The 57671-nt window shown below is 72.0% G+C and carries 47 protein-coding genes (1 of these 47 running past the window's edge); 31 read left to right on the top strand and 16 right to left on the bottom strand.

The window, feature by feature from the left end; all coding sequences use genetic code 11:
• Positions 1–36, top strand: the 3' portion of a protein-coding gene (locus tag ACWGJY_RS07070) for an SPW_0924 family protein (protein ID WP_362608132.1). Its footprint begins 99 nt before the window's first position; 36 of the gene's 135 nt are visible here — the last part of the coding sequence; its start codon lies beyond the left edge, outside the window; the stop codon is at positions 34–36.
• Between the two features lie 108 nt (positions 37–144).
• A complete protein-coding gene (locus tag ACWGJY_RS07065; protein ID WP_453259845.1) occupies positions 145–1158 on the top strand; it encodes a DUF3068 domain-containing protein in 1014 nt (337 codons plus the stop codon).
• Positions 1159–1209: 51 nt separating this feature from the next.
• On the opposite strand, the gene ACWGJY_RS07060 is transcribed toward ACWGJY_RS07065, so the two are convergent.
• Positions 1210–3861: an ATP-dependent RNA helicase gene (locus ACWGJY_RS07060; protein ID WP_453259751.1), complete on the bottom strand. Its 2652-nt coding sequence runs from the start codon at positions 3859–3861 to the stop codon at positions 1210–1212.
• Positions 3862–3965: 104 nt separating this feature from the next.
• Positions 3966–4787, bottom strand: coding sequence for a class I SAM-dependent methyltransferase (locus tag ACWGJY_RS07055; protein ID WP_453259750.1), 822 nt, complete (start codon positions 4785–4787; stop codon positions 3966–3968).
• A 378-nt stretch (positions 4788–5165) separates the two neighbouring features.
• Between ACWGJY_RS07055 and rpsA the strand changes: the two genes are divergently transcribed.
• The 5 genes from rpsA (at position 5166) to ACWGJY_RS07030 (ending at position 10027) form a co-directional block, all read left to right on the top strand.
• Entirely contained in the window at positions 5166–6683 is a 1518-nt protein-coding gene (rpsA, locus tag ACWGJY_RS07050) for a 30S ribosomal protein S1 (protein ID WP_453259749.1), read from the top strand.
• Between the two features lie 531 nt (positions 6684–7214).
• A complete protein-coding gene (locus ACWGJY_RS07045; protein ID WP_453259748.1) occupies positions 7215–8168 on the top strand; it encodes a PAC2 family protein in 954 nt (317 codons plus the stop codon).
• Positions 8169–8332: 164 nt separating this feature from the next.
• Positions 8333–8923, top strand: a complete 591-nt coding sequence (coaE, locus tag ACWGJY_RS07040) for a dephospho-CoA kinase (protein WP_453259747.1) — start codon at positions 8333–8335, stop codon at positions 8921–8923.
• A 173-nt stretch (positions 8924–9096) separates the two neighbouring features.
• Positions 9097–9435 carry a cupin domain-containing protein gene (locus tag ACWGJY_RS07035; RefSeq protein ID WP_453259844.1) on the top strand — a complete coding sequence of 113 codons (339 nt, stop codon included), beginning with the start codon at positions 9097–9099 and terminating at the stop codon, positions 9433–9435.
• 139 nt (positions 9436–9574) lie between these two features.
• Positions 9575–10027 carry a tetratricopeptide repeat protein gene (locus ACWGJY_RS07030; protein WP_453259746.1) on the top strand — a complete coding sequence of 151 codons (453 nt, stop codon included), beginning with the start codon at positions 9575–9577 and terminating at the stop codon, positions 10025–10027.
• Between the two features lie 198 nt (positions 10028–10225).
• On the opposite strand, the gene ACWGJY_RS07025 is transcribed toward ACWGJY_RS07030, so the two are convergent.
• Positions 10226–10540 (bottom strand): DUF6343 family protein, encoded by a 315-nt coding sequence (locus ACWGJY_RS07025; RefSeq protein WP_453259745.1) that lies wholly within the window; start codon positions 10538–10540, stop codon positions 10226–10228.
• 46 nt (positions 10541–10586) lie between these two features.
• Positions 10587–12155 (bottom strand): UvrD-helicase domain-containing protein, encoded by a 1569-nt coding sequence (locus ACWGJY_RS07020; RefSeq protein WP_453259744.1) that lies wholly within the window; start codon positions 12153–12155, stop codon positions 10587–10589.
• Positions 12156–12736: 581 nt separating this feature from the next.
• On the opposite strand from ACWGJY_RS07020, the gene ACWGJY_RS07015 reads away from it, so the two are divergent.
• Genes ACWGJY_RS07015 through ACWGJY_RS07005 form a run of 3 tightly spaced genes read left to right on the top strand, consistent with a single transcriptional unit; the run spans position 12737 to position 19115 of the window.
• On the top strand, positions 12737–15673 hold the full coding sequence (locus ACWGJY_RS07015; protein WP_453259743.1) for a DEAD/DEAH box helicase: 2937 nt from the start codon (positions 12737–12739) through the stop codon (positions 15671–15673).
• Positions 15670–17175: an SWIM zinc finger family protein gene (locus tag ACWGJY_RS07010; protein WP_453259742.1), complete on the top strand. Its 1506-nt coding sequence runs from the start codon at positions 15670–15672 to the stop codon at positions 17173–17175. The genes ACWGJY_RS07015 and ACWGJY_RS07010 overlap by 4 nt, the downstream gene beginning before the upstream one ends.
• On the top strand, positions 17172–19115 hold the full coding sequence (locus ACWGJY_RS07005) for a helicase-associated domain-containing protein (RefSeq protein WP_453259741.1): 1944 nt from the start codon (positions 17172–17174) through the stop codon (positions 19113–19115). Before ACWGJY_RS07010 ends, ACWGJY_RS07005 begins: the two co-directional genes overlap by 4 nt.
• A gap of 175 nt (positions 19116–19290) precedes the next feature.
• On the opposite strand, the gene ACWGJY_RS07000 is transcribed toward ACWGJY_RS07005, so the two are convergent.
• Positions 19291–20919, bottom strand: a complete 1629-nt coding sequence (locus ACWGJY_RS07000) for an FAD-dependent oxidoreductase (RefSeq protein WP_453259740.1) — start codon at positions 20917–20919, stop codon at positions 19291–19293.
• 725 nt (positions 20920–21644) lie between these two features.
• Between ACWGJY_RS07000 and ACWGJY_RS06995 the strand changes: the two genes are divergently transcribed.
• Positions 21645–22589: a quinone oxidoreductase family protein gene (locus tag ACWGJY_RS06995; RefSeq protein ID WP_453259739.1), complete on the top strand. Its 945-nt coding sequence runs from the start codon at positions 21645–21647 to the stop codon at positions 22587–22589.
• A gap of 150 nt (positions 22590–22739) precedes the next feature.
• Entirely contained in the window at positions 22740–23666 is a 927-nt protein-coding gene (locus tag ACWGJY_RS06990; protein ID WP_453259738.1) for an IclR family transcriptional regulator domain-containing protein, read from the top strand.
• Between the two features lie 58 nt (positions 23667–23724).
• Here the strand turns inward: ACWGJY_RS06990 and ACWGJY_RS06985 are convergent, their stop codons facing one another.
• Positions 23725–23934: a hypothetical protein gene (locus tag ACWGJY_RS06985; protein ID WP_453259737.1), complete on the bottom strand. Its 210-nt coding sequence runs from the start codon at positions 23932–23934 to the stop codon at positions 23725–23727.
• Positions 23935–24011: 77 nt separating this feature from the next.
• Here ACWGJY_RS06985 and ACWGJY_RS06980 point away from each other — a divergent pair, with 77 nt between their 5' ends.
• Complete coding sequence (locus ACWGJY_RS06980) at positions 24012–24650, top strand: uridine kinase (protein WP_453259736.1); 639 nt, start codon at positions 24012–24014, stop codon at positions 24648–24650.
• Between the two features lie 46 nt (positions 24651–24696).
• On the opposite strand, the gene ACWGJY_RS06975 is transcribed toward ACWGJY_RS06980, so the two are convergent.
• Positions 24697–26127 (bottom strand): WGR domain-containing protein, encoded by a 1431-nt coding sequence (locus ACWGJY_RS06975; RefSeq protein ID WP_453259735.1) that lies wholly within the window; start codon positions 26125–26127, stop codon positions 24697–24699.
• Between the two features lie 138 nt (positions 26128–26265).
• Here ACWGJY_RS06975 and ACWGJY_RS06970 point away from each other — a divergent pair, with 138 nt between their 5' ends.
• The gene (locus ACWGJY_RS06970) at positions 26266–26727 is read left to right on the top strand and encodes a type II toxin-antitoxin system PemK/MazF family toxin (RefSeq protein ID WP_453259734.1); all 462 of its coding nucleotides are present in this window, start codon (positions 26266–26268) and stop codon (positions 26725–26727) included.
• Between the two features lie 18 nt (positions 26728–26745).
• On the opposite strand, the gene ACWGJY_RS06965 is transcribed toward ACWGJY_RS06970, so the two are convergent.
• The 3 genes from ACWGJY_RS06965 to ACWGJY_RS06955 form a co-directional block, all read right to left on the bottom strand.
• Positions 26746–27288, bottom strand: a complete 543-nt coding sequence (locus ACWGJY_RS06965; RefSeq protein WP_453259733.1) for a DUF1697 domain-containing protein — start codon at positions 27286–27288, stop codon at positions 26746–26748.
• Between the two features lie 50 nt (positions 27289–27338).
• Positions 27339–27908 (bottom strand): methylated-DNA--[protein]-cysteine S-methyltransferase, encoded by a 570-nt coding sequence (locus ACWGJY_RS06960; protein WP_453259732.1) that lies wholly within the window; start codon positions 27906–27908, stop codon positions 27339–27341.
• A gap of 89 nt (positions 27909–27997) precedes the next feature.
• Positions 27998–28882, bottom strand: a complete 885-nt coding sequence (locus ACWGJY_RS06955; protein WP_453259731.1) for a glycerophosphodiester phosphodiesterase — start codon at positions 28880–28882, stop codon at positions 27998–28000.
• A gap of 554 nt (positions 28883–29436) precedes the next feature.
• Between ACWGJY_RS06955 and uvrB the strand changes: the two genes are divergently transcribed.
• The 4 genes from uvrB (at position 29437) to ACWGJY_RS06935 (ending at position 35787) form a co-directional block, all read left to right on the top strand.
• Positions 29437–31569 carry an excinuclease ABC subunit UvrB gene (uvrB, locus tag ACWGJY_RS06950; RefSeq protein ID WP_453259730.1) on the top strand — a complete coding sequence of 711 codons (2133 nt, stop codon included), beginning with the start codon at positions 29437–29439 and terminating at the stop codon, positions 31567–31569.
• Between the two features lie 239 nt (positions 31570–31808).
• Positions 31809–32387 carry a TerD family protein gene (locus tag ACWGJY_RS06945; RefSeq protein WP_453259729.1) on the top strand — a complete coding sequence of 193 codons (579 nt, stop codon included), beginning with the start codon at positions 31809–31811 and terminating at the stop codon, positions 32385–32387.
• A 103-nt stretch (positions 32388–32490) separates the two neighbouring features.
• Entirely contained in the window at positions 32491–34584 is a 2094-nt protein-coding gene (locus tag ACWGJY_RS06940; RefSeq protein WP_453259728.1) for a TerD family protein, read from the top strand.
• 219 nt (positions 34585–34803) lie between these two features.
• Positions 34804–35787 carry a TerC family protein gene (locus tag ACWGJY_RS06935; RefSeq protein ID WP_453259727.1) on the top strand — a complete coding sequence of 328 codons (984 nt, stop codon included), beginning with the start codon at positions 34804–34806 and terminating at the stop codon, positions 35785–35787.
• Between the two features lie 141 nt (positions 35788–35928).
• Here ACWGJY_RS06935 and ACWGJY_RS06930 read toward each other — a convergent pair whose 3' ends face one another.
• Genes ACWGJY_RS06930 through ACWGJY_RS06920 form a run of 3 tightly spaced genes read right to left on the bottom strand, consistent with a single transcriptional unit; the run spans position 35929 to position 37696 of the window.
• Positions 35929–36585, bottom strand: a complete 657-nt coding sequence (locus tag ACWGJY_RS06930) for an MBL fold metallo-hydrolase (protein ID WP_453259726.1) — start codon at positions 36583–36585, stop codon at positions 35929–35931.
• 9 nt (positions 36586–36594) lie between these two features.
• On the bottom strand, positions 36595–37338 hold the full coding sequence (locus ACWGJY_RS06925; RefSeq protein ID WP_453259725.1) for a maleylpyruvate isomerase family mycothiol-dependent enzyme: 744 nt from the start codon (positions 37336–37338) through the stop codon (positions 36595–36597).
• Positions 37319–37696: an aromatic-ring hydroxylase C-terminal domain-containing protein gene (locus ACWGJY_RS06920; RefSeq protein WP_453259724.1), complete on the bottom strand. Its 378-nt coding sequence runs from the start codon at positions 37694–37696 to the stop codon at positions 37319–37321. The genes ACWGJY_RS06925 and ACWGJY_RS06920 overlap by 20 nt, the downstream gene beginning before the upstream one ends.
• 53 nt (positions 37697–37749) lie before the next feature.
• On the opposite strand from ACWGJY_RS06920, the gene ACWGJY_RS06915 reads away from it, so the two are divergent.
• Positions 37750–38196, top strand: a complete 447-nt coding sequence (locus ACWGJY_RS06915) for a hypothetical protein (protein WP_453259723.1) — start codon at positions 37750–37752, stop codon at positions 38194–38196.
• Between the two features lie 265 nt (positions 38197–38461).
• Positions 38462–41452 (top strand): excinuclease ABC subunit UvrA, encoded by a 2991-nt coding sequence (uvrA, locus tag ACWGJY_RS06910; RefSeq protein WP_453259722.1) that lies wholly within the window; start codon positions 38462–38464, stop codon positions 41450–41452.
• 211 nt (positions 41453–41663) lie between these two features.
• Here the strand turns inward: uvrA and ACWGJY_RS06905 are convergent, their stop codons facing one another.
• A complete protein-coding gene (locus ACWGJY_RS06905; RefSeq protein WP_453259721.1) occupies positions 41664–42659 on the bottom strand; it encodes a carbohydrate kinase family protein in 996 nt (331 codons plus the stop codon).
• Positions 42656–43702, bottom strand: a complete 1047-nt coding sequence (locus ACWGJY_RS06900; RefSeq protein WP_453259720.1) for a LacI family DNA-binding transcriptional regulator — start codon at positions 43700–43702, stop codon at positions 42656–42658. The genes ACWGJY_RS06905 and ACWGJY_RS06900 overlap by 4 nt, the downstream gene beginning before the upstream one ends.
• A 399-nt stretch (positions 43703–44101) precedes the next feature.
• On the opposite strand from ACWGJY_RS06900, the gene ACWGJY_RS06895 reads away from it, so the two are divergent.
• Entirely contained in the window at positions 44102–44515 is a 414-nt protein-coding gene (locus tag ACWGJY_RS06895) for a Rieske (2Fe-2S) protein (RefSeq protein ID WP_453259719.1), read from the top strand.
• Positions 44516–44761: 246 nt separating this feature from the next.
• Positions 44762–45661, top strand: a complete 900-nt coding sequence (locus tag ACWGJY_RS06890; RefSeq protein WP_453259718.1) for a hypothetical protein — start codon at positions 44762–44764, stop codon at positions 45659–45661.
• A gap of 318 nt (positions 45662–45979) precedes the next feature.
• Here the strand turns inward: ACWGJY_RS06890 and ACWGJY_RS06885 are convergent, their stop codons facing one another.
• On the bottom strand, positions 45980–47266 hold the full coding sequence (locus ACWGJY_RS06885) for an aminotransferase class V-fold PLP-dependent enzyme (protein ID WP_453259717.1): 1287 nt from the start codon (positions 47264–47266) through the stop codon (positions 45980–45982).
• A gap of 885 nt (positions 47267–48151) precedes the next feature.
• Here ACWGJY_RS06885 and uvrC point away from each other — a divergent pair.
• The 9 genes from uvrC to ACWGJY_RS06840 all read left to right on the top strand — a co-directional run bounded on the left by uvrC (position 48152) and on the right by ACWGJY_RS06840 (position 57614).
• Positions 48152–50398 carry an excinuclease ABC subunit UvrC gene (gene uvrC / locus ACWGJY_RS06880; protein WP_453259716.1) on the top strand — a complete coding sequence of 749 codons (2247 nt, stop codon included), beginning with the start codon at positions 48152–48154 and terminating at the stop codon, positions 50396–50398.
• Positions 50395–51339 carry an RNase adapter RapZ gene (gene rapZ, locus ACWGJY_RS06875; protein ID WP_453259715.1) on the top strand — a complete coding sequence of 315 codons (945 nt, stop codon included), beginning with the start codon at positions 50395–50397 and terminating at the stop codon, positions 51337–51339. The genes uvrC and rapZ overlap by 4 nt, the downstream gene beginning before the upstream one ends.
• Positions 51336–52397 carry a gluconeogenesis factor YvcK family protein gene (locus ACWGJY_RS06870; RefSeq protein ID WP_453259714.1) on the top strand — a complete coding sequence of 354 codons (1062 nt, stop codon included), beginning with the start codon at positions 51336–51338 and terminating at the stop codon, positions 52395–52397. The genes rapZ and ACWGJY_RS06870 overlap by 4 nt, the downstream gene beginning before the upstream one ends.
• Positions 52388–53377, top strand: coding sequence for a DNA-binding protein WhiA (whiA, locus tag ACWGJY_RS06865; RefSeq protein WP_018091880.1), 990 nt, complete (start codon positions 52388–52390; stop codon positions 53375–53377). Before ACWGJY_RS06870 ends, whiA begins: the two co-directional genes overlap by 10 nt.
• A gap of 264 nt (positions 53378–53641) precedes the next feature.
• Positions 53642–54646: a type I glyceraldehyde-3-phosphate dehydrogenase gene (gene gap, locus ACWGJY_RS06860; protein WP_453259713.1), complete on the top strand. Its 1005-nt coding sequence runs from the start codon at positions 53642–53644 to the stop codon at positions 54644–54646.
• A gap of 115 nt (positions 54647–54761) precedes the next feature.
• The gene (locus tag ACWGJY_RS06855; RefSeq protein ID WP_453259712.1) at positions 54762–55964 is read left to right on the top strand and encodes a phosphoglycerate kinase; all 1203 of its coding nucleotides are present in this window, start codon (positions 54762–54764) and stop codon (positions 55962–55964) included.
• A 5-nt stretch (positions 55965–55969) separates the two neighbouring features.
• Positions 55970–56746 (top strand): triose-phosphate isomerase, encoded by a 777-nt coding sequence (gene tpiA / locus ACWGJY_RS06850; protein WP_453259711.1) that lies wholly within the window; start codon positions 55970–55972, stop codon positions 56744–56746.
• A 141-nt stretch (positions 56747–56887) separates the two neighbouring features.
• On the top strand, positions 56888–57124 hold the full coding sequence (gene secG / locus ACWGJY_RS06845; RefSeq protein WP_453259710.1) for a preprotein translocase subunit SecG: 237 nt from the start codon (positions 56888–56890) through the stop codon (positions 57122–57124).
• A 154-nt stretch (positions 57125–57278) separates the two neighbouring features.
• On the top strand, positions 57279–57614 hold the full coding sequence (locus tag ACWGJY_RS06840) for an RNA polymerase-binding protein RbpA (protein ID WP_006606296.1): 336 nt from the start codon (positions 57279–57281) through the stop codon (positions 57612–57614).
• Positions 57615–57671 lie beyond the last annotated feature (57 nt).

Here is a 57671-nt window from a genome sequence, read left to right as displayed (position 1 = left end):
AAGCCGCTGCTGACCACCGTCCCCAAGCACCCCTGAGGGAGGGCCACCGCCATGCGCCGCACCGTGCCCACCGGTGGGACAACCCCCGAACCCCCGGCCCACAACGCCACCGCAGGCCCCGGCCGGCGCCGGCAAGCGCGAGGAATGCGCCGCCCGGCGAGCCTGGTGCTGCTCGCCTTCGCCGTGTTCTTCACCGTCCTGTCCCCGCTGATGCGCTGGTACGCCTTTCCACGGCTCGCCAAGATCCCGCCCGGCCAGTACCAGGACATGGTCCTGGAGGCCAGGCCCGCCACCCTCCTCAACTACGGGACGATGAAGGCCGAGCGCGTCCCCGAGGTCACCATCGTGCAGACCCTCAAGGGCGATGTCGCCGCCTCCGACCGCATCGAACAGTCCGCGGGCCGCGACGTCGTCGTCTGGGACGCGCTGTCCTACGTCGCCGGCCCCGACGGCAAGATGGTCTCCGAAATCCCCGAGCGCTACATCTTCGACGCACACTCCCAGGAGCCCGTGCACGCCACCGGCGAGATGGTCGACGGCGACCCCGTACGCCGCGAGGGCATCGAGTACAAGTGGCCGTTCCTCACCGAGAAGCGCGACTACGACTACTTCGACGCCCAGACCCGCACCTCGGCCCCCATCCACTACAAGGGGACCCGCACCTTCCACGGCCTGGAGGTCTACTACTTCGAGCAGACCATCCCCTGGACCAAGGTCGCCCTCCCCAAGAAGATGCCGGTCAAGGGCATCACCCCTGAGTCCGTCGAGAAGATGGGCACCACCCGCTGGTACACCACCAAGCGGACGTTCTGGGTGGAACCGGTCACCGGCGCGCCCGTCAACGGCCAGGAAATCCACCAGGAGGAGCTGCGCGGCGGCGATCTGCTGCCCGGCGGCGGCAAGGTCACCGCGTTCGCCGGCCATGTGAAGATGCGCGACGACTACATCGACTCCACCGTCGCCCTGGTGAGGTCGCAGCGCACCCTCGTGCTGCTGCTCACCGGCTACCTGCCCTGGGGATTCCTGCTTCTCGGCGCCGCACTGCTCGCCCTGAGCCTGCACCTCGAAGCCCGCGGCCGCCGCCCCCGTGCCGCACCCGCCTGCCGGCCCGCCTCCGCGCCGCCGTCCGGCGACGGCGTTGTCAGTGGCCGCCCGTAACGTGGACACATGCCACCGGTGAGCCGCTCCCGTTCCCCGTCACCCCCGGCCTCAGCCCCGCTTGAGCCGCGCCGACGTATGCCGGGTCGGCTCGGCCGCCGAAGGATCCTGTGGCCAGGGATGCTTGGGATAACGCCCGCGCAACTCCGCGCGTACGGACCGGTAGCCGTCCCGCCAGAAGGACGCGAGATCCGCCGTGACGGCCGCCGGCCGCCCCGCGGGAGACAGCAGATGCACCAGCACGGGCACCCTCCCCCCGGCCACCCGCGGCGAGGCCTGCAGTCCGAACAACTCCTGCAGTTTGACGGCCAGTACGGGCTGCTCACCACCGTAATCCACCCGTACCCGCGACCCGCTCGGCACCTCGATACGCTCCGGCGCCAGCTCATCGAAGCGAGCCGCCTCGCCGGTCGCCCACGGCAGCAGCCGGGACAGCGCCTGCCCCGCATCGACCCGCGCCAGATCGGCCCGCCGCCGTGCCCGCCCGAGCTCCCCGCCCAGCCACTCCTCGACGCGCTCCAGCAGCGCCACATCCGAGACATCGGGCCACGGCGCGCCCAACTCCCGGTGCAGAAACGCCATCCGCTCCCGCAACGACGTCGCGGCGGCCGTCCACCGCAGCAGACCGAACCCCTCCCGCCGCAGCCCCGCCACCACCGCGTCCCGCAGCAGCCCGGGGTCCGGCGCGGCCAGCGGCCGGGCCGCCAGCTCGATCGCCCCCAGCCGGGTCACGCTCCTGGCCACCACATCCCCGTCCGACCAGCGCACCTCCTCACCCGAGGCGTACAACGCCCGCGCCGCCGCACACGCCGTCTCCTCATCGATCACCGCCGCCAGCCGCACCCGCGCGGACACCGCCGCCACCGGCCGGTCCGCCACCGCGACCGCCAGCCACCCCGCATCCCGCAGCCCCGACCCGCCGGCGTCCCCCGAAGAGCCGGCGCGGTGCCCCCACCCGGCCTGCGTCCCCGGACCCGCACCCGCCCCCGCCAGATCGGCCCCGGTCCCGGACGCCATGAGGTAACTCCCGGCCCCGCGGGCCCGTGCCACCCGCTCCGGGAACGCCAACGCCGCAATGAGCCCGGCGACCGCATCATCGGTGGCGGCTGCCGCCACGCCGCCCCCGGCTCCCGCATCGGCGTCCGCCCCGGATCCGCCGTGGACGCCCGTACCCGAGCCGGCCCGCGGCCCCCCGGCCGCCGAGGCCAGGCGCCGCGCCTCCTGCCGCCACCTCGCTCCGTAGGCGTCGCCGCCCCGTCGCGCGGTGCGCCACGCGGCCGCCAGATCGTCCCCGTACGCCCGCGGCGGCTCCTCGCTCAACAGGGCGACCACCTCCGCGGCCCGCCGTACGCCGACCTCGGATGCGCCGTCCAGCAAAGCGCGCGCCAGCCGCGGATGCAGTCCGAGCCGTGCCATACGCACGCCCCGCTCCGTCGCCCGGCCGGTTCCGTCCACCGCGCCGATCGCCGTCAGCACCTCCCGCGCCGCGGCCAGCGCACCGGCAGGCGGCGTATCGAGCAGCGCCAGACCGGCCGCCGCCGGATCGCCCCAGCAGGCCGACTGCAGGGCGAACGCCGTCAGATCGGCGACCTTGATCTCCGGATCGGGGAACGCCGGCAGCCGCCCGTCCTCTCCCTCCGGCCAGCAGCGGTACACCACACCCGGCGCCTCCCGCCCCGCCCGGCCGGCCCGCTGCCGGCCCGCCGCCCGGGAGGCCCGCACGGTCGCGAGCGCGCTGAGCCCGCGCGCATGATCCGTCCGCGGCACCCGCGCCAGCCCGCTGTCCACCACCACCCGCACGCCCGGCACGGTCAGGCTGGACTCCGCCACCGAGGTCGCCAGCACCACTCTGCGTACGCCGCTCCCGCCCGCCAGCACCGCGTCCTGCACCTCGGCCGCCGCCCGCCCGTGTACCTGCAGCACCTCGGCGTCCACCCCGGCCAGCTCCCCGGCGACCCGCCCGATCTCCCCGACACCGGGGAGGAAACACAGCACATCACCCGTCTGCTCGCGCAGCGCCCGCCGCACCACTGCCGCCACATGCGCCAGCAGCGCCGGATCGACCCGCATCCCGTGCGCCGGCCGCACCGGCCGCTCCGGCGGCGCCCATACGACGCCCACGGGGTGGGACACGCCCGTCGCCTCGACCACCGGCGCCGCCCCCTCCGGGCCACCCAGCAGCCGCGCCCACCCCTCGGCATCCGTCGTCGCCGACGCCGCCACCAGCCGCAGCTCGGGCCGCAGCGTCTCCCGTACGTCCAAAAGGAACGCCGCGGACGTATCGGCGTCGAGATGCCGCTCATGACACTCGTCGAGCACCACCACCTCCACGCCCGCCAGCTCCGGATCGCGCTGCAGCCGCTGCAGCAGCACTCCGGTGGTCACGACCTCCACGGTGGTACGGGGCCCGGCCCGGCGCTCCCCACGCACCGTGAACCCGACCCGGTCACCCACCTTCTCGCCCAGCAGCCACGCCATCCGCCGCGCGGCCGCACGGACCGCGATCCGGCGCGGCTCGGCCACCAGCACCCGGCGCACCGGCCCCGCGCCGGTCAGACCCGCCAGATCGAGCGGCACCAGCGTCGTCTTGCCGGTGCCCGGCGGGGCGCACAGCACCGCGGCACCGGGCCCGTCGAGGGCGGCGCGCAGCGCGGGCAGCGCGGTGCGTACGGGCAACTGGCCTAGGGCGTCACGACGGATCACGCCCCCAGTCTGCCGCCCCGGACCATCCGCCGGACGGGCCCCTCCGGCTTCCCTCTCCGGCTTCCCCTCCGGCCTCCGCCCAAGCTTCCGCCCCTAAGACTCCGCTAAGACTCCGCCGAGCACACGAAGATCGCCGTCCCCGGGATCAGATGCCCGCGCAGCGGGGACCAGCCGCCCCACTCCTGGGTGTTCCACTCCGGCCACTCCGGCTCGACCAGATCCTCCAGCCGGAATCCGGCGGCCACCACGTCCCGCACCCGGTCGCCCAGCGTCCGGTGGTGCTCGACGTACACGGCCCGCCCGGACTCGTCCTGTTCGACGTACGGCGTGCGGTCGAAGTAGGACGCCCCCACCGACAGCCCCTCGGGCCCCGGCTCGTCGGGGAAGGCCCAGCGGACCGGATGGGAGACGGAGAAGACGAACCGGCCGCCGGGCCGCAGCACCCGGCGCACCTCGCGCAGCACCCGCACCGGATCGGCGACGAACGGCAGCGCACCGTACGCGGAACAGGCGAGGTCGAAGCCGGCGTCGCGGAACGGCAGCGCCCCGGCGTCCGCCTCCACCAGTTCGACGCCGCCGCCCGACGGATCTCCGGCGATCCGCAGCGCGTGCTGCAACTGCCGGTGGGAGAGGTCCAGCGCCACCGGCAGCGCACCCTGCGCCGCCAGCCAGCGGGAACACTGCGCCGCACCGGCCCCGATCTCCAGGATCCGCCGCCCCTTCAGCTCGGCGGCCGGTCCGAGCAGCGCGGCGTCCGCCTCGTCCAGCCCCTCGGGACCCCAGATGAACCGGTCGTCCCCCAGGAACGCGCCGTGCTCGCTCTGGTACTCGTCCGCGTTGCGGTCCCACCAGCCCCGGCTGGCCCGGCTGCTTTCGGTGTCTGAGGCGTCACGGCGGGTCGCCTCCGGCTCGTGGTCTTGGTTCATCGCGCCCGTCGTCGTAGTGTTCGTTCTGCTTGTAGCTGCAGGGACTGTGAGGCCGTTCGACCTCGCGGAACATCGCGTGTGCCGGTTATGGGGCGTTCTGCCCCCGGTGTGCGCGTTCGCGCATTGACCGGGTCCGGCTGCCCCCGTATGCTACAAGTTGCGCTGCGGGCTTGCGCGCCTCAGACGGAGCAGGCCGCGCTCGCATCTGTATGTATGTCCCCTCGGTTTTGAGGCGTTTCGGGTTGCTCCGGATGCTCCGGCATCTACGGGCTTCCGGTGAATACGTCTTTGACACTGTCCGGCTTATGCAGAGGCGATACGGGCTCTCGGCGTAGCAGTACCTACGACTTCAATGTCCGTACCGGAGCCCTTTCCCACATGACGAGCAGCACCGAGACCACCGCCACCACCCCGCAGGTTGCGGTCAACGACATCGGTAACGAGGAAGCCTTCCTCGCCGCGATCGACGAGACGATCAAGTACTTCAACGACGGCGACATCGTCGACGGCGTCATCGTGAAGGTCGACCGGGACGAGGTCCTGCTCGACATCGGTTACAAGACCGAAGGTGTGATCCCGAGCCGCGAGCTCTCGATCAAGCACGACGTCGACCCCAACGAGGTCGTTGCCGTCGGTGACGAGATCGAGGCCCTGGTCCTCCAGAAGGAGGACAAGGAAGGCCGCCTGATCCTCTCGAAGAAGCGCGCCCAGTACGAGCGCGCCTGGGGCACCATCGAGAAGATCAAGGAAGAGGACGGGATCGTCACCGGTACCGTCATCGAGGTCGTCAAGGGTGGTCTCATCCTCGACATCGGCCTCCGTGGCTTCCTCCCGGCCTCTCTGGTCGAGATGCGCCGCGTCCGCGACCTTCAGCCCTACGTGGGCAAGGAGCTCGAGGCCAAGATCATCGAGCTGGACAAGAACCGCAACAACGTGGTCCTGTCCCGCCGTGCCTGGCTGGAGCAGACCCAGAGCGAGGTCCGTCAGACCTTCCTCACCACCCTCCAGAAGGGCCAGGTGCGCTCCGGCGTCGTCTCCTCGATCGTCAACTTCGGTGCCTTCGTGGACCTGGGCGGCGTCGACGGTCTCGTCCACGTCTCCGAGCTGTCCTGGAAGCACATCGACCACCCCTCCGAGGTCGTCGAGGTCGGCCAGGAGGTCACGGTCGAGGTCCTGGACGTCGACATGGACCGCGAGCGCGTGTCCCTGTCGCTCAAGGCGACCCAGGAAGACCCGTGGCAGCAGTTCGCCCGGACCCACCAGATCGGTCAGGTCGTCCCGGGTAAGGTCACCAAGCTCGTTCCCTTCGGTGCGTTCGTGCGCGTCGACGAGGGCATCGAGGGCCTGGTCCACATCTCCGAGCTGGCCGAGCGCCACGTCGAGATCCCGGAGCAGGTCGTCCAGGTCAACGACGAGATCTTCGTCAAGGTCATCGACATCGACCTCGAGCGCCGCCGCATCAGCCTCTCGCTGAAGCAGGCCAACGAGTCCTTCGGTGCCGACCCGTCGGCGGTCGAGTTCGACCCGACCCTGTACGGCATGGCCGCGTCCTACGACGACCAGGGCAACTACATCTACCCCGAGGGCTTCGACCCCGAGACCAACGACTGGCTCGAGGGCTACGAGACCCAGCGCGAGGCGTGGGAGAACCAGTACGCCGAGGCGCAGCAGCGCTTCGAGCAGCACCAGGCTCAGGTCATCAAGTCCCGCGAGGCCGACGAGCAGGCTGCGGCCGAGGGCGCTGCGGCGCCGGCGGCCTCGACCGGCGGCAACGCCGGCGGTGGCAACACCGGTGGCGGCTCGTACTCCTCGGAGTCGGCGGACAACTCCGGCGCCCTGGCGTCGGACGAGGCCCTCGCCGCGCTCCGCGAGAAGCTGGCCGGCGGCCAGAGCTGAGCTCTTGCCGATAGGCACTAGCCGATAGGCGAAGGCCCGCTCCCCTCAGGGGGAGCGGGCCTTCGTCGTGTTCGGGGGCGTCGTCCCGGGGGGCGTCGTCCGGACGGGGTGGGGCCGGGGTGGGGTGGGGCCGAGGGCGGTGCCGGTGGCGCTGGTCGCTGGTGCTGGTCGTTGGTCGGGTCGGGTCGGGGTGTGAACTCACCCTGTGTACAAGGGAGTTCATGGTTTTGGGGCGGGGCAGTGGGGCTGGGGTGCCAGGGCGGGCCGGGACTGGAGTGGGTCGGGATCGGGTCGGGCGGAGAGCGGAAGGTGCGGAGGCGGGGATCGTCGGGCGTCAGGGACCGTCGGGCGTCAGGGGTGGGCGGGCGTCAGGGGCGGGCGGGACGCGCGTCGCGGGCCGTGTCAGTGGGGGGACGGCGCCGTGTGGCACGGGGCATCTCCGGTGCAGGGCGGCGGGGGCATCCGCGTCGTCGGGAATGCCCGTGCCGGATCGTGCGTTGCCGCTCATGAGAACGAGGAGGAGCAGTCACTGTGTTGGATCCCCAGGGTTTGTATGAATGGGAGCCGAGCGGGCTCGCGGAGGTGGAGGCGATCGCCTCCAGGGACTCCGCCGGACTGGTGCTGCTGTACCACTTCGACGGGTACATCGACGCCGGCGAGACCGGCGACCAGATCGTGGATCGGCTGCTGGACGGCCTGCCGAACGAGGTCGTCGCCCGCTTCGACCACGACCGCCTCGTCGACTACCGTGCCCGCCGCCCGCTGCTCACCTTCGAGCGCAGCCGCTGGACGGCCTATGAGACCCCCGGCATCGAGCTGCGGCTCGTACGGGACACCACCGACGCGCCGTTCCTGCTGCTGTCCGGACCCGAACCGGACGTCGAGTGGGAGCGCTTCGCGGGCGCGGTGAAGGACATCGTGGAGCGCCTCGGCGTACGGCTCTCGGTGAACTTCCACGGCATCCCCATGGGCGTCCCGCACACCCGCCCCGTAGGCATCACCCCGCACGGCAACCGCACGGACCTGATGCCCGGCCACGGTGGCTTCTTCGATGAGGCACAGGTGCCCGGCAGCGCGGAGGCATTGATCGAGTTCCGGCTGGCGGAGGCGGGGCATGATGTTCTCGGCGTGGCGGCGCATGTGCCGCACTACATTGCCCGGTCCGCATATCCGGACGCCGCGCTCACCGTCCTGGAGGCCGTGACGGCAGCGACCGGACTGGTGCTGCCCGGCGCCGCACATGCGCTGCGTACGGAGGCCCTGCGGACGCAGGAGGAGATCGAGCGGCAGATCTCGGAGGGCGATGAGGAGTTGGTTGCCCTGGTCAGCGGGCTGGAGCATCAGTACGACGCGGTGGCCGGGGCGGAGAGCCGGGGAAACCTGGTGGCCGAGCCGGTGGAACTGCCGTCGGCCGACGAGATCGGCAGGGAGTTCGAGCGCTTCCTCGCGGAGCGGGAGGGCGACGGCGGCGCGGGCGGGATCTGAGCCGGCCTGAAGCGGTCTGAGCCGGTCTGAAGTGGCCTGGGCCGGTCTGAAGTGGCCTGGGCCGGTCTGAAGTGGCCTGGGCCGGTCTGAAGTGGCTGGACCGGCCTGGAGCTGCCGGGCCGGCTGCGCTCCGGCCGTCCGGGCGCACCGTATAGCGTGGGCCCATGGTGAAGGTGGGGCTGACCGGCGGAATCGGTGCGGGCAAGAGCGCGGTTTCGCGCTTGCTGGCCTCGTACGGCGCGGTGATCGTGGACGCGGACAAGATCGCACGCGAGGTCGTCGAGCCGGGTACGCCCGGACTGGCGGCAGTGGTCGAGGAGTTCGGGGGCGGTGTCCTTGCGCCGGACGGCACCTTGGACCGGCCGAAGCTGGGCGGGATCGTGTTCTCCGATCCCGGGAAGCTGAAGGCACTGAACGCGATCGTGCACCCCCTGGTGGGGGCACGGTCCGCCGAACTCGAAGCGTCGGCGGGGCCGGACGCGGTGGTGGTGCACGATGTTCCGCTGCTGACGGAGAACGGCCTGGCGCCGCTGTACGACCTGGTGGTCGTGGTCGACGCCGCCCCGCAGACCCAGCTGGACCGCTTGGTGCAGCTGCGCGGCATGGCGCAGGACGAGGCGAAGTCCCGGATGGCGGCCCAGGCGACCCGCGAACAGCGGTTGGCGGTCGCGGATCTCGTCATCGACAACGACGGGCCGCTGGAGGCACTGGAACCCCAGGTCCGCGCAGTGTGGGAGCGGCTGCGGAGCGCCTGACGCGGGAAGGTACTCTCGCCGCCATGACTGCTGCTTCCGATCTTGACGCCAAGACTTCCGCTGCCCGGCCGGCAACCGCTGCCCCCGGGGCCGACACCGGGTCCAGCTCCGGGGCCGGACCTGACTCCACTTCCGGGTCCGCCTTTGCCGGCGACTCGGCACCCGCATCGTTCGTGATCAATATCCCCGGCATCGCGGACGCCGATCTGGAGCCGGACCCGCTGGACCCTTCCCAGATCGTCTCCGGCGATCCGGTGGTGACGGGCAAGGTGCTGTGGGAGTCCCCCGACGAACGGCAGATCCGGGGAATCTGGCAGATCACGCCGGGTGTGGTGACGGACACCGAGGCCAATGAGCTGTTCGTGGTCGTCAGCGGGCGCGCCACCATCGAGGTCGAGGGCGGCCCGGTGCTGGAGGTCGGACCCGGCGATGCCTGCGTCCTGCGCGAGGGCGACCGCACACAGTGGACCGTGCACGAGACGTTGCGCAAGGCGTATCACATCAGTTTGTAGCGGGTAGCGGGTAAGCAGGTAGCGGGTTGAGGCCGTGCCGACGGGGGAATGCCGCGACCGACGGGATTGTTGTGTCCCAGGTGACGCCGTAGGGTCCGTGGCTGGTCCATGCTCCGACGGCGACGGAGAGGAGCGGGTCGTGCCCGAGAGCAGCCCCGAGACGCATGTCATCGACTTCCGCGCCGCGGAGCAGCTGTTGGCGGCCCGTGACCCACGTGGCGCGATCCGGCTGCTGGACTCGGTCATCGGCGCGCACCCGGAGAACACCGCGGCCCGGCTGCTGCGCGCCCGCGCCTTCTTTCTCGCCGCTCAACTGCGGCCTGCGGAGCTGGAGTTCCAGATCGTGCTGGAGCGCGAGCCGGACAACGCCTTCGCGCATTTTGCGCTCGGCCGCACCCTGGAGCGGGCCGGCCGCTCCGAGGAAGCGCTGCGCCACTTCCGGCTGGCAGCGGCCCTCGAACCGCGCCCGGAGTTCATCGAAGCGGCCCGCTTCGCACCCGGCACTGACCACGGCAAGGGCAATGCCAACGGCGACCGCGGCAACGCCAACGGCGACCGCGGCTCCGGCCGTCCGGATGGCGATTCGGAGTAGCCGCGCCGACTGCTGTGACCGCGCCGATCGCGGCGCGGTCCTGTCACCGGACGCGCTACACGTCCGACCGCGCCGCGATCGCGGCACCGTTTGTCGCTGCCTGTCCCCGCCCGTCCCCGGACGTGTCACACACCCGGACGTGTCACACACCCGGACGCGCTTCACGCGTCGTCGCTCCACGGCATCTGTGGTCCGGCCCTATGGCCTGGCGTTCCGTCCCCGGCCGGTGCCCTTCCGTATGCCGAACGCGTCGTTCCGGCCTCGGTCAGGGGCGTAGGGCGGTATCTCCTTGCCCGGCTGGTAGTGCGGCCCCTGGCGGATGTGGCGGATCACCATGGCCAGGTCCATGGCTGCCACCATCGCCAGTGCGGCACATGCCGCCGCCCATTCCGGCCGCCCGGCACTGACGAACGCCACGGCTCCGGCGATCGCCCACAGCAACCCCCACAGCGCCAGTCCGCAGCGGATTTTCAGCGGGCTGCGTGCCTGAAGGGGCTCATTTCCCGTACGCATCGGCACCCATCTCCCACCTCCAGGATCCTCCCGATCGGCGATTCAGTCACCTGTCCCTGACACCTCTTTCCATGGTGTGTGCTGTTCTTTTCACCGCCTGCTCCGCGGGTTTGTTCTCGATGGGGTGCGGGGCGGGGAGCGGGTCGCCTGCGGGGTGGCTGTTGATCCAGGACAGCCCGCCGATGTCGAGCAGTGAGCGGGCCCGGGTCACGGCGACGTAGGCCAAGCGCGCCTCGTCGATGCCGATGGGGCCGGGAAGCGGGACTCCGTCCTCGCCCGGCTCATCGAGATCATCGGGACCCGTGAAATCCTCCGCGATGCGCACGCTCGCCCATTCCCGCCCCTTGGCCCGGTGCACCGTGGAGACCGTCACCTCGGCGGTGTCCTCGGGCGACAGCTGCTCCAGGGCGCGCAGCAGTGCCTCCGTACCGTGTTCGTCGACGAGCTCCACCAAGGGCAGCAGGTCCCGTCCGGCCGGATCGAACTCCGCGTACTCGCGTAGTTCGGCCCAGGTCTCGAAGAGCGTCAGTTCGGGGTGGACGGTGCGGCGCCCGGCCTCGAGGTCGTGTACGGCGCGCGCGAGAGCGCTGAGCGTCTCGCCGCCGCCCGCCAGGGCGACCCGGCGGTCTGCCGCCAGCTGCCGTATCACCTCCACCATCGCTCCCACATTCGTCCGGCACAGGATGGCTTCCGGCGCGCGGACCGTACATAACTCCGTTTCCAGAAAGGGCGAACCTGTGAGCCGGATGGGGGCGCCGACGATCGTGAGCCACCGATTGGCCTCTGCCGCAAGCGCCGGGCCGAAGTGGAACGAGCGGGAGAGGCTGAGCCGTCTGCCGTCGAAGCCGGTCATCACATCGCGCGCGCCGCGCCAGCCGTAGATGGCCTGAGCGGAGTCTCCGACCAGCACGAGTTGTGTGTGGTCGCGCTGGGCGGTGAAGACCTGCTCGACCACGGGGTTGGTGTCCTGCGCCTCGTCCAGGAGCAGGAAATCCGCCGGGACGACGGGCTCACGCAGCGCCCACATCTTGAGGTAGTGGTCGTGTTCGAAGCGGACGACGCCGTGGTCCGGATGTTGCAGGTCGGCCCAGGCCTTGCGCGCGTAGGGCAGGACGAGGCCGGCGAGGTGTGCGTGCAGCGGCTCGGATTCGGCCCCGCGCAGGGGTGGAACATGCTCCGGCGCGAGCTGTCTGTCGGCCGACTGGCAGAAGCGGGTGACCGTGCGCAGGACCGTGTACGAGAGTGCCTTGTGGGTGATCTTGCGTGCGCCGATACGCACGGTCATGTCCTCGTCGATGCCCAGGGCCGCGCCCGTGCGCCATCCCGCTTGCCGCGGGGCGTTCATCCGCGCCTGGTAGCGACGGCCCACGGCGGTGTAGGCGAGTGCATGGGCGGTCCCGCAGGCCACCTCGGCGGGGAACGTCCGCGCGGCATGGCGCGCGACGGCTCTGTTGAAGGCGATATACCGGCCTGACCGGCCCTGCCGTCGCGCGGTGCGGGCGAGCATCGCGAGTGTCGTCGTCTTGCCGGTTCCGGCGCCGGCCTGGATCACCAGATGCGAGCCGGTCGGAAACGCCTCCGCTGCGGCGGATTGTTCGGGCGTGGGGACGTGCATGAGCGCTCCTCGGTGATATCGAATGATCACACAGAGTGATGACATCGCTCACCGTAGCGGATTCCGCGCCGAGGGCAAGAAAGTCTCCGTGGCCTGTGGATAACTCCTGTCTGGGCGCAGAAGGCCTGGTCAGGCCGCATTGTCAGTGCTGTCTGCTTCCATCGGTCGCGAGGGGCCGGTGCCGCTGTCGCGAGAGGTCGGGTGCCGCGGTAGAGCCGGTGCCGGCAGGCAGTGCGTTCGCGTCTCGCGTCTCGCGTCATGCGGTGAGGGGTGAGGGGTGAGGGACGAGGGACGAGGGGTGTCCACGGTCGGGGACCGGTTCGGTCCTGGTGCGTGTCAGGTGAGGCGCTGCACGGCGCCGGAGGGAGGTGCGGATGCTGAGGAGGGACGCGGGGGACATGGGGCGGACGACCGTAGACTCGCAGGTCGGGGGCAGGACCAGGGCCAGGATCAGGATCAGGTCGGGTGCGACGGGATCTGCGGACGCCGCGGTCGGGGTGCACCGAACAAGCAGTAACGGCCAAGCAGTAACGACCAAGAAGCAGCGGTCAAGAAGTATCGGCCAAGAAGTAAGGGATGGCATGACGACGCGGTGGGAGGAAGCGGCGGCAGGGAAGTCCCGGCCGTCGGACGACCCGCCCGCGGCCGGGGGCGTGCGGGAGGGCGGCGGAATCGGCGCTGCCCTGGTTCGCTGTGCCGTGGTCTTCCTGCCCGCCCAGCCGCCGCGCGATGGGAAGATCGCTCTGTGGCGGCCCGATGGCGGTCCGCTGCCGGACATCGGAGCCGGGGGGAGCGACGCTGCGGTGCCGGGCTTGGACAGGGCTGCCGAGCCGGTGCAGCTGACCGTCGCCCGCCGCCACGGGAACGGCGCCCGCAGCCGTACGGTCCCCGCCGTGCTGCTCTCGCCGGCCGAGGCCGTCCCGCTGCTCGTCCGGGCCCGGCATGACCCGGCCGCGCACCCGGCCGCCGCCTGCTGGGGCGCGGCCACCCTGCATGCGCTGCATCTGGCCGCGCGCGGCAGACTGCTCCCCGGGCTGACCCCCGAGGACACCGACGCCTGGCGCGCCGGCCCCCTCGATCCCGACGACATCGCCCACCTCCGGGCCATCGCCGCCGCCATGCCCGCCGAGGCCCACGCCGTACCGGTCCCCGGCAGCCGCCCGCTTCAAGTGCCGGACCCAGCGGCCCTGGTGCGGCTCTACGTGGACGCGGTCGCCGATTCGCTGCCGCGTACCCCCGCTGCCCAACTGGTGGCCGGTGCCCCGTTCACCGCGAGCGCGCCACAACACCTTCCCGGCGCCCGGGAATGGGCTGCCGAAGTCGCCGCCGGCGTCGATGCGGGGGTACGGCTCTCCCTGCGCCTCGATCTCGCCCCGCACAAGCTCTTCGACAGGCGCGCGGAGAGCGGGACGGGCGATGCGGAGGAGCGCAGTGCGGCGGCTGCCGTCCTCCAGGTGCACAGCCTCACCGACCCCACCCTGGTCGCCGACGCCCGGGGGCTGTGGGAGGGAGCGGGCCCCGATCACTTCGGGCCGCGCTCCCGTGTCGACACCCTCCTCGCGCTGCGCCGCGCCGCCCGTATCTGGGCCCCGCTCAGCCGCCTCCTGGAGCAGTCGGTCCCCGACGTACTCCCGCTCAGCGAGGACGAGTTGTACGAGCTGCTGGGTGCAGCCGCGCCCCGCCTGGGCGCCGCGGGAGTGACCGTCCACTGGCCCAGGGAACTGACCCGTGGCCTCACCGCGGCGGCGGTGCTGCGCCCGGCGCCCGGCTCGGCCGCGGACGGCTTCGGCTTCTTCGACACCCGTGAACTGCTGCAGTTCCGCTGGCAGGTGGCCATGGACGGAGTGCCGCTGAGCGAGGCCGAGATGGACGCCCTCGCCGAGGCGCACCGACCCGTCGTCCGGCTGCGCGACCAGTGGGTCCTGGTCGATCCCGGGCTCGTCCGCAAGGCCAGAAAACGCGAACTGGGCTACCTGGAGCCGGCCGACGCCCTCGCCGCCACGCTCAACGGCACCACGGAGGTGGACGGTGAGGAGGTCGAGGTGGTGCCTCTGGGGACTCTCGCCGCGCTGCGCGGCCGGCTCACCGCCGAGGCGCGCCCGCTGCCCCAGCCGCCCGGACTGCGCGCCACCCTCCGCGACTACCAACTACGCGGCATGGCCTGGCTCGACACCATGACCTCCCTCGGCCTCGGCGGCTGCCTCGCCGACGACATGGGCCTGGGCAAGACCATCACCGTCATCGCGCTCCATCTGCACCGCCGGCCCGCCGCACCGGTGCTCGTCGTCTGTCCGGCCTCCCTCCTCGGCAACTGGCAGCGCGAGATCGAGCGCTTCGCCCCCGGCACCCCCGTACGCCGCTTCCACGGCGCCGGCCGCAGCCTCGACGGCCTGGAGGGCGGCTTTGTACTGACCACCTACGGGACGATGCGCAGCAGCGCCCCCCAACTGGCCGGGCGGCCATGGGCCTGGATCGTCGCCGATGAGGCCCAGCATGTGAAGAACCCGCGCTCCTCGACGGCCAAGGCGCTGCGCAGCATCCAGGCCCCCGCCCGGATCGCCCTTACCGGCACGCCCGTGGAGAACAACCTCTCCGAGTTGTGGGCCCTCCTCGACTGGACGACCCCCGGGCTCCTCGGCTCCCTCAAGACGTTCCGTGCGCTGCACGCCCGGGAGGTCGAGGGCGGCGAGGATCCGCGGGCGGCCGAGCGGCTGGCCGGGCTGCTGCGCCCGTTCATCCTGCGTCGTAAGAAGTCCGACCCCGGGATCGCCCCCGAACTGCCGCCCAAGACCGAGACGGACCACCCAGTGGCGCTGGGGCGCGAACAGGCCGCGCTGTACCAGGCCGTGGTCCGCGAGACCCTCTCCCGGATCGAGACCGCCGAGGGCATCGCCCGCCGCGGCCTGGTCATGAAGCTGCTCACCGCCCTCAAGCAGATCTGCAACCACCCCGCGCAGTACCTCAAGGAGGCCGCGCCCGGCCTCGCCGCCCGCTCCGGGAAGCTCGAACTCCTCGACGAACTCCTGGACACCATCCTCGCCGAGGGCGGCGCCACCTTGGTCTTCACCCAGTACGTGGGCATGGCACGGCTGCTCGAGAGCCATCTGACCCACCGGGGCATCCCGGTACAGCTCCTGCACGGCGGCACTCCCGTCGCCGAACGGGAGAAGATGGTCGACCGCTTCCAGTCGGGCCACGCCCCGGTCTTCCTGCTGTCCCTGAAGGCGGCGGGCACCGGCCTGAATCTCACCCGTGCGGGACATGTGATCCATTACGACCGCTGGTGGAATCCGGCGGTGGAGGAGCAGGCCACCGACCGTGCGTACCGCATCGGCCAGACCCAGCCCGTCCAGGTCCACCGGCTGATCGCCGAGGGCACGGTCGAGGACAACATCGCCCAACTCCTCGGCGCCAAAAGGGCACTCGCCGACGCGGTGCTCTCCGGCGGGGAGACCGCGTTCACCGAGCTGTCCGATGCCGAACTGGCCGACCTCGTCTCCCTCAGGAGGGCCGGATGACCCCCCGCCCCGTGTCCGGGCGCGCCGCCGCCGAGGACCGGCTGGCCCGCGCGGACCGCTCGCGCACCTTCCCGCCCCTGCCGGCCAGGACCGGCGCCCACGGGCTGTTCGCCGAATCCTGGTGGGGCAGCGCCTGGCTGGCAGCGCTGGAGACCACGGCCCTCGACGGGGCCCGGCTCGCCCGCGGCCGGACCTATGCCCGCGACGGCCATGTCGACACCATCAACGTCACCCCGGGCCGCATCGTCGCCACCGTCCGCGGCAGCAGACCCCGCCCCTACAGTGCCGAGATCCGCCTCAGGACCCTCACCGACCAGGAGTGGGACGGCCTCTTGGACGCCATCGCCGTGGACCCCGGCCGGCTCACCGCCCTGCTGGCCAAGAAGCTGCCCCCTGCCCTGGCCGAGGGCGAGGCGCGCCTCCTCCCGGGGCCGGGCGACCTCGTCCCCCGATGTTCCTGCCCCGACCACGGCAGGCCCTGCAAGCACGCCGCCGCCCTCTGCTTCCAGGTGGCCCGCCTGCTGGACGCGGACCCGTTCGTCCTGCTGCTGATGCGCGGCCGCGGCGAACGCGAACTCCTCGATGCGCTCTCCCGCCGCAACACCGCCCTCACCGCCCGCGAAGCCCACAACCACGCCCGCACTCACAACCACGCCCGCACCCGCACCCGCACCGACGCCCTTGCGGCCGTCCGGCCGCCCCGTCACCGCCGCGATCCCGAGGCCGGAGGAGGGGTGCGCGTCACCGTCACCGCCACCGCGCCAAGTGCCATGGCGGATTCCGGTGTTGACGCCGGGGAGCCTGCGGCGCCGGGCGCCCCGCCGGCCGGCGGAATCCCGGCCAGGGCGGCGCTCGCCGACCGCCCCCGCCCGCCGTTGCCACCACCGCTGCCGGCGCCGCCCCGGCCGGGCCACCCGCCGGCCCTGCCGGACGGCGACCACCTCCCCTTCGACCCCGCCACCCTCGAATTCCTGGCGGCCGACGCCGCGGCCCGTGCCCACGCCTGTGTCTGCGCCGCCGGCTCCCCGGGCCCCGGCGGCGGGCGACCGCCCGTCCACAGCCCGTTCCCCGCCCTGCCCCCATGGGAGGACGCCGTCCGCCTGGCCGCCACCGCCCACCCCACCGCCGGCCTGACCTCCGCCACCCGGGCCCTCTACCGCGACCTCGCCGCGGCGAGTGGCCGTACGGCCACGGACGTGGCCCGCTCCGTCGCCGCCTGGCGGCAGGGCGGCCCCGAAGGCCTCACCCTCCTCGAAACCGCCTGGGACCCCCCGGCCGGCGACTTCGACCGGGCCCGCAGCGCCCTCCTCGCCGCGGCCCTCCCGGCCCTGCGCCCCCGCCACAACCACCTCACCGACGCGGACCGCGGCATCCAGCTCCGCTTCGGCCGCGACAACCGCTGGTACCCGTACGAATCCGAGCCCGGCACCGAAGACTGGTGGCCCGCCGGCCCCGCGGACCCCGACCCCGCGGGCGCCCTCACCACCCTGCTGGCGCGATGACTAACCTCGACGCTGTGGAAGGTCTCGACGCAGTCACCCGGTCCCTCGCCCGGCGCACCCCCGAGCAGCTCGCCGCGCTCCTCACCCGTCATGCCGAGCCGCTCGCCCGCCGGCCCGCCCCCACCGAACTACGGGGCCTGGCCCATGCGTTGTGGTCCTACGAAACCCTCCACCATCTCGTGCTGCATCTCGACCACCCCCGGCTCCAGGTGCTCGCCGCCACCGCCCGCATCAGCCAGGAGCGGGCCGGACGGGACACCCCGGGCCCCGCCGCCCCCGCCCCGGGCGCCGACTACCAGTCCCTGATGGCGCACCGGCTCTCCTTCGCGCATCTGGCCACCGCACCCGTTCCGCCCGAGGACGTCTTCGCCGCGCTCGGCGTCACCGCCCCCGGCCCCGCGCGCACCGCTGCCGAAACCGCGCTGCGCCACCTCTACGACGACGGACTCGCCGCACCGGCCGAGGACGGCACGATCGTCGTCCCGCCGCGCGCCCCGCAACTCCTGGCCGCCCACGACCTCGGCCCGTTCCTCGCGGCCCCGCAGCCCGCCCCGGACGACACCGACCCCGCGACGCGCCCCGCAACCGTCCCCCCGACCTCGCCGCACGACGAATCCCGGGCCGCCGCCGCGACCCTCGCCGCCACCGCCGACCGCCTGCTGGCCTCCCTGGCGACGCAGCCCGCCGCACTGCGCAAGTCGGGCGGGCTGGCCGTACGGGAGATCAAACGGCTGGCCAAGGCGGCCGGCGCCACCGAACCGCACACCCGCCTCCTCCTCGACCTCACGCTCGCCGCCGGCCTGATCGCACTGACCCGTACCCCGTCCGGCATCACCGCGCTGCCCACCGGCGCCTACGACGACTGGCTCGCCCGCCCGCCCGGCGCCCGCCTCGCCCCCCTCCTGGCCGCCTGGTCGGGGCTGTGGGACATCCCCACCCACACCCCATTCGGCGAGACCCCGACAGCCCTGGTCCGCGGACACGACCGGCACGCGCCCGCGCTCCGGCACGCCGTCCTCGCCGCCCTCGCCACCGTCCCTCCCGGTGCGGGAGCGCCCCTTCCGCCGCTGCCGTTCACCGAGCCCCCGGAGCCGGCGGCAGACACCCGCACCCCGTGGAAGGATCTCCTCCGGGCAGCGGACTGGTATCGCCCCCTCGCCGTCACCCACCAGCCGATGGCCGGGGAACGTGCCGCCCACACCCTCCACGAAGCCGCCTGTCTGGGGCTGGTCGCCCACGGCACCCTCACCCCGCTCGGCCGGGCGCTGCTCGCCGACCCGCGCTCCCTCGACGAGCCGCTCGCCGACCTGCTCCCGCCGCTCCTCGAACAGGCCCACTTCCAGGCCGATCTGACCGCCGTCGTGCCCGGCCGCCCCGCCGCCGCGCTCGCCGGACTGCTCGCCTGCGCGGCCGACCGTGAATCCGAGGGCCACGCCGTGACCTGGCGCTTCACCCACCGCTCCGTACGCCGCGCGCTGGATGCCGGCCACAGCGCCGAGACCCTCCGGGAGGACCTCACCCGCGCCTCGGTGACCGGCACCCTGCCACAGCCCCTCGGCTATCTCCTCCAGGACGCCGCCCGTGCCCATGGCCGGATGCGTGTCCTGCCCGCCGCCTGCTGCATCCGCTCCGACGACGAAGCACTCGTCGAAGAGCTCGCCGCCCACCGGGCACTGCGCGATCTCGGGCTGCGCGCCATCGCCCCGACCGTCCTGGTCAGCAGTCGCCCGCCGGCCGCCACCCTGGATGCACTGCGCGCCGCGGGCTACGCACCGGCCCTCGAATCCGACACCGGCACCACGACCGTCGAACGCCTTCCCGCGCACCGTGCCAAGGCCCCTGCCCCCACCCGCAATCCCCACGCACCGCTGGCCCTCGCCCACCGTCTCCTGGGGCTCGACCCACAGCCCCGGGAGGCCGCAACGACCGGTGATGCGTGACCGGTTGATGCGTGACCGGCGATATGTGACGGTCATGCGTGACCGGTGATGCGCGACCTGTCGGCGACCGCCCCGGGGTCCGCAGTGCCGAGTGCCGAGTTCCGAGTTCCGAGTGCGCACCGGGACGGCCTCCGGCGTAACGGAGGATGTGACGGGCGGGCCCGCGGGCGTGGCCTCAGCCGTCGGCCGGTTTCCGTCTGCCGGCGCCGCTGATGCGGCGCAGCGCTGTCGGCCCGAAGCTGAGCGGGCGCGGCAGGCGTCTGATGCCGGTGCCGGTGCCGTGGCGCGGGGCCGAGGGCTGCTGGGGAGCGGGCGGCGCGGCCGAGAACATGGCGGCAGGCGTCGCCGAGAGGGCGGCGCCGCCACCTTTTGCCGCCGGGGGGCGCGGGCCGGCGGCCGACGCCGTTCCGGCCGTGGCCGGCCGAGACGCCGGGATCCGTCCGGGCGAGGCCTGGGCGCCCGGTGCACCGTCTGCCGCCGGGCGGAGCCGTGCCGCACCCCGGAGCAGGCCGAGCGCCGCGGACGGCCGCAGGAGCGGGGCCGTCGGAGCGGAGGGCGTCACGACATCGAGGTAGGCGCGGCTGACGGCGGGCCGGCCGGCGGTGGGGGAGTGGTCTCCCGTGCCGGTGGCCAGGGACCACGGTTCCCGGACGAGGCGTCCGACGGCCTGCTGCACCTTGCGGGCGAGTGCCGGATCGTCCATCCCGTGCCGCCGCAGTGCCCCGCGCAGCGCGGCGGCACCATGGGCGGCGAGGGCCAGGCCCTGGCCGCAGTCGGGGGCGAGCGAGGCCACGGCGCCACCGAGGACGACGAACCCCGTCGGCCAGGCAGGCAGTTGCTCATAGCGCCGATGCCGGCTGGTCGTGTCGCGGGACAGCCGTACCTCACTCAGCGGCTCGGCGTCGGCGATGAGATCCCCGATGACGGCATTGCCCGTACGACGGGCGAACGGCACGAACCGGCCCGCGTGTTGGGAGGGCCGGTCGTCCCCCGTGCCGGTGAGCGTGACCAGCCAGCGTCCGCCCTCGATCGGGACCAGCGTCGCCGTCTTGGCGGGGACCAGGCGCCGCGGTGCGAAGGGACCGGCCGCCGCGCCGGTGAACGCGGAACGGGTGGTGAGCACCGGCAGTTCCATGCCGACGGGCGCACGGAAGATACGGGTCGCCGAGACGATCCCGGAGTCCGAGACATCTTCGTGCGCGGTGGGCAGCCCCAGCGCGGCCAGCCGCTCCTGGGTGGTGGAGTGCCGCCCGGTGGCGTCGACGACGAGGTCGGCATCCAGACGGTACGTCGCGCCGCTGGTGGTGTCCCGGACGCGCACCCCGGTGATGTGTTCCGCGGTGCCGGTCAGTTCGGCCGCTTCGGTTCCGTCGAGCAGGGTCACCCCGGGGAGGGCCGGTACCTGGTGGCGGATGACCCGGTCGAGCAGATCGCGCGAACAGGCCAGCAGATACCCCGAGCGCGCCCGTCGCCCTGACCGGTCCTTCGGGGAGCGGCCGGTGGAATCCGGCTTCGGCAGGCGGCGGGCGCCTTCCGCCAGCCAGCGTTCGGTGCTCCCGGGCAGCAGGGCCTCGACCAGCCGGGCGCCCTCGGCCGTCAGCAGATGGGCGTGCCGTGCCTGCGGAAGGTCCGTGGGCAGGGCCGGAATCCGCGGCAGCCGGTCCCGCTCGACGACGATGACATCGGCGTATCCGGACAGGGTCGCGGCGGCGAGCATGCCCGTGAAGCCACCGCCGAGCACCACGGCGAGGTAGGGGTGGGTGAACTGGAGTCCTTCGCTGCTCGTCGTGCTCGACCCGTTCATGGGCAGTCCCTCTCTCGGCGGCGGAGCACGGTTCCCCGGTGGGTGCGGGACACTTCCAGAAAGGGCGGTGGCGCGTACGGTCGGGAACGCCGGCGTGCGGCGGCGATGACGGCGCCGGTGGCGGCCGTGAACGAAGCCGTCAACGAGGACGGCAGGGACGCGGACGCGGTCCGCAGCATGCGCAGAGGCGCCGGTGGAAGCGGCTGCGCGCGTTGTGGGTCCCGGCTGGCCGACGCGAACGCCGGCCTGCCGCCCCCCGATCTCCCCATCATGATTCCCCCTCAGGCCGTGCCCGCCCTGCCCTGCGCACCGCCACGTCCTCCTCCGCCACCCGCCCGTATCACCGGGTGGAGCGGGAGAGCGCCACTGCCTCGCAAAAGGCGTTCTGCCCCGGGGACGCAGCCGTCACCTCTGGTCAACGGCGGACACCTTTCCGGATCGTAGGCGGCGGCGATCACATCCGATAGCCAGGTTTGCGCGAGAGACGTGTGAGAGCCACCCGGGGGATACCGGAGGGTAGAACTGCAGTAAAACGTCGCAATGGGCGGAAACCGCTGCGGAGTTTTCTCGCGACGCGAGAAAGCGGCCGGAAAATTCTCGTGACGAGAGGGGTGGCGGGGCGCGCAGTCCCGCAGGGTTGGCGCGAAATGATCGGGTATCCGCGGGCAGATGGCCGACGTGCCTACCCTGTGCGGGCACCGCACCGGAGAACCCGAAGGAGAGTCGTGCGCGCGATTGTGATGCGAGAGTTCGGCGGCCCGGACGTGCTGCGGCTCGACGACGTTCCCGAACCCGCGCCCCGCGCCGGCCACTCGCTGGTCGACGTGGCCCTGGCCGGCATCAACTACGCGGACGTGCACGTACGGGGGGACTCCTACCTCGCGCCCGTCGTGCTGCCGTACGTACCCGGGAACGAGGTCGTCGGGACGGTGGACGGCGGCCGGCGCGTCGTCGGGCTGTGCCGCGGCGGCGGATACGCGGAGCGCACACTGCTGCACCGCCGCGTCACCTGGGACGTCCCCGACGCCGTCAGCGACGAACAGGCCGTCGCACTGGCACTGCAGGGCAACAGCGCCTGGCATCTGCTGTTCACCTCGCTGCGCCTCGCCGAGGGCGAGACCGTCGTCGTGCCGGCCGCGGCCGGCGGCGTCGGTTCGCTGGCCGTCCAGCTCGCCGCGCACGCCGGCGCCAAGGTCATCGGCCTGGCGGGCTCGGCGGAAAAGCGCAAGCTGGCCGGGGAACTGGGGGCCCACGCGGTGGTCGACTCGACCGCCGAGGATCTGACCGAACGCATCCTGGACGCGGCCGGCGGCCCGGTCGACGCGGCGCTGGAGATGACCGGTGGTGCCACCTTCCGGCGGACCCTCGCCGCCGTCGCACCACGCGGCCGGCTCGCCGTCTACGGATTCGCCGGGGGCGAGCCGGCGAGCGTGCCGACGCGGGAGCTGATGGCGCGGAGCATCACCGTCTCGGGCTTCTGGCTGCCGCAGCTCTATGCGGACCGCACGGCGCTGCCGACGTCCATGCAGGCGCTGTTCGACGCGGTCGCCGACGGCAGCCTCAAGCCGCTGACCGGCAGCCTGTACCCGCTCGGTGAGGCGGCACGGGCGCACCACGAACTGGCCGCACGCACCCCGACCGGAAAACTGGCCCTCGACGTCGCCCGATAATTCCGGTAGCCCGGGGTGCCGGACGGGCACCACGGCCGCGGGAGCAGACCCCGGGGCCGGCCGCCACGCAGCGCGGGCGGGGGTGCCGGCTCGCAGTGCAACTGCCGTGCGCCTTCGGGCGCGGACCACTGCCAGGGGAGAGAGCACACGATGGGCAACCGCACCACAACCACAGGAGCGACGGCCTCGGCCGCCGTGCCCGCCACCGGCGTGGCGCCGCATACCGCGGGCCGCAAGAAAGCGCGCCAGGCGCCCAAGGGCACGTCGTCCACGGGCTCCCGGGCATCGGGATCCGGCCATGCCGAGCGGGTCTTCCTCGTCCAGACGGCCTTCGCCGAGCTGGGCGGATCCGCTCATGGACCCGGTGAGATCGCCGAGTTCACCGGCCTGGACGACTCCGTCGTCTACCGCATCCTGCAGTCCGGCATCTACCAGCGCATCTTCGAGAGGGTGGACCGCGGCCTCTACCGGCTGCGGACCTCGGCCGCCCAGCTGGCGTTCACCGCGCTCGACCACCGCCTCGACGGCGCGACCTCCCAGACCGTGCTCCGCGAACTGCGGAAGGCCACCGACGGCGGCCTGGCGTTTCTCTACATGGTGGCGCCCTTCTCCGGTGCGCAACGGCAGTGCGTCGACATGGCCGTCGGCGACTCCGACCTCGCGGAACTGGGGATGACACCGCGCGATGTGCTGTCCGTGACGCGTTCGCTGCGCACCGGTGCCTCCGGGCGGACGATCCTCGCCTACCTGCCGGAGGTGCTCCAGCAGCGGGTGCTGGCCGAGCCCGTACCGGACCAGGCGGGGCCCGGCGTCTACCGGGACAACGAGGCCCTGGTGGAGTCGCTCGCCGAGGTCCGCGACCTCGGCCATGCGCTCGGCTACGAGGAGTGCATGGCCGGCTGGAACTCCTGCGCGGCGCCGATCATGTGGGACGGCTCCATCATGGGAGCGGTGCTGCTTCTCCAGCTCAAGTCCGTGATGCCGGTGGCCCCGGACCGCGTCATCGAGGCGACGAAGGAGGCGGCGGCCGAACTCAGCCGCTACGGAGCCGCCCGGCCGTCCGCGGACCGGCCCTGAACGTCGGCACCCGGCCGCCGGACCGGTCATGAACCGGTCCGTCCCTCCCTGTGCGGTATCAGCGGCCGCACAGGGAGGTGCCCGGAGTGCCCAAGGAGGCCTGACGGAAGCCGAGTTGGCCGCCCCTGCCGCGGCGGGGGCGGCGACGCCGGCGCAGCGGAGGGCGGCGGACGGCGGTCCGGCGGGCGGCCGGGCGGCGGTCCGTGCCCTCGGCGGTGGCGTACGGCGCGGCGCCGTGTCCCGGGCCGGAGCCGTCTGCGGTGTCCACCTCACCACGCCGCCGGAGCGGCCGCTCCCGGGCTGACGCCGCACGCCCCGCGACGCGCATCCGTGCAGAATGGCGGGGTGCGGCTCGAAGCGATCACCTGGGAACGGCTCACCGACGCGCTCGCCGGGCGCATCGCCACATCGGAGGCGAAGGACGGCAGCCCCTGGCTGCGCGTGGCCCTCGACGGGGCTCCCGCTGCCGCGCCCGGCGAACTGGCCGGCCGGCTCGCCGAGGCGTTGCGGGTCCGGGGGCGGGCGGTGCACAAGGCCGGCGCCTTCGGCTTTCTGCGCCCCGCCTCGCTCCGGCTCGAATACGGCCGCGAGGACCCCGACGCCTTCCATGACGCGTGGTTCGACCGGCAGGCCCTGTGGCGCGAGGTGTTCCAGCCGCTGGACCCGGGCGGCACCGGGCGGGTGCTTCCGGACCTGTGGGATCCGGTGGCGGACCGGGCCACGCGCAGCGCATACCTGGAACTGCCACCCGGCGGTGTCCTGCTGCTGCACGGCCCCCTGCTGCTCGGTCACTGGTTTCCCTTCGATCTCTCCGTGCATCTGAAGCTGTCGCCGGCCGCGCTCGCCCGCCGCACTCCGCAGGACGAGCGCTGGACGCTGCCCGCGTTCGCGCGCTACGAGGCCGAGACCCGGCCCGAGGAGACGGCGGATGTGGTCGTACGGGCCGACGATCCCCGCCGGCCGGCCTGGAGCGGCCCGGTCTGAGCGCCCGGCCCGGTCTGAGCGCCCGGTACGGTCTGCGCGCCCGGCCTCACACGAGCTGCCGGATCTCGCCCCGGACGCGGTAGAAGCCGCCCGCGGCCGCCGACAGCTCATCGACGGCATACCGCGCCCCGGGCCGGCGTATATGACGCGGGAACTGCACGTTCCAGGACGGTTCATAGCCCTCGGAGAGGACATGGACCCGCAGCCGGTCGTTCTCCTGCACGCACTCCACCACGATCCCCGAAGCGGCGGCGGCCGGCACCGTCCGCACCGTGGCCGACGGGGTATAGGTGGGCAGCGCGGCGGCCGACTTCACATCCCGGGCCACCGGCACCGTGCCCGACCGGGCGGCGGCGACCGCCGCGTCACTCGCATCCACGCACACCAGAGAGCCGTCGGTGGTGACCATGTACAGCTTCTCGTCCCGGTATTGCATGGACAGCGCCGATCCACCGCCGGTGCCCAGCTTCCACAGGCGGGTGCCGTCGGCGGCGAAGCAGTACACCGAGGAGGCCGAGTCGCCGGCGAAGACATAGCGGCCGCCCGGGGCCGTGGCACAGGAGTAGACGACCGAGTCGCACGGATATGTGGCCTCCAGCGCCCCGGTGTCCTTCGCCAGCCGCTGGACGACGCGCCGGTCGGTGCCGGCGTACACCGAGTGGTCCTCCTGCCAGCCGAACAGCACCGCGCCCTTGGTCGGGGTGTGCCACAACTCGCTGCTGCCGTCGGCGGAGTAGGCGGTCACACCGTGGTGATGACCGTGGTAGACGGCGCGTTCGTCCCGTCGCACCATCCAGGCGTGCTCGCCCGCGCTGCGCCGCGACCACTGGTACTCGTCCTCGTGGTCGATCACCGTCAGCCCGCCGTTGCGGTCGGCGACGTTGAGGATGCCCTCGCGGATGTCCAGCCAGAAGATATCGACGTCGGGGGCGATGCCGTAGGCGGCGAAGGGAAGCTTCGAGGAGAGGTCGTAGACCGTGCCGTCGTCGCAGCCCGCATAGATCCAGAAGTCGTCCGCCACCAGGCACTTGACGCCGTCGGGGAGCTGATAGCGCGCCAGCACCTCGCCGTCGTGGCCCAGGGTGTGGACCTCGCCGTTCTGGTTTCCCACCCAGCAGCGGTCCTCATCGATATGGATGCCGAAGGCCGATGCGCCCGTACGGAAGCGCCACAGCACCGGGGCGACCGCGCGGGCCGTCGAGGGGGCGGAGGAGACCTGGCGCCGCGTCACCGGGCGGGCCGTGCGCCGGCCCCGGACCGCAGGCGCATAGCCCTTGCGGACCTTCTCGCCGATCTTCCGGGCGGCCGCGGCCTGAGCCTTCTCCCGGGTCGGGAACGCCGAGGTCTGCTGCTGGCCGGCCGCGCCGATGCGTCCGTAGCGCACCGAGACGACCGTGTCCTGCACCGTCACCTCGTAGAACTTGTGGGCGCCGCCGCCCTCTTGCGACAGCTCCAGATACGTTGTGGTCCCGGACATGGCAATATCCCCTCCCCGGGCGGCCCCACGGCCGTCCCCCGCTGGAAAAACCGTACGGCCGACCACTGACAACCGAGCCCGGACCGCCGGGCGCGGACCGCTGACCGGCGCGCCGGCGGCGGCGGTTAGCGTGAGTCCGTGACCACTTCATTCAACGCATCCGACGACTCCGCCGCGCTGCCCGGCAGCCAGGGGCCCACCGCGACCGTGGAGGCCCTCCCGCGCTCCGTCGGCACCGTAAAGATGTCCTATGCGCCCGACCCCGACGGCGACCCCGACCCCGGCGAGATCGTGTGGACCTGGGTGCCCTACGAGGAGAACGACGGCCGGGGCAAGGACCGCCCGGTGCTGGTCGTCGCCCGTGAGACCGGCGGAACGCTGCTGGCCGTGCAGCTGTCGAGCAAGCGGCACAACAACGACCGGGAGTGGGTGCCCCTCGGGACCGGCCCGTGGGACCGCGCGGGGCGCGACTCATGGGTGGCCGTGGACCGGGTGCTGAGGGTGCACCCGGCCGGGATGCGGCGCGAGGCCTGCGCGCTGGACCGGGGCCGCTTCAACCTGGTGGTCAACCGGCTGCGCGAGCGCTACGGCTGGCGCTGACGGCCGTGGTCCGGGGGGTCAGCCGTCCGCCAGGGCCAGGAGTTTGGTGACGGTGTTCCAGTTGCGGGCGGTGGCCGTCACCCCGAGCGGGGCGCGGCTCAGGGCCGCGGCGAGCTTGGAGCGGCCCATGCCGCCGGGGCACCACAGATACAGTTCGCGCCCGATCAGCCGGTACCGGTCGGGCGCGAACGCGGACAGGTCGAGCGCGTCCAGCCGGGACGTGTCGGACGGCACCGCCGACAGGAATGTGACATGCAGGCTCCTGGGCTCCGGCACGGCCTGCGGAAACGGGTTCGCGGTGATGGCGGCGGCCAGCTCGTCGCGGGTCCGCACCACGACCGGCACCGTCAGGCCGAGCTCCGCGGCGATCCGGTCGTGCAGCAGCCGGGCCGTCTGCTGCGGCGGCGTACCGGGGTCGGCGAAGACGATATTGCCGGTCTGCAGCAGGACCGAGACGTCCTCGAAGCCCAGGGACCGGGCCACCTCCAGCTGCTTCGCTTTGGGGAAGGAGCGATGGCCGCCGACATTGATGCCGCGGAGCAGAGCGATCTGACGGGACATGGCGTTGCCCTTCGTAGGAGCCGGACCGGGGGGATGGACGAGGGCCGGCATCAGAAGAGCGGTGCGGGCAGCACACCTTCGAGGGCCAGCAGCAGACGCTTGGTCTCCAGCCCGCCGCCGAAGCCGCCGATGCCGCCGTCACTGGCCACGACACGGTGGCAGGGGACGATGACCGGCAGCGGATTGGAGCCCATCGCGGCGCCCACCGCACGGGCGGCGCCCGGCTCCCCGACCCGGTCGGCGAGGTCCTGATAGCCGACGACGCTGCCGTAGGGGACGTCAGCCGCCAGGGCATGCAGGACCCGCGAGGGGAAGCCGGCGGACAGCGACCAGTCCAGGGGGACGGTGAAGGACCGCAGCTCCCCGGCGAAGTAGGCGGTGAGCTCGGCCGTGGCCGTCGTCAGATGAGGTACCGAGGCGCACGGCGCCCCGCCGAAGAACTGCTCCAGACGGGCCAGCTCCCGACGGGTGGTCCGCTCGCCGGCATGGAAGGCGACCCGGGCCGGCCCCTGCCGGGTCGCGGCGAGCAGCAGCGGCCCGACGGGGGTCTCCAGCCGCGTCCAGGCCCACTCGCGCGCAGGCGCCGCCGCCGGAGGGGAAACCTGCTCGGAATTCGTCACCTGACCAGGGTAGGGCGCACCACTGACAAAACGACGGGGAACGGACCGGCGGCTCTCGCCGGCACCCGTTCCCCGTCGGCGCGGGACCCTCAGTCGTTGGTGCCCTCCAGCGCGTCACGCACCACGTTGGGCTTGTTGGTGATGATGCCGTCGACGCCCAGTCCGGCGACCTTGACCGCGGTCGCCGCGTCGTCGACCGTCCAGGTGTACAGGTCCAGCGGCCGCCGGTGCGGGCCCTTCAGACCGTGCACGGCGGCGACGTACCCCGGGGTGACCGCCGTGTGGACGGGGTTGATCTGGTCGCAGTACTTCGCGAACTTCGGGAGGTCGGCGACGGACGGATTGCCGAGGAAGCCCGTCTTGATGTCCGGCCGCAGGCGGTGCACGGTCTTGATCGCGTCCGCGTTGAAGCTCTGGATGATCAGGCGCTGCTTGAGGTGTCCCTTGTCCAGCCAGCCCGCGTGGCGCAGCTCCGTCAGGGTCTGCCGCTCGATGCCGGGGTAGAGCTCCGGCGACTTGAGCTCCATCAGCAGACTCTGGTCGTTGTGCTCGACCTCGTCCATGTAGTCCTCGAGGGTCGGCACCCGCTCCCCGCGGAACTTCGGTCCGAACCAGCTGCCCGCGTCCAGTTTCTCGATCTCGTGGAGCGTGAAGTCCGACACGTTCCACGGGGAGCGGTCGGGAAAGACCTTCTTCACGTTGGTCGTCCGGGCGAGCGAGTTGTCATGGAGGATGACCAGCTCGCCGTCCTTGGTGCGCTGGACGTCGTTCTCGACCCACTCGAAGCCGAGCCGGTCGGCCGCGTCGATCGAGGCGAGGGTGTTCTCGGGCGCGTACGACGAGGCGCCGCGGTGGGCGACCGTCACCGGCGGGTGTCCGGCCGGTGCGGCCTGGGCGACGGTTGTGGAGAGGACGAGCGCGGACAGACCCATGAGCGCACCGGCGACAACGGTGGCGACGGGGCGAATACGCATACGGACTCCTCGTGACGTCGTGGACGTGAGCTGACGTGAAGCGACGTGAACCGGGTCGGACGGGCAGAGGCTCGCAGCCGGGCCGTAGCGGGAGGCGGTCGTGTGGTGGCCGGGCGCTGAACGAGAAGTGGCCGGTTTTCCGTTGCGGAGCGACACGCAGTTGCAGGATGCCCGGATCAGCCGTGCCACAGACGTACGTTCCGACGCCGTCCAACTTGCCGGAGCCGAGGCATCCGCGCATCTTGGCCGATGATGCGTCACCCCTCGTGCTTCTGAACGGTTTTGGCCGGGCGTCTCGGAGGGCGGGCCGCCACGGCCGGCTCCGCGCTCGGCCCACCGTTCTCCCGGCCCGGGTCCGGACGGGCCGCTGGTCAGCTTTCCCGCACACCTCGGCCGCCGTCCGCGGTCCCGCGCCCACCGCCGTCCCCCGCTCGCCGCCGCCCGGTGCCCACAGGCCGTCGCGGGACGTTCGCCAATACCACAACAAACCCTAAAAATGCAGGTCAGAGCGCTGATCGCGTCGATTGTCAGTGCCGAGTCGTACGGTGGATGCCATGCGGCCCGTATCAAATATCGAACGCACGGTGGCGCCTTTCGAGGTCGTCAGCCCCTACCAGCCCAATGGCGACCAGCCGGCGGCCATCGCCGAACTCGAGCGGCGCATCCGCGGGGGTGAAAAGGATGTCGTCCTGCTCGGCGCGACCGGCACCGGCAAGTCGGCGACCACCGCGTGGATGATCGAGAAGCTGCAGCGCCCGACGCTCGTCCTGGCGCCCAACAAGACCCTCGCGGCCCAGCTCGCCAACGAATTCCGCGAGCTGCTGCCGAACAACGCGGTCGAATACTTCGTCTCCTACTACGACTACTACCAGCCCGAGGCGTACGTCCCGCAGTCCGATACGTACATCGAGAAGGACTCCTCCATCAACGAGGAGGTCGAACGGCTGCGCCACTCCGCGACGAATTCGCTGATCACCCGGCGTGACGTCGTCGTGGTCGCCTCGGTGTCCTGCATCTACGGCCTGGGTACGCCGCAGGAGTACGTCGACCGGATGGTGCCGCTGAAGGTCGGCGACGAAGTCGACCGTGACCAGCTGCTGCGCCGCTTCGTCGACATCCAGTACACGCGCAACGACGTGGCCTTCACCCGCGGCACCTTCCGGGTGCGCGGCGACACCATCGAGATCTTCCCGGTGTACGAAGAGCTGGCCGTGCGGATCGAGATGTTCGGCGACGAGATCGAGGCGCTCTCCACCCTCCACCCCCTGACCGGCGAGGTCATCAGCGACGACCAGGCGCTGTACGTCTTCCCGGCCAGCCACTACATCGCCGGCCCGGAGCGCATGGAGAAGGCCATCGCCGGGATCGAGGCCGAGCTGGCGGACAGCCTCGCCAGGATGGAGAAGCAGAGCAAGCACCTGGAGGCCCAGCGGCTGCGGATGCGCACCACCTACGACATCGAGATGATGCGCCAGATCGGCTCCTGCGCGGGCATCGAGAACTACTCGATGCACATGGACGGCCGCGAGCCCGGCTCCGCGCCCAACACCCTCCTCGACTACTTCCCGGACGACTTCCTCCTGGTCATCGACGAGTCGCATGTCACCGTCCCGCAGATCGGTGCCATGTACGAGGGCGACGCCTCGCGCAAGCGCACCCTCGTCGAGCACGGCTTCCGGCTGCCGTCCGCCATGGACAACCGGCCGCTGAAGTGGGAAGAGTTCCTGGGGCGCATCGGCCAGACCGTCTATCTGTCCGCGACCCCGGGCCCGTACGAGCTCGCCCGGGGCGACGGCTTCGTGGAGCAGATCATCCGCCCGACCGGCCTGGTCGACCCGGAAGTGGTGGTCAAGCCCACCGACGGACAGATCGACGACCTGGTGCACGAGATCCGTGAGCGCACGGAGAAGGACGAACGCGTCCTGGTCACCACCCTCACCAAGAAGATGGCCGAGGACCTCACGGACTACTTCCTCGAGCTCGGTATCCAGGTCCGTTATCTGCACAGCGACGTGGACACCCTGCGACGGGTGGAGCTGCTGCGCGAGCTGCGGTCGGGCGAGTACGACGTCCTGGTGGGCATCAACCTGCTGCGTGAGGGACTCGACCTCCCGGAGGTCTCCCTCGTGGCCATTCTGGACGCCGACAAGGAGGGCTTCCTGCGGTCCGGTTCGGCACTCATCCAGACCATCGGACGCGCGGCGCGCAATGTCTCCGGGCAGGTGCACATGTACGCCGACAAGGTCACCCGGGCGATGGAGAAGGCCATCGACGAGACCAACCGCCGCCGGGAGAAGCAGCTGGCGTACAACAAGGAGCGGGGCATCGACCCGCAGCCGCTCCGCAAGAAGATCGGCGACATCGTCGCCACGATCGCCCGCGAGGAGATCGACACCCAGGAGCTGCTGGGCACGGGGTACCGCAAGGGCTCCGGCGCCAAGGAGGCCCAGGCCAAGGCGCCGGTCCCGGCGCTCGGCGGGAAGGCCGCGAAGGGCAAGGGCGGCAAGGCGGGCGCGGCGCTGACGGACCGTCCCGCCGCCGAACTCGCCGAGCTCATCGAGGAGATGACGGAACGGATGCGGGCCGCCGCGGCCGAGCTGCAGTTCGAGGTCGCCGCCAGGCTGCGCGACGAGGTCGGCGAACTGAAGAAGGAGCTGCGGCAAATGAGGGAGGCCGGGGTGAAGTAAGGGGGAGCGGCGCGAGCTGAGGGGGAGTATCCGGACGATGTGCGGCTGCCCTTCCGGGCGGTGCGCACCGCCCTTGGCGCGGCATCGCCGCACGTGAGCGGCGGGTGTCCGGCGATGCCCGGTGTGTTGCAGAAGCGCCACAAAACGCGGGTCCGGCGCGCCCCCGGCCCGCCGTCGTGCGTAGGGTCGAAGGGGCCGCCGGAAAGCTGGGCGGGGACAGCAGAGAGAGGGGACGGCGCGTGTCGGTCAATTTGTCCAAGGGGCAGGGCATCAGCCTGCAGAAGTCCGACGGCGGAAGCCTGACCGCGGTGCGGATGGGGCTGGGATGGCGCTCGGCGCCGCGCCGCGGACTGTTCGGGAGGCGGACCAGCGAGATCGACCTCGATGCCTCCGCGGTGCTGTTCGCCGACAAGAAGCCCATGGACGTCGTCTTCTTCCAGCACCTGGTCAGCGACGACGGCGCGGTCCGGCACACCGGCGACAACCTGGTCGGCGGTGCGGGCCAGGGCGGCGACGACGAGGCGATCCTGGTCGACCTGGCACGGGTGCCGGTGCACATCGACCAGATCGTGTTCACCGTCAACTCCTTCACCGGTCAGACCTTTGCCGAGGTGCAGGACGCCTTCTGCCGCCTGGTGGACGAGACCACGGGCCAGGAGCTGGCCCGCTACACCCTCACGGGCGGCGGCAACTACACCGCGCAGGTCATGTCCAAGGTGCACCGCGTGGGCGGCGGCTGGCAGATGACGGCCATCGGCGAGCCCTCCGTCGGCCGCACGTTCCAGGACCTCGTCCCGGCGATCCTGCCGCACCTGTAAACCACCACCACCCGCGGCAGCGCGTACCGGGCGGCGCCGGGCCGGGCCGCTGCCGCTCCGGGCCCGCGTCCGGGGAGGCCACACACCACCAGGGGGAACAACGATGACCGCCGAGCTGGTCCGGGGGCAGAACCATCCACTGGACCGGGCACGGGTGGAGATCCGGGTGACGGCTGGCTCCCCCGTCGTGGCCGGGGTCACTCTCGGCGACGCGCAGGGCAGGCTCGCCGGCGCCGACGCGGTGGCCCACCCGGGCGCGCCCCGGCGCACCGGCGTCGAGGTTCCCCGTCAGGCGGCCACCGAGCACCGCATCGCCGTGGATCTCGACGCGCTGTCCGGTGCCGTCCACCGGGTGAGCGTGCTGCTGGCGCTGCCCGGCGGGACCGGCGCGCCGGCCGCGTTCGGCTCGGCCGCCGCGCCGTCCGTCACGGTCACCGGCCTCGACGGCACCGCCCTCGCCTGCTACACCGTCACCGGTCTGGGCGCCGAGTCCGCCGTCATCGCCGTGGAGCTCTACCGCAGGCAGGGCGCCTGGAAGGTGCGCGCCGTGGGCCAGGGGTACGCGGACGGCCTCCCGGCGATGCTGCGCGATCAGGGTCTGCCGCGGGCCGCTGAGCTGGCCGCCGAGATCGAGGCAGCGATCAGCCGGGGACAGGCCCGCGCCGTCCGGGCGCCCGCCCCCGTGGCGGCGAGCCGTTCCGAACGGGCCGGGGCGGGCCCGGCCGCGGCGGACCGGCCGTCCCCCGCGCACACCTCCGCAGCTGACGGCCCGGCACCCGCCGGCAGCGGAGCCGGACCGGTCACCGGGCCGAAGACCGGAGCCGGCGCCAAACCCACGGACGCGGCGCCCGCCCCCGTGGGTGGCGGCCCCGTCGACTACCGGCACCCACGCCGCCGCAGCGTCCCCGCACCGGCCGCCCAGGTGCCGGCCGGCCCCGCTCCGGCCGCCGCCCCCGCGGGCGCACCCGTGCCCGCGGGGACCCCCGCCCCGTCCGACGGGCCCGCGCTGCCCGTGGCCGGTGACGCCGCCGGCTGGAGCTTGGAGGAGCGGCTCTACCACCAGGTCTGGGGCATGTTCGAGGATCTGGCCCGCTCGGTCGCGGCCTACCGCAGCGCATCCGGCTTCGCCGAATCCCGCCTGGAGCAGGAGCTCGACCAGGCCCTGTCCGACCCGCGCCGGCGCGTCGGTACGGCAGCCGATGCCGCCCGCGCCACCGCCCGTGACAAATACGCCGCCCTCGTCGCTCAGGCCCGCGCCGCCCTCGACCGTGACCTCGCGCAGCTCGCGGCCGAGTCGGCGGTCGTGGAGCCCGCGCTGCCGCCCGCCTTCGCCCGCTGGGACAGCCCCGTGTGGGAGGGCTACCACGCCCCGCCGGAGCGTGCGATGGCGGTGCGCCTGGGCGATCTGTACCTCCCGGAAGTCCTGGACCTGCGCATTCCCCTGCTCGTACGCCTCCCCCTGGAGCGCGGGCTGTGGATCGACAGCGGGCCCGATGCCTACGCCGGGCGTGACCGCCCCGGCCCCGACCCCGACCGCGACATCGCCCGGCGGGAGCTGGGCAGCGCGCTCACGGACGGGCCGCCGGACGAGGCCGAGCTCCGCCGGCTGGCCATGGAGACGGCCGTCGCGATCGCCGTCCGGATGCTCGCCGGTCACCCCGCCGGCGACTTCGCGGTGCAGGTCATCGATCCGGGCGGCAGCGCGGCGAGCGCGCTCGCGCCGCTGGTCGAGAGTGGCGCGCTGCCCGCCGCCCCGCTCCCCGGCGCCAAGGGAGTGGCCGCGGTGCTGGAGGCGCTGATGCGCCGGGTGGACCTCGTCCAGATGGCCGTGCGCCACGACGCCGCGGACTCACTCCCGCCGGATCTCGACACCGCCGGGCAACTGCTGATCGTGCATGACTTCCCGCACGGCTTCGACGACCGTGCCCTCACCCAGCTCCGCTATCTGGCCGACGAGGGCCCGGCGGCCGGGGTGCATCTGATGATGGTCGCCGACCGCGCCCGGTGCAGGGAGTACGGCCCGGTCCTGGACCCGATGTGGCGCTCGCTGCTGCGGATCACACCCGTGCCCGATGCCCATCTGGCCGATCCCTGGGTCGGCCATGCCTGGACGTACGAGCCATTGCTCGCCCCTCGGGGGAGTCAGGTGGTGCGGCAGGTGCTGGGCCGGGTCGCGGCCGCCCGTCGAGCACTCTGACCAGCCACTTTACCTACTTCTTTACTATTCATTGGACTTCCTTTACGCTTCTTGATGCGGAGGGGAGTATTCCCGCTACGACGTACCCGTCATCACGGATTTGCGAGTGTGACGCGATCCCGGGGCGTCGGCCTTGTTCCCCCAACGGGCGGAACGGGGCGGAAGAGACCTCCGGCAGCGACGACGCTGTAAGTGCCGTACGACTCTGCCGGAGGAGCAGTGGACGTTTCCCTGACCCTGTGGGCGCTGACCATCCTTGGTCTGTGCGCCCTGATCGCCGCCGATTTCTTCATCGGCGGCCGCAAACCCCACGAGGTCTCCCTCAAGGAGGCCGGAATCTGGACCGGTGTCTGGATCGCGCTTGCCGCGCTCTTCGGCCTCGGGCTGCTGCTGTTCGCCGGCACCGCACCGGCCGGTGAATTCTTCGCGGGCTTCATCACCGAGAAGTCCCTGAGCGTCGACAACCTCTTCGTCTTCGTACTGATCATGGCGAAGTTCGCGGTCCCGGCGGTCTACCAGCAGCGGGTGCTGATGGTGGGCGTGCTGATCGCGCTGGTGCTGCGGGCCGGCTTCATCGCTGGGGGCGCCGCGATCATCGCCAACTTCTCCTGGGTGTTCTACCTCTTCGGCGCCTTCCTCATCTGGACGGCGTGGAAGCTCATCAAGGAGGCCCGCGCCGGGGAGGAGGACGAGGAGTTCGAGGAGAACCGCTTCCTCAAGATGGTCGAGAAGCGCTTCCCGTCGACCGACACGTACCACGGGACCAAGCTGTTCATCGTCGAGAACGGCCGGCGGCTGATGACGCCGATGCTGATCGTCATGCTGGCGATCGGCACCACCGACGTCCTCTTCGCGCTGGACTCCATCCCGGCGATCTTCGGCCTCACCCAGGACCCGTACATCGTCTTCACCGCCAACGCCTTCGCCCTGATGGGCCTGCGGCAGCTGTACTTCCTGATCGGCGGACTGCTCAAGAAGCTGGTCCACCTCTCGTACGGCCTGTCCGTCATCCTGGGGTTCATCGGCGTGAAGCTGGTGCTGCACGCCCTGCACGAGTCAGGGGTGGCCGTTCCGGAGATCAGCATTCCGGTCTCGCTGGGCGTCATCTGTGCCGTGCTGGTCGTCACGACGCTCACCAGTCTGCGCGCCTCGAAGAAGCAGGCCGCGGCCGAGGCGGCGGCCAAGGAGCGCATCGACGTCTGAGGCCGGTCCCCACGGCCCGCGGGCACAGCGCCGACGGCGCCCGGCCCCGCTCCTCGTCGGAGCGGGAACCGGGCGCCGTCGCGCGGGCAGCGCACTGACCCGCTGCCCGTCCGGAGTCCGAACAGGTTCGCCGTGCCCCTGCTACCAGCCGCGCTCGTGCCACTGCGCGAGGTGCGGCCGCTCCGCGCCGAGTGTGGTGTCGCAGCCGTGCCCCGGGTAGACCCAGGTCTCGTCGGGCAGTTCGCCGAAGAGCTTGCGCTCCACGTCGTCGATCAGGCGGGTGAAGTTCTCGGCGCTGCCGAAGGTGTTGCCGACGCCGCCGGGGAACAGGCAGTCGCCGGTGAACAGATGGGGTGCGCCGTGCGGGTCGTCGTAGACCAGCGCGATGCTGCCCGGTGTGTGTCCGACCAGATGGCGCGCGGTCAGCTCGACCCGGCCGACGGTGAGGGTGTCACCGTCCTCGACCAGCACATCGGTGGGGACGGGGATGCCCTCGGCGTCGTACCGCCCGGCGTAGGTCCGCGCGCCCGTCGCCTCCACGACCTCGCGCAGCGCGCCCCAGTGGTCGCCGTGCCGGTGCGTGGTGACCACGGACCCGATGCCGCTGTCGCCGATCAGTGCGAGAAGGGTGTGCGGTTCGGCGGCCGCGTCGATCAGCAACTGCTCATCGGTCGCCCGGCACCGCAGCACGTAGGCGTTGTTGTCCATCGGACCGACCGCGACCTTCGAGATCATCAGGTCGGTCAGCTCGTGCACGTCGGCCGGTCCGCCGACCTTCACTGCTCCGCTGTAGCCCATGGGACCACTCTAGAGCGGCGGTACGGCGGGCAGCCCGGAGCCATGGCTGTCCAGCTTGCTGCCGTCGCCGCGCCCGGTGAGCCAGCCCACCAGCGCGGTTGCGGAGCCCGTCACCACCACGGGCGCAGCCTCGGTGCCCGGTCCGGGGCCGAGGCGGCCGGTGCGCCACCGGCGGCCGTCGTCGGCCCGCAGTTCCAGCGCGGGCAGATCCGGGTGCCCGGCGAACTTGATCGTGGCCAGGAAGGCCAGTTCGCTGTCGACGAAGGCGGGCGACAGCTGGTCGAGGGTGTGGCCCACGCCGAGGTCGACATGGTGCAGTTCGAGTTCGGCCAGCCGGCGCAGGGGCAGCCGGTCGGCCCGTTCGACGACGTTGTTGCGCATCTCGACCTCGTACGCCCGGCGGGCCTCCGGCAGCGCGTCCATCGCCGTGTCCAACCGCGCCGCCGTCTCCCTGAGGTCCTCCAGATGTGCCGCCAGCGGGCGGTCGGCGTCCCGCTCGATATCGGCCGCACGGGCCTCGGGACCGGCGTACATCGGCGTGCGCACCTCCGTGCGGGCCCAGGTGAGGAGGTTGCCCAGCGCGTCCGCGTTGCGTGCCAGATGGGCGAGGACATGGCCGCGGGTCCAGCCGGCGAGCAGCGACGGCTCGCCGATCGCCGCGTCGTCGAGTTTGCTCACCGAGACGAGGAGCCGGTCGGTGGCCTCACGGACGGCTGCCACATCGTGCGGGAAGTCAGGCGGGGTGAGGGTCATGGTCCGACGCTAGCGCCGCCGGGGCGGGTTCGGGAGTGGGCCGGAGCCGATCAGGGTGTACGCGGGCGGCGCGGGCGGCGCGCGGCAGCCGGAAGGGCCGCCGGGGCGCGCCGCCCGCGGTGGTACAGGCCACCGCTTCGCCGGGCGCCCCGAACCAGCGCCGGAGCGCGGCCACCACCTCGTCCGGCGCGTCCGGGCCGCCGGGGAAGTCCGCCGTCCGGGCGGTGCAGCCGTCCGGCCGCACCAGAAGGACGGCCGGACCGGGCCGCTCGGGGCAGCCCGCCGTGACCACCTCCATCCCGTCGTCGTATCCCGTCGCGCGCGTGCGCACCTCGCCGTCATCGGCGAGACCGGGCAACAGCCGCTGTCCGCCCCGCAGATGGTCCGCGAGCCGGGTGCCGTCGCAGCCGGATGCCGTCGGAGAGCGCGAGGCCGGGTGCGCTGCGGCCGGTCAGCGGGTGGTCGCCGGGTGGTCGCCGGGCAGGTCGTAGCGCTGCGCGACACCGGAGACGGCGGGCGGAGGGCGGTTTCACCGAGGAGGGCGGGGGGCTGACGCTGCGCGAGCGCAAGAAGCTGCGCACCCGGCAGTGGGTCTTCGGGGAGGCCACGCTGCTGTTCATCCGGCGCGGCTTCGGTAACGTCACCGTGGCCGAGGTGGCGGGTGACGATGCGGACCGGCCCGGCCGTGACGCCCGGCCGGCCGTGGCGCTGATCATCGCGGGGATCCGGGCGGCTTACGCCGGAGCGGCGGCCCGGCGGATCGGGAGTGACCCCGTGGACGCGGTGGCCGTTGAACCGGCGGAGGCGCTGCGGCGTACGTTCGATGCGCTGGAGCGGGCGCTGCCCGGCATCGCTTGACGGGGGAGTTCTCGCAGCGTACGGGCGTGCGGTGGGCCGGGAAGATTGTGGGGCCGCCACACGTTCGGGTGAAGAGGGCTTGCGAACCCTCTAAATCGAATGCGCGTGCTATAAGCTCGTGTGTGGCATCCGAAAGACAGTGCCGCGGCGGGCCCCATACCCTGGGGCGGGGGCTCCCGCTCCGCTTCGTCGCCTCTGCTCACCCACCGTGCGGCGGACGCAGAGCCGCGGCCCCCGCCCCCCTCCAAGAAAGGTGCCGACCGGCGTGGCCGACCGTCTCATCGTCCGTGGCGCTCGCGAGCACAATCTCAAGAACGTCTCGCTCGACCTCCCCCGCGACTCCCTCATCGTCTTCACGGGGCTCTCCGGGTCGGGCAAGTCCTCGCTCGCTTTCGACACGATCTTCGCCGAGGGGCAGCGGCGCTATGTCGAGTCGCTCTCCTCCTATGCCCGGCAGTTCCTCGGGCAGATGGACAAGCCCGATGTGGACTTCATCGAGGGCCTGTCCCCCGCGGTTTCGATCGACCAGAAGTCGACCTCGCGCAACCCGCGCTCGACGGTCGGCACGATCACCGAGGTCTACGACTACCTCCGCCTGCTCTTCGCCCGTATCGGCAAGCCGCACTGTCCCGAGTGCGGGCGGCCGATCGCCCGGCAGTCGCCGCAGGCCATCGTCGACAAGGTGCTCGAACTCCCCGAGGGCAGCCGCTTCCAGGTGCTCTCCCCGCTGGTGCGCGAGCGCAAGGGCGAGTTCGTCGATCTCTTCTCCGACCTCCAGACCAAGGGCTACAGCCGGGCGCGGGTCGACGGGGAGACGATCCAGCTCTCCGAGCCGCCGAAGCTGAAGAAGCAGGAGAAGCACACCATCGAGGTGGTCGTCGACCGCCTCACGGTCAAGGAGTCCGCCAAGCGGCGGCTGACCGACTCCGTCGAAACCGCCCTCGGGCTCTCCGGCGGCATGGTCATCCTCGACTTCGTCGATCTGGACGCGGACGACCCGCAGCGCGAGCGGATGTATTCGGAGCATCTCTACTGCGCTTACGACGATCTCTCCTTCGAGGAGCTGGAGCCCCGCTCCTTCTCCTTCAACTCACCCTTCGGCGCCTGCCCGGACTGCACCGGCATCGGTACGCGCATGGAGGTCGACCCCGAGCTGATCATTCCCGACGAGGACCGTTCCCTCGACGAGGGGGCGATCCACCCCTGGTCGCACGGCCACACCAAGGAGTACTTCGGCCGCCTGGTCGGCGCGCTGGCGGACGCCCTCGGATTCCGTACGGACATCCCCTGGGCCGGACTCCCGGCGCGGGCCAAGAAGGCGCTGCTGCACGGCCACAAGACCCAGATCGAGGTGCGCTACCGCAACCGGTACGGCCGCCAGCGGGCCTACACGACCCCCTTCGAGGGAGCCGTGCCGTTCGTCAAGCGGCGGCACTCCGAAGCGGAGAGCGACACCAGCCGGGAGCGCTTCGAGGGCTATATGCGCGAGGTGCCCTGTCCGACCTGTGAGGGCACCCGCCTCAAGCCGATCGTGCTCGCGGTCACGGTCCAGGAGAAGTCGATCGCCGAGGTCGCGGCCATGTCGATCAGCGACTGCGCCGACTTCCTGCGGGACATGAAGCTCGACGCCCGCGAGAAGAAGATCGCCGAGCGGGTCCTCAAGGAGGTCAACGAGCGGCTGAAGTTCCTGGTCGACGTCGGCCTGGACTATCTCTCGCTGAACCGCGCGGCCGGCACCCTCTCCGGTGGCGAGGCCCAGCGCATCCGCCTCGCCACCCAGATCGGTTCCGGCCTGGTGGGCGTGCTCTACGTCCTCGACGAGCCGTCGATCGGGCTGCACCAGCGCGACAACCACCGGCTGATCGAGACCCTGGTGCGGCTGCGTGACATGGGCAACACCCTGATCGTCGTGGAGCACGACGAGGACACCATCAAGGTCGCGGACTGGGTCGTGGACATCGGCCCCGGCGCGGGTGAGCACGGCGGCAAGGTCGTGCACAGCGGCCCGATGAAGCAGCTGCTGGCCACCAAGGAGTCGATCACCGGTCAGTATCTGTCCGGCAAGAAGGCCATCGCCATGCCGGACCTCCGGCGGCTCACCGACCCGTCGCGGCAGCTCACGGTCCATGGCGCGAAGGAGAACAACCTCCGCGACATCGACGTCTCGTTCCCGCTCGGGGTGTTCACCGCCGTCACCGGCGTCTCCGGCTCCGGCAAGTCGACGCTGGTCAACGACATCCTCTACACCCACCTCGCGCGTGAGCTGAACGGCGCCAAGTCGGTGCCGGGCCGGCACACCCGGGTCGCCGGCGACGACCTGGTGGACAAAGTCGTCCATGTCGACCAGTCGCCGATCGGCCGCACCCCGCGTTCCAACCCGGCCACCTACACCGGCGTCTTCGATCACGTCCGCAAGCTCTTCGCGGAGACGATGGAGGCCAAGGTCCGCGGCTATCTGCCGGGACGCTTCTCCTTCAACGTCAAGGGCGGCCGCTGTGAGAACTGCTCCGGTGACGGCACGATCAAGATCGAGATGAACTTCCTGCCGGATGTCTATGTGCCGTGCGAGGTCTGCCACGGTGCGCGCTACAACCGGGAGACGCTGGAGGTCCACTACAAGGGCAAGTCCATCGCCGAGGTGCTGGACATGCCCATCGAGGAGGCGCTGAGCTTCTTCGAGGCGGTGCCGACCATCGCCCGGCACCTCAAGACGCTCCACGAGGTCGGTCTCGGGTATGTCCGGCTCGGCCAGTCCGCGCCGACGCTCTCGGGCGGTGAGGCGCAGCGCGTCAAGCTGGCCAGCGAGCTGCAGAAGCGCTCGACGGGCAGCACGGTCTATGTCCTCGACGAGCCGACCACCGGTCTGCACTTCGACGACATCAGCAAGTTGATCAAGGTGCTGTCCGGCCTGGTCGACAAGGGCAACACGGTGATCGTCATCGAGCACAACCTCGATGTGATCAAGACGGCGGACTGGGTCGTCGACATGGGACCGGAAGGCGGCAACGGCGGAGGCCTGGTCGTCGCCGAAGGCAGCCCCGAGGATGTCGCGTCGATCCCGGCCAGCCACACCGGTAAGTTCCTGCGGGAGATCCTCGGCGAACGCGTCAGCGATGCCGCGCGGGTGGGGGCCTCCGCCAAGAAGCCGGTGGCCAAGAAGACCGCGGCGAAGAAGACGGCGGCGGCCAGCAAGACGGCGGCGGCCAAGAAGACCGCGGCCAAGAAGACGACGGCGCGGGCCCGCCGGGCCTCCTGACGCCGGCCGACCGTTCCCGGACGGACCGTCCCCCGCCGGGCTCCCCGGACGGGCCGTTCTCCGACGGGCTGTTCCCTGACGGGCCACGGGCCGTCACCGCACCCCGTGCCACGGGCTCGGTGACGGCCCGCCGTGCGTACGGGGCGCCACCGAAGCCGCGGAACCGGGCGGTCACCGGATCCGCGGCCCCGCGCCCGGCCCCGGCCGGCTCCTACGCCGCCAGCTCCGCGGCGAACGGCGGTTCCGCGCCCGCACGTGAGCAGGTGACGGCGGCCGCGCGGGCGGCGAAGCGCAGGATGTCGTGCCAGTCGTCGTCCCCGAGAGCGGCGACCGCCGCGTACGAGAGGGCGTCGTGGGCGTCCAGGCGGTGCAGAAGCGCGGCGTTGACCGTGTCACCGGCGCCGATGGTGTCGATGACGGTGACCCGCTCCCCGGGGACCGTCAGCTCGCGGCCGCCCCGCGTCAGCACCGTCAGGCCGTCCCCGCCCCGGGTGAGGACGATCGCCGCGGGCCCCGCGCCCAGCCACTCCTTTGCCGCCGCGGTGACCGCTTGCCACCCGCCACCCGGCGTGGCGTCGGACCCGGCCAGCCACAGCGCGTCCTCCTCCGACAGCTTCAGCAGAGCGACGTCGGGGAGCCAGGAGCAAAAGCGCGCCCGGTAGGCGTCCGGGTCGGGGATCAGACCGGGCCGGATGTTGGGGTCGAGCGCCGTGAAGACTCCGCGCCGGGCCTCGCGGCGCAGCAGGGACTCATAGGCACTCGCACCCGGTTCCAGGACGAGCGAGCAGGTGCCCAGGGAGAGCGCGCGGACCGCGGTGGGCAACGCCGGTGGCAGGGTGAAGAGCCGGTCGGCGGTGCCGTCGGCGTAGAAGCCGTAGCCCGCCGACCCGTCCGGGCTGATGTCCGCCACGGCGAGGGTGGTCGGTTCACTGCCGCGCTGCACCAGCGAGGTGTCCACACCGCCGTGGTGCAGCCCTTGGAGCAGTGCCGCACCGAAGGCGTCGGTCGAGATCCGGGAGCAGAACGCGGCGGGCGAGCCGAGCCGCCCGAGCGCGACCGCGGTGTTGTACGGACCGCCGCCGCGCCGCGGCAGCAGCGCCGGCAGGCCGTCCGGGAGAGGGGTGCCTCCCGCGCCCTGTAGGGACGGGGGAGTGCCCTGCGGGCTGGGGACGAGGTCGATCAGGGCCTCGCCGGCGACGACGATCACGGGGTGTGGTTCCTTTCCTGGGCGGCCGGGCGCGTGGCCGGGGCGGGTTCGGCGCAGCCGCACGACGTACGGTGCACAAAGGTGCAGGGGAGGCGGACGGTGCGCGGGGGCCGGTCCGGCTCCGCCAGGCGCTCCAGCAGCAGCCGGACCGCCGCCGCCCCGATGTCCTTGCTGGGCTGGGCGATTGCGGTCAGCCGGGGCGTGAAGAGATCGGCCCACGAGAAGTCGTCGAAGCAGGCCAGTGCGATATCGCGGGGTACGTCCAGGCCGAGGTTGCGCAGGGCCCGCAGCGCGCCGATGGTCATCGCGTTGTTGGCGGTGATGATCGCGGTGGGCGGTTGTGGCGCGGCCAGCAGACGGCGGGTGGCGTCCTGGGCCCCGGCCGCCTCGGAGTTGCCGCCGGCGAGGAGCCCGGGTGTGAAGGGCAGCCCGCCGGCGCGCAGTCCCTCGCGGTAGCCCCGGACCCGCTCGGTGGTCGTGCTCAGCCCCGGGAGGCCCGCCACCAGGCCGATCCGGGTGTGCCCCACGGCGGCCAGATGCTCCACCAGTTGACGCACCGGGCCGGTGTTCTCGGCGCACACCTGGTCATGGCCGTCGCCGACCAGCCGGTCCAGGAAGACGGTGGGCACCTCGCGACGGGCCAGATAGGCCACCATCTCCGCGGGCTCCGCGGACGGCGCCACGATCATGCCGTCCACGCGTCGCTCGTGCAGCAGCTGGACGACCTTCCGTTCGTGCCGCGGATCGTCGTGCGGATCGGTGATCAGCAGGCTGTAGCCGGCCTCCAGGGCGCCGGCCTCGACGCCCTGGAGGATCTCGGTGAAGTACGGGTTGCTGATCGCGGAGACCGCCAGGCCGATCGAGCGGGTGCGGGAGGTGACCAGCGAGCGGGCCAGGGTGTTGTGGGTGTAGCCGAGCTCGTCGATCGCGCCGAGTACCGCGGCACGGGTGCCGGGACGCACCGGACGGGTGTCGTTCAGCACATGCGAGACCGTGGCGACGGAGACCCCCGCACGCCGTGCCACATCCGTCATCGTCGTCATCCGGCTCTTCCTCCCCGAGCGTGCGGCACCCTCCCGCACCGCGGCCTTCCACGGCCGCGTCGTCCCGCGGCGTCCACCACATTACGAGCACTCCACCGGAAGCGTAAACGCTTGCGCAAGCGTTTACGCCCAAGCTGCCCGGATGGCGCTCCACGACGACTCCTTCGCGATCTCCTGAGGCCGGTGCAGGGGTGGTGCGGCCCGAGCTGTTCCTCCGGCGGTACGGCCCTGCCGCCCTTCTTGTCCGTATAGCGCCAGTTGCCGGGGGCCAGGGCTGAAGCCTGACGGAGAGCGAACAGAACCTGCTGCGGGGACCTTCGGCCCGGCCGGAAGCGGAACGATCTGTGCCGGTATCGTCGGGAGCCGCCAGCCACCGACACCGTCACCTCTGGAGCAGCCATGAGCCAGTCCCCCGCCCGCCGAACCGTGCTGCGGGGGGCCGCGCTCGCCGGTGCCGCCGGCTTCGGGCTGTCGGCCTGCTCGCCGGGGGACTCGGGCGCGAACGCCTCGGCGGTGCCCACCGAACCGGTCGATCTCGGGGCCGCGGCCGAGGTGCCGGTCGGCGGTGCCAAGCTCTACCGCGAGGACCGGCTCGTGGTGTCGCAGCCCGCGAAGGGCACCTACAAGTGCTTCAGCGCCAAGTGCACCCATGCCGGCTGCATCCTGGCCGAGGTCGAGAAGAAGGAGGGCAGCTGCCCCTGCCACGGCAGCCGCTTCGACGTCACCACCGGCAAGGTCATCCAGGGCCCGGCGGCCGATCCGCTGCCCGAGGTCCCGGTCAAGGCCAAGGATGGCAAGCTGATCGCGGGCTGAGGCGCCGGACCGCCGGGGCTCGTCCCAGGCGCCGGACCGCCGGACCGTCGGACCGCCGGACCGCCGAGGGCTCACCCCTTGGCCATATGTATGTGATCTACGGATATGACACGGATCGCCACTGGGTTTACCGAGGTGATCCAAGGGAGATCAACAATCGCTACAACTGGGGCGATTTCGACTACTACGTGAACGGCAGCTCCTTCTCCTGGACACACTCCCGGTACCGGAGAGGAGCCTGAGGCCATGACGAAGCGCACCGCCGCCCGCACCGCCCTCCGCGTCGTCGCCACCGGCACGTTCGCCACCGCCCTCATCGGCCTCACCCCGCAGGCCGTAGTGGCCGCGCCTCTCCCCGCGCCCCTGACCCCCGCCGGGGTGAACGTCACCGCCGCGCACGCGGCGGTCACCGCCCCCGCGACCCTGGACACCCTGGCCCGGTTCTTCGCCGCCGGCCGGAAGCGCAGCGGTGCGGCTCCCGGCGGCGGGCAGGCCGCGCCGCACATCGAGGGCGGCACCGTCCCCGTCTACGTCCTGTCACCGGACTTCGTCCGCGGCCGGGACGGGGCTGCCGTCGCCCGCCTGGAGTTCCTCGCCACCAAGGCCGTCGCCGGTGACGGCCGCACGGCCTCGGTGTGGACCGCACGGCAGGGCGCCGGCTGGCAGGTCGTCAACATCACCGACGGCGACGACGAGACCCGCTACACCGCGACCGGAGCCGCACGGGCCAAGGGCGGCACGGTCTTCCACGAGCCGCAGATCGATGCGTGGTACGTGCAGCGCGGCGACCGGATCGAGCCGCTGGACGCCGACGCCCGCAGGGCCGTCGGCGCACACGGCGCCAGCGTCGCCGTCTACCGGAAGCGGGTGGCGCGGGCCTATGGGGACAAGCTCCCCGGCTCGGCATACGACAAGCGCGACGAGGCCGACGGGTACGGGGAGTCCGGCGGGTACAGGGAGTCCGGCGGGTACGGGGAGGCGGCGGCCGGCCCCGTGGAACCCCTTGCCCGGCGGCCCGTCACGGCGGGCGCGCTCGCGGGCGACAGCCTGCCGGTGACCGCCGCCACGACGGTGGCGGGCGCCGCTGCCCTGCTCGCCCTGGGGCTGTCCGCCTCGGCGGCGCTGCGCAGGAGGCGCAGCGGCTGACCGGGTCCGCCTGCCCGCCGGGTCCGCCGCCCGCCGGATGCCGTCCGCGCGCCGGATGCCGTCCGCGCGGCGGGCAGGTCTTCCCCCGCCCCCTCCCCCGAAGGGCCCTTCGGGGGAGGGGGCGGGGGGTGGGTTCGGGGGTGGGGGGTGTCCCGGCCCGCGCCGCCCCGCTTTCCCAGGCCCCGCGCCGCCCCGCTTCCCAGGACCCGTGCCCAGGCCCCGCGCCCAGGCCCCGCGCCCAGGCCCCGCGCCCAGGCCCCGCGCCCAGGCCCCGCGCCCAGGCCCCGCGCCCAGGCCCCGCGCCCAGGATCCGACGGCTCACAGCGCCCGGGAGCCCGGACCGACGCCCACACCGGCCGGGCCGAAGCCGTCCAGCACCTCCCGGAACCGGCGCACCGCCTCCACGACATCCGCAAAACGGGTCGACAGCGGCCCGGGGGAGAGCCGCACCCGGTCCGGGGGAAGGTGATCCGCGAACAGCTCCGCCTCCGCGAGCGCCGCCACCAGTTCCCCGGCCCGCGGATGCCGGTAGGTGACATGGGCGCCACGCCGCTCCGGATCGGCGGGCCCGGCGGGACGCAGCCCGCACGGCTCCAGCACGGCCCCGGCCAGTTCCGTCAGGAACCCGGTCAGCGCCCGGCTCTTGGCGCGTACCGCGGCCATCCCCGCCTCGGCCAGCAGGTCCAGCGCGGGTTCCGCGGCGGCCAGCGAGAGCGCGGGCGGGGTGCCGGTCAGAAAGCGCCGGACCGCCGGATCGGGGTCGTAGCCGGGCCGCAGGGCGAGCTGTTCGCGATGCCCGTACCAGCCGTGCACCGGCTGCGCGGCGCACGGCTGCAGATCCCGCCGTACGTACAGCAGCGCCGGGCAGCCGGGTCCCGCCATCAGATGCTTGTACGTCGCGGCGACCGCCATGTCGGCCCCGGTGGCGGCCAGTTGGACGTCCACGGCCCCCACCGCATGACTGAGGTCCCACAGCACCAGCGCCCCTCGGGCATGCGCGATCTCGTGGACCTCGGTCATGTCGAGCAGCGCCCCGGAGCGGTGTGAGACGAGTGACAGCACGACCACCGCGACGTCCTCGTCCACCGCCGCCCGCAGCGTCTCCATGTCGAGACCGTTGTCCGGGTGGGTGTGCACGGTCCGCAGCGCGCACTGGTGATCGGCGGCGACCCCGGCCACGACATAGCGGTCGGTGGGGGAGTTGTCGTCGTCGACCACCACGGTCCGCCGCCCGCGGCCCGCCTGCAGTGCGGCGACCGTGAGCTTGTAGAGGTTGACGCTGGTGCAGTCCGCGGCCACCACCTCGCCCGGCCGGGCGCCGAGCACGGTCGCGGCCATCCGGTCGCCGATCCGCTGCGGCAGGTCCAGCCACTGCGTACGGGCCGGTGCGGTCCGGCCGCCCCAGTCGCCGCGTACCACCCGGTCCAGCAGCTCCGGGGTGGCGGCGGGCAGGCGGCCCAGAGAGCCGGCGTCGAGGAGCAGCCGCCCGTCCGGCAGCGGCGCGAAACGCCCGAGGAACGGCGCCAGCGGGTCCTGTGCGTCCAGTCGCCGGGCCCGCCGGCCGGCCTTGCGCAGCGCGCCCTGCCCGCCCGCCGGGGCCGTCACGCCGGCCCCCGGCAGGCCCGCGGCCCGGGGGAGCGCAGTGCCCGGCCGGTCGTGGCGGCATCGCCCCCGGTGAGTCGCCGGTGCCGCTGACCGGCGCCTCGCCGGTGCCCGGCCCGGTGCCGCTGACCGGCGCATCCGACGCGCACTCTCCCGGCCGGCACGGGAAGGCGTTCTGCAGTCACGCGGACAGCCTTGCCGAGCCGTACCGCACACGGCACCCACTTCCGCGTCATTCCGGTGGCCGCCCACGAGATCGACTACCGGAATTGACGGCATTTGCCCCCCGGTCCGCTCACGAAGACGCAGCGGATACCCGGTGCCCCGTGCCGTCCTTGACGGGACGTCATGGCCTTGGCCTGCCGCCCCGGCGGGTGCTGGCCGGAAGCTCCCCTTCCACGACGTTGCGCCGGTCTGCTACGTCGCGCGCCGTGGTGCGGCCGCCCGCGGGAAATGCGCCGCGCACCCCGGAGCCCGGGGGCAAGGACCGTCAGGCCCATCAGCCGCACTCCGGCGGTTGTCGCCGCGATTCCGGCGGTCGCACCCGACCTCTGGCGGTCGTACCCGCACTCCGGCGGTCGTACCCGACCTCCGGCGGTCGTCACCAGGATTCCGGCGCTGCGGCCGGGTACCGTCTCCCGCGTCCTGACCGCCGGAACGGCCACCGGCCCCATTCTCCGGCCGGTCCACCGCCTCCCGTCCCTCGCTCCTCGTCCCGCCCCGCCTCGTCCCGCCCCGCCTCGTCCCGCCCCGCCGCGCCGCCGGAAGGGGCCAGGCCCCGGCGGTGGCGGAGTGCCGTCCGGGGCTCGCGGGCCGACGTCGCAGGTCCCGGGGGCGGGGGCGGTCCGGGCACGGTGATTGTCGGTGGTGGTCAGTAGGGTGGTGTGCATGGCAGACCCCAGCAGCTACCGACCCAAGCCGGGACAGATCCCCGACTCGCCGGGGGTCTATAAGTTCCGCGACGAACACGGCCGGGTCATCTACGTCGGCAAGGCAAAGAGCCTGCGCCAGCGCCTGGCCAACTACTTCCAGGATCTGGCCGGCCTCCATCCGCGTACGCGCACGATGGTCACCACCGCCGCCTCCGTGGAGTGGACCGTCGTGTCCACCGAGGTCGAGGCGCTCCAGCTCGAATACAGCTGGATCAAGGAGTTCGACCCGCGCTTCAACGTCAAGTACCGCGACGACAAGAGCTATCCGTATCTCGCGGTGACCCTCAACGAGGAGTTCCCGCGCGTCCAGGTCATGCGCGGCGCCAAGAAGAAGGGCGTGCGCTACTTCGGTCCGTACGGCCACGCCTGGGCCATCCGCGAGACCGTCGACCTGATGCTGCGTGTCTTCCCGGTGCGGACGTGCTCCGCCGGTGTGTTCAAGCGCTCCGCCCAGATCGGCCGCCCCTGTCTGCTCGGCTACATCGGCAAGTGCTCGGCCCCCTGTGTCGAGCGGGTCTCCGCCGGGGAACACCGCGAACTCGCCGAGGAGTTCTGCGACTTCATGGCCGGTCGCACCGGCGCCTACATCCGCCGTCTGGAGCGCCGGATGCAGGAGGCCGCCGAGGAGATGGAGTACGAACGCGCCGCCCGGCTCCGGGACGACATAGGGGCGCTCAAGCGGGCCATGGAGAAGAGCGCCGTGGTGCTCGCCGACGCCACCGACGCCGATCTGATCGCGGTCGCCGAGGACGAACTCGAAGCCGCCGTCCAGATCTTCCACGTCCGCGGCGGCCGGGTGCGCGGCCAGCGCGGCTGGGTGACGGACAAGGTCGAGGCCGTCACCACCAGCGGTCTCGTCGAGCACGCCCTCCAGCAGCTGTACGGTGAGGAGAAGGGCGACGCCGTCCCCAAGGAGGTGCTGGTCCCGGCGCTCCCCGAGCCCGTCGAGCCGATCGCCCAGTGGCTCTCCCAGCGCCGCGGCTCGCAGGTCTCGCTGCGTATCCCGCAGCGCGGCGACAAGAAGGACCTGATGGCCACGGTCGGCCGCAACGCCCAGCAGGCGCTGGCCCTGCACAAGACCAAGCGTGCCTCCGACCTGACCACCCGCTCCCGTGCCCTGGAGGAGATCGCCGAGGCCCTCGGCCTGGATGCGGTGCCGCTGCGCATCGAGTGCTTCGACATCTCCCACCTCCAGGGTGATGACGTCGTCGCCTCGATGGTGGTGTTCGAGGACGGTCTCGCCCGGAAGAGCGAATACCGCCGCTTCCAGATCAAGACCTTCCAGGGCCAGGACGATGTCCGGTCCATGCACGAGGTCATCGGCCGCCGCTTCAAGCGCTATCTCCAGGAGAAGCAGAAGTCGGGCGAGTGGACGGAGGAACCAGCCGACGACGCCCACGTGGACGACAACGGCGTCTCACAGGCCATCGGCGTCACGCAGGCCACCGACGTCACGCAGGTCACGGGTGTCACACAGGCCACGGGTGTCACACAAGCCACCGGCGTCACGCAGGCCACCGGTGTCACACACAGGAACACCGCCCCACACGAGAACGGCGACGGCGTCACCCACGGCACCGGCACGGTCCCGGCGCGCGTGGACGACCTGGAGCCGGACCCCATGGCCGGCCGCCCGACCGACGAGGACGGCCGCCCCAAGCGGTTCGCCTACCCGCCCCAGCTCGTGGTCGTCGACGGCGGCGCCCCGCAGGTCGCGGCCGCCCGCCGGGCCCTGGACGAGCTCGGCATCGACGATGTCGCCGTCTGCGGCCTGGCCAAGCGCCTCGAAGAGGTCTGGCTGCCGGGCGAGGACGACCCGGTGGTGCTGCCGCGCACCAGCGAGGGCCTCTACCTCCTCCAGCGCGTCCGCGACGAGGCACACCGCTTCGCCATCGGCTACCAGCGCAACAAGCGCGGCAAGCGGTTGAAGGCCTCTCCCCTGGACGCCGTCGCCGGGCTGGGCGACACCCGCCGTCAGGCACTGCTCAAGCACTTCGGGTCGTTGAAGAAGCTGCGGGCCGCGACGATCGACGAAATCTGCGAGGTCCCGGGCGTCGGCCGCAAGACCGCGGAGACCGTCGCCGCGGCGCTGGCCGGGGCGGCACCCTCCGCCCCCGCGGTGAACACCGCCACAGGAGAGATCATTGAGGATGACGGGGCCCCACCGGTCGCGTTGTCGGCAGAACGGGGGCAGGAACGATGAGCACACCGCACGAAGCGCAGGAAACCGAGAGAGACGGTGCACAGGTGAGTACGGGCACGACCGATCAGGGCGAGAGCGCCGCGATCCCGGAGCTGGTGATCATCTCCGGGATGTCCGGCGCCGGCCGCAGCACGGCCGCGAAGTGCCTGGAGGACCTCGGCTGGTTCGTCGTCGACAACATCCCGCCCGAGCTGATCGCTCCCATGGTCGAGCTGGGCGCCCGCTCGCAGGGCAATGTCGCCCGGATCGCGGTCGTCGTCGACGTCCGCGGCCGCCGTTTCTTCGCCAACCTCAAGGAATCGCTGGCCACCCTCGACGCGCAGAACGTCAAGCGCCGCATCGTCTTCCTGGAGTCCTCCGACGAGGCCCTGGTGCGCCGCTTCGAGTCCGTGCGCCGTCCGCACCCCCTCCAGGGCGACGGCCGGATCGTCGACGGCATCGCCGCCGAGCGCGATCTGCTGCGCGAACTGCGCGGCGACGCCGACCTGGTCATCGACACCTCCAGCCTTAACGTCCACGAACTCCGCGCCAAGATGGACGCCCAGTTCGCCGGCGAAGAGGTCCCCGAACTGCGCGCCACGGTCATGTCCTTCGGCTTCAAGTACGGCCTGCCGGTCGACGCCGACATGGTCATCGACTGCCGCTTCATCCCCAACCCGCACTGGGTCCCCGAGCTGCGCCCCTTCACCGGCCTCAACGACGAGGTCTCCAGCTACGTCTTCAGCCAGCCCGGCTCCAAGGAGTTCCTGGACGGCTATACCGAGCTGCTGCGGATCGTCGCCGAGGGCTACCGCCGTGAGGGCAAGCGCTATGTGACCATCGCCGTGGGCTGTACGGGCGGCAAGCACCGCAGCGTCGCGATGTCCGAGAAGCTCGCCCGCCGCCTGGTGTCCGAAGGGGTGGAAACGGTCGTCGTCCACCGGGACATGGGGCGCGAGTGAGCGGGCGGGCACCACGGCTGCGCAGGGTCCGGCGACTCGTCCCCAGCGGCCGTATGACGAAGGGGGCCACCCCCAAGGTGGTGGCACTGGGCGGGGGCATGGGCCTGTCCGCCTCGCTGGCCGCGCTGCGCCGGATCACCGGTGACCTGACCGCCGTGGTCACGGTCGCCGACGACGGCGGCTCCAGCGGTCGCCTCCGCGACGAGCTGGGCGTCCTGCCGCCCGGCGATCTGCGCAAGGCGCTCGCCGCGCTGTGCGGCGACGACGACTGGGGCCAGACCTGGTCCCGGGTGATCCAGCACCGCTTCCAGAGCGAGGGCGAGCTGCACGACCACGCGGTCGGCAATCTGCTGATCGTCGCGCTGTGGGAGCAGCTCGGCGACCATGTCCAGGCGCTCGACCTGGTCGGCAGGCTGCTCGGCGCGCACGGCCGGGTGCTGCCCATGTCGGCGGTGCCCCTGGAGCTCCAGGCCGAGGTCAGGGGTCATCGCGCGGACCGCCCGGACGAGATCTCCACGGTCCGGGGGCAGGCCACCGTCGCGCTGACCCGCGGCGAGGTGCAGTCCGTCCATGTGGTCCCCGTGGACCCGCCGGCCGTCCCCGAGGCGGTCGCCGCCGTACGGGACGCCGACTGGGTGGTGCTCGGTCCCGGCTCCTGGTTCTCCTCCGTGATCCCGCATCTGCTGGTGCCGGAGCTGCGCGAGGCGCTGGAGGAGACCAAGGCCCGAAAAGTCCTTTCGCTCAACCTTGCGCCCCAACCGGGCGAAACCGATGGCTTCTCCCCGCAGCGTCATTTGGAGGTTTTGGCCCGACACGCCCCTAAACTCGCCTTCGACGTGGTGCTGGCCGACAAGGCCGCCGTGCCCGACATCGAGGGTCTGACCGCTGCCGCCAAGCAGCTGGTCGGCAGCGAGGTCGAGCTGGCGGCGGTCGCCGCACAAGGAGACGACGCCCGGTCGAGCGCCGGGGGAGCCCCCGACCGGCACGACCCGGAGCTGCTGGCAGCCGCGTACGACCGTATTTTTCGGATGCATGGAAGGATCGGCCCATGGCGATGACGGCAGCGGTGAAGGATGAAATCTCCCGGCTCCCCGTCACCCGGACCTGCTGCCGGAAGTCGGAGGTCTCGTCGATCCTGCGGTTCGCGGGCGGTCTGCACCTGGTCAGCGGACGCATCGTGATCGAGGCGGAGCTGGACACGGGCATCGCCGCCCGGCGGCTGCGCAAGGACATCCTGGAGATCTTCGGGCACAGCTCCGACCTGGTGGTGATGGCCCCCGGCGGCCTGCGGCGCGGCAGCCGCTATGTCGTACGGGTCGTGGCCGGCGGTGACCAGCTGGCGCGGCAGACCGGCCTGGTGGACGGCCGCGGCCGCCCCATCCGTGGCCTGCCCCCACAGGTGGTCTCCGGCGCGACCTGCGACGCCGAGGCGGCCTGGCGCGGCGCCTTCCTGGCCCATGGCTCGCTGACCGAGCCCGGCCGCTCCTCGTCCCTGGAGGTCACCTGCCCCGGGCCCGAGGCGGCACTCGCACTGGTCGGCGCCGCCCGCCGGCTCGGCATCGGCGCGAAGGCCCGCGAGGTGCGCGGGGTGGACCGTGTCGTCGTCCGTGACGGTGATGCGATCGGCGCGCTGCTGACGCGGCTCGGCGCCCATGAGTCGGTGCTCGCGTGGGAGGAGCGGCGGATGCGCCGCGAGGTCCGCGCCACCGCCAACCGCCTCGCCAACTTCGACGACGCCAACCTCCGCCGCTCGGCGCGTGCCGCGGTCGCCGCGGGCGCCCGGGTCCAGCGGGCCCTGGAGATCCTGGGCGAAGAGGTCCCCGAGCACCTCGCCGCGGCCGGCCGGCTGCGCATGGAGCACAAGCAGGCCTCCCTGGAGGAGTTGGGCGCCCTCGCCGATCCGCCGCTGACCAAGGACGCCGTCGCCGGCCGCATCCGCCGGCTGCTGGCGATGGCCGACAAGCGTGCCCAGGACCTCGGCATTCCCGGCACCGAGTCCAACCTCACCGAGGAACTAGCCGAAGGCATGGTCGGCTGAACCGGAGCAGATCCTTCTCCGTATGCGCCCCCGGCGCCCGCACTGGGCACCGGGGGCGCCGCTGCATGCAGACGTGGTGAGACGTGGTGATGGGGTGCGCAGGGCGGACGTCAGAGGGGCTGAAGGGCGCTCACTTGAGCATCTTTGGCCGCCGATGTCAATGTCACGTACGTCTCGTGCAGGGGGTAGGGTCGGAGGCGGTCGGGGACATCCCATACAGCTCGCCGGTATCTGCGCCGGCGTACCAACGAGGAGATCGGTTTCGTGACGATCCGCGTAGGCATCAACGGATTCGGCCGCATTGGTCGTAACTACTTCCGCGCGCTCCTGGAGCAGGGTGCGGACATCGAGATCGTCGGTGTCAACGACCTGACCGACAACGCCACCCTGGTCCACCTGCTGAAGTACGACACCATTCTGGGTCGCCTCAAGCAGGACGTCAGCCACACCGACGACACCATCACGGTCGGCAACCAGACCTTCAAGACGATGGCCGAGCGCGACCCGGCGAACCTCCCCTGGGCGGAGCTCGGCGCCGACATCGTCATCGAGTCCACCGGCATCTTCACCAAGAAGGCCGACGCCGAGAAGCACCTCGCGGCCGGCGCCAAGAAGGTCCTGATCTCCGCGCCCGCCAAGGACGAGGACATCACGATCGTGATGGGCGTCAACAACGACAAGTACGACGCGGCCAAGCACCACGTCATCTCCAACGCCTCCTGCACCACCAACTGTGTGGCGCCGATGGCGAAGGTGCTCGACGAGAACTTCGGCATCGTCAAGGGCCTGATGACCACGGTCCACGCCTACACCAACGACCAGCGGATCCTGGACTTCCCGCACAGCGACCTGCGCCGCGCCCGCGCCGCCGCGGAGAACATCATCCCGACCTCGACCGGTGCCGCCAAGGCCACCGCCCTGGTCCTCCCGCAGCTCAAGGGCAAGCTGGACGGCATCGCGATGCGTGTCCCGGTCCCCACCGGCTCGGTCACCGACCTGGTGCTGGAGCTCGACCGCGAGGTCAGCAGGGACGAGATCAACGCCGCCTTCCAGAAGGCGGCCGAGGGCCAGCTCAAGGGCATTCTTGAGTACACCGAGGACCCGATCGTCTCCTCGGACATCGTGAACTTCCCGGCCTCCTGCACCTTCGACTCCCAGCTCACCATGTCGCAGGGCAAGCAGGTCAAGGTCGTGGGCTGGTACGACAACGAGTGGGGCTACTCCAACCGCCTGGTGGACCTGACCACCTTCGTCGGCGGCCAGCTCTGATCTCTGGTTGACACCCGAGACACCGAGATGTGGGGACGGGGCCCGTGCGACGCGATGAGGCGTCGTACGGGCCCCGTTCCGCGACCGACCGACCCATGTGATGGAGTCACTCCTCATGAAGACGATCGACGACCTCCAGGTAGCCGGTAAGCGGGTCTTCGTCCGCGCCGACCTGAACGTGCCGCTGGACGGCACCACCATCACCGACGACGGCCGGATCCGCGCCGTCGCCCCGACGATCGCCAAGCTCGTCGAGCGCGGCGCCAAGGTGATCGTCGCCTCTCACCTGGGCCGTCCCAAGGGCGCTCCGGACCCGGCCTTCTCGCTGGCCCCCGCCGCCGAGCGGCTGGGCGAAATCCTCGGGCAGGCCGTGGCGTTCGCGTCCGACACGGTCGGTGAGTCCGCCGTGTCCGTGACCGCCTCGCTGGCCGACGGCCAGGTGGCCGTGCTGGAGAACCTCCGCTTCAATCCGGGCGAGACCAGCAAGGACGACGCTGAGCGCGGCGACTTCGCCGACCGGCTCGCCGCCCTCGCGGACCTGTACGTGGGCGACGGCTTCGGCGCCGTGCACCGCAAGCACGCCTCCGTCTTCGACTTGCCCAGGCGCCTTCCGCACGCCGCCGGCGATCTGATCGCCACCGAGGTGCGCGTCCTGAAGAAGCTCACCGAGAACGTCAAGCGCCCCTACGCGGTCGTGCTCGGCGGCGCCAAGGTCTCCGACAAGCTCGCCGTCATCGACCAGCTGATCGAGAAGGCCGACCGCATCCTGGTCGGCGGCGGGATGGCGTACACCTTCCTCAAGGCCAAGGGCCACGAGGTCGGCATCTCGCTGCTGCAGGAGGACCAGGTCCCGGCCTGCCTGGAGTACCTGGCGCGGGCCGAGAAGCGCGGGGTGGAGTTCGTCCTCCCCGTCGACGTCCTGGTGTCGTCCGAGTTCCCGGACCTGAAGACCAAGGCCCCGGCCCACCCCGGGACCGTCGCCGCGGACGCCATCGCGGCCGACAAGGAGGGCCTGGACATCGGCCCGAAGACCCGCGAGCTCTACGCCGCGAAGCTCGCCGACGCGGCCACCGTCTTCTGGAACGGCCCGATGGGCGTCTTCGAGCACCCCGACTACGCCGGCGGCACCAAGGCCGTCGCGCAGGGCCTGCTGGACTCGGATGCCTTCAGCGTCGTCGGCGGCGGTGACTCGGCCGCCGCCGTGCGCCAGCTGGGCTTCGACGAGAATGCATTCGGCCATATTTCGACCGGCGGCGGCGCCAGCCTCGAATACCTCGAAGGCAAGACGCTGCCCGGCCTCGCCGCTCTGGAGGACTGAACAACGTGACTGACCGCACCCCGCTGATGGCGGGCAACTGGAAGATGAACCTCAACCACCTCGAGGCCATCGCCCACGTCCAGAAGCTCGCCTTCGCCCTTGCCGACAAGGACTTCGACGCCGTAGAGGTCGCGGTCCTGCCGCCCTTCACCGACCTGCGGTCGGTGCAGACGCTGGTCGACGGCGACAAGCTCAAGATCAAGTACGGCGCCCAGGACCTCTCCGCGCACGACTCCGGTGCCTACACCGGCGAGATCTCCGGCCCGATGCTCGCCAAGCTGAAGTGCGCGTACGTGGCCGTCGGCCACAGCGAGCGCCGCCAGTACCACGGCGAGAACGAAGAGATCTGCAACGCCAAGGTCAAGGCCGCCTTCCGGAACGGGCTCACCCCGATCCTGTGTGTCGGCGAGGGCCTGGACGTCCGCAAGGCCGGCAACCAGGTCGCGCACACCCTCGCCCAGGTCGACGGCGGTCTGGCGGACGTCCCGGCCGAGCAGGCCGAGACCATCGTGATCGCCTACGAGCCGGTGTGGGCCATCGGCACCGGCGAGGTCGCCACCCCCGAGGACGCGCAGGAGGTCTGCGGGGCCATCCGCGGCCGCCTCGCCGAGCTCTACAGCCAGGAGCTGGCCGACAAGGTCCGCATCCAGTACGGCGGCTCGGTCAAGTCCGGCAATGTCGCCGCGATCATGGCACAGCCCGACGTCGACGGCGCGCTGATCGGCGGCGCGGCCCTCGACGCGGACGAGTTTGTGAAGATCGTCCGCTTCCGCGACCAGTAGCAGCTATGACGAGGGGGAGCCCTCGTCGTACCCTGTCGGGGCCGGGACCGGTGCAGCAGCGCCGCCCCCGGCCCCGCAGCATGTGTTGCAGATATCGTGATCCATGCCTCCGTCCGTCAGTCCTAGAGAGTTGGTCCAGCCGTGGTCATCGGGTTCTCGATCGCCCTCATCGTCTTCAGCCTGCTGCTGATGATGCTGGTGCTCATGCACAAGGGAAAGGGTGGCGGCCTGTCCGACATGTTCGGTGGCGGTATGCAGTCCTCGGTGGGTGGCTCCTCGGTCGCCGAGCGCAACCTCGACCGCATCACCATCGTGATCGCTCTGCTGTGGTTCGCCTGCATCGTCGTGCTCGGCATCCTGATGAAGCTCGGTAGCTGACGCAGCGTCTGAGGCGCGGCCTATCATGAGGTGGCGTCCTCGGACGGGTAACTCCAGCCACTGGACGCGCGTTGGGCCTTACGTAGACTGGGGCGTTCCGCAGCGCAGCTGCTGCGAGAGGCTGTGCAGCACCATTACGCAGGGAGTTACGACCGTGGCAAGTGGCAACGCGATCCGAGGAAGTCGGGTCGGGGCGGGGCCGATGGGGGAGGCCGAGCGCGGCGAGTCCGCGCCGCGCACCCGCATCTCCTTCTGGTGCTCCAACGGGCACGAGACGCAGCCCAGCTTCGCCGGCGATGCGCAGGTTCCGGACACTTGGGACTGCCCGCGCTGTGGTTTCCCGGCAGGCAAGGACCGGGACAGCCCGCCGGACCCGCCGCGCACCGAGCCGTACAAGACCCACCTCGCCTACGTCCGGGAGCGGCGCAGCGACGCCGATGGCGAGGCGATCCTCGCGGAGGCGCTCGCCAAGCTCCGCGGCGAGATCTGACGGATTCACCGCACACACAGCGGCCGGCCCGGCCGGAGGGACTCACCGCCCTCCGGC

The sequence above is a fragment of the Streptomyces sp. NPDC054765 genome (assembly GCF_053612065.1).
The sequence above is the reverse complement of the archived record's forward strand: the minus strand, read 5'-3'. Positions and strand labels throughout refer to the sequence as shown.

What these genes read in the sequence shown, in the direction of transcription:
- ACWGJY_RS06900 (WP_453259720.1), bottom strand. Translation starts at nt 43,702, where the DNA reads ATGACGACGATGACGGATGTGGCACGGCGTGCGGGGGTCTCCGTCGCC.
- ACWGJY_RS06965 (WP_453259733.1), bottom strand. Translation starts at nt 27,288, where the DNA reads ATGTCCCGTCAGATCGCTCTGCTCCGCGGCATCAATGTCGGCGGCCAT.
- ACWGJY_RS06855 (WP_453259712.1), top strand. Translation starts at nt 54,762, where the DNA reads ATGAAGACGATCGACGACCTCCAGGTAGCCGGTAAGCGGGTCTTCGTC.
- ACWGJY_RS06915 (WP_453259723.1), top strand. Translation starts at nt 37,750, where the DNA reads ATGCCGTCGGAGAGCGCGAGGCCGGGTGCGCTGCGGCCGGTCAGCGGG.
- ACWGJY_RS06940 (WP_453259728.1), top strand. Translation starts at nt 32,491, where the DNA reads ATGACCGCCGAGCTGGTCCGGGGGCAGAACCATCCACTGGACCGGGCA.
- ACWGJY_RS06930 (WP_453259726.1), bottom strand. Translation starts at nt 36,585, where the DNA reads ATGGGCTACAGCGGAGCAGTGAAGGTCGGCGGACCGGCCGACGTGCAC.
- rpsA (WP_453259749.1), top strand. Translation starts at nt 5,166, where the DNA reads ATGACGAGCAGCACCGAGACCACCGCCACCACCCCGCAGGTTGCGGTC.
- ACWGJY_RS07000 (WP_453259740.1), bottom strand. Translation starts at nt 20,919, where the DNA reads ATGAACGGGTCGAGCACGACGAGCAGCGAAGGACTCCAGTTCACCCAC.
- ACWGJY_RS07005 (WP_453259741.1), top strand. Translation starts at nt 17,172, where the DNA reads ATGACTAACCTCGACGCTGTGGAAGGTCTCGACGCAGTCACCCGGTCC.
- rapZ (WP_453259715.1), top strand. Translation starts at nt 50,395, where the DNA reads ATGAGCACACCGCACGAAGCGCAGGAAACCGAGAGAGACGGTGCACAG.
- ACWGJY_RS06890 (WP_453259718.1), top strand. Translation starts at nt 44,762, where the DNA reads ATGACGAAGCGCACCGCCGCCCGCACCGCCCTCCGCGTCGTCGCCACC.
- ACWGJY_RS06895 (WP_453259719.1), top strand. Translation starts at nt 44,102, where the DNA reads ATGAGCCAGTCCCCCGCCCGCCGAACCGTGCTGCGGGGGGCCGCGCTC.
- ACWGJY_RS07010 (WP_453259742.1), top strand. Translation starts at nt 15,670, where the DNA reads ATGACCCCCCGCCCCGTGTCCGGGCGCGCCGCCGCCGAGGACCGGCTG.
- ACWGJY_RS07025 (WP_453259745.1), bottom strand. Translation starts at nt 10,540, where the DNA reads ATGCGTACGGGAAATGAGCCCCTTCAGGCACGCAGCCCGCTGAAAATC.
- uvrC (WP_453259716.1), top strand. Translation starts at nt 48,152, where the DNA reads ATGGCAGACCCCAGCAGCTACCGACCCAAGCCGGGACAGATCCCCGAC.
- ACWGJY_RS06925 (WP_453259725.1), bottom strand. Translation starts at nt 37,338, where the DNA reads ATGACCCTCACCCCGCCTGACTTCCCGCACGATGTGGCAGCCGTCCGT.
- ACWGJY_RS06990 (WP_453259738.1), top strand. Translation starts at nt 22,740, where the DNA reads ATGGGCAACCGCACCACAACCACAGGAGCGACGGCCTCGGCCGCCGTG.
- uvrB (WP_453259730.1), top strand. Translation starts at nt 29,437, where the DNA reads ATGCGGCCCGTATCAAATATCGAACGCACGGTGGCGCCTTTCGAGGTC.
- ACWGJY_RS06955 (WP_453259731.1), bottom strand. Translation starts at nt 28,882, where the DNA reads ATGCGTATTCGCCCCGTCGCCACCGTTGTCGCCGGTGCGCTCATGGGT.
- ACWGJY_RS07055 (WP_453259750.1), bottom strand. Translation starts at nt 4,787, where the DNA reads ATGAACCAAGACCACGAGCCGGAGGCGACCCGCCGTGACGCCTCAGAC.
- coaE (WP_453259747.1), top strand. Translation starts at nt 8,333, where the DNA reads ATGGTGAAGGTGGGGCTGACCGGCGGAATCGGTGCGGGCAAGAGCGCG.
- ACWGJY_RS07065 (WP_453259845.1), top strand. Translation starts at nt 145, where the DNA reads ATGCGCCGCCCGGCGAGCCTGGTGCTGCTCGCCTTCGCCGTGTTCTTC.
- ACWGJY_RS06975 (WP_453259735.1), bottom strand. Translation starts at nt 26,127, where the DNA reads ATGTCCGGGACCACAACGTATCTGGAGCTGTCGCAAGAGGGCGGCGGC.
- whiA (WP_018091880.1), top strand. Translation starts at nt 52,388, where the DNA reads ATGGCGATGACGGCAGCGGTGAAGGATGAAATCTCCCGGCTCCCCGTC.
- ACWGJY_RS07020 (WP_453259744.1), bottom strand. Translation starts at nt 12,155, where the DNA reads ATGCACGTCCCCACGCCCGAACAATCCGCCGCAGCGGAGGCGTTTCCG.
- ACWGJY_RS07015 (WP_453259743.1), top strand. Translation starts at nt 12,737, where the DNA reads ATGACGACGCGGTGGGAGGAAGCGGCGGCAGGGAAGTCCCGGCCGTCG.